The organism is Cellulomonas hominis, assembly GCF_901521055.1.
In the GTDB taxonomy this organism is placed as follows: domain Bacteria; phylum Actinomycetota; class Actinomycetes; order Actinomycetales; family Cellulomonadaceae; genus Cellulomonas; species Cellulomonas endometrii.
Map to the genome: position 1 here is coordinate 1 of NZ_CABEGA010000016.1, position 56,545 is coordinate 56,545.

The window sequence follows — 56,545 nt, forward strand, 5'->3', positions numbered from 1 at the left end:
CTCGGCGGGGGCCTCGGTGGCGGGTGCTGCCGCGTCGGGCGCCTCGGGGGCGTCCTGCACGTCGGGCGCCTCGGCCACCGCGTCGTGGGCAGAGCGGTCGGTGACCGATCGCTCCTCGGTCCTGTCCTCCGCCTCGCCCGTCACCCGGCACAGCCTACTGATGGGCGGCGGGCGTCGCGCCCTCCGGCGGCGGGACACGCGGAGGCTGCACACGACGGTCACACGGGCGGCGCGGCGCCCCCACCAGCGGGTCCGCGGAGCCCCCGTACGGCGGGTGGTGCGCAGGGCCCTGCCGCGCGACCGTGCCACCGGGACGCAGCAGGGGGTCCCGGAGCGCACCCCGGGACCCCCTGCGGCGACCTGGGTCAGCGGAGCGTGACCTGCCGGGCGACGATGCCGGCACGGGCCCGGCGGGCGTTCGCGTCGAGCGGCTCGGTGTCCGCGAGCGCGGCCTCGAACGTCGGGGCGAACGCGGCGACGGCGTCCTCGATGTCCTCCGCCTCGCTGCCGCGCGCCAGCTCCCACACGGGCACGACCAGGCCGTTCGAGCGGAAGTAGCCGATGAACTTCGCGCCGTCGAAGCCGGACTCGCGGCGGCCGTGCAGGCGCGCGAGGCCGTCGATGACCTGCTGCTCGTCGTGCGGCTGCGCCCAGCGCAGGTACTCGCGCGCGCCCATCCGGACCCAGTACGCGGCCTCGGCGGCGGCGAGCTTCTTGGTGTCGACGACCCCGGCGTCGGCCTCCTCGACGGCGGCCTTGAGCTCCGGGGTCATCTCGGTGTCGGCCGCGATCCAGTAGGCGAAGCTGTCCTGGACCGTGACCTCGAAGGGCACCGACAGGTCGAGCACGTCCTGCAGGCGCGGGCCGGGGCCGGGCAGGCCGGACTGCTGCACGGCGGTGCCGGGCTCGGAGTCGAGGGCCTCGAGGAGCGCGGCGGCGAGGTCGCGGCTCGCGTCGCCGGAGCTGCCGACCACCTGCAGGGCGAGCAGCAGCACGCCGTCGGCGCGGTTCAGGGCCGCCCAGCCCTCGGGCAGCACGGTCGTGACGGTGACGTCGCGGGCGCCGTGCTCCTTCGTGGTGCGGGCGGTCGCGGTCGCGGCGGGCACCAGCTCGCGCAGGGCGACCCAGTCGGGCTCGCCGGGGAGGCCCTCGAAGGGGCGCAGCACGAAGTCGACGGAAGAAGGCATGTCGGCCAGCCTACCGATCCCCGCCGCGGGCGGCCGCGCCGCGCCCGGCGTCGTCCACAGACCCCGCCGTGGAGGCCGCTTCGGTGGCAGGATCGTCGGCATGGACCCGCGCGCCGGAACCCCCGCCCAGCCCTCCGACCTGGTCGACGTCGAGGCGATGCTCGCCGCGTACGTCGACCGTCGCCCCGATCTCGACGACCCCGCCCAGCGCGTGGTGTTCGGCACCAGCGGCCACCGCGGGTCGAGCCTCGACGGCGCCTTCAACGAGGCGCACATCGTCGCGATCACCGCCGCCATCGTCGAGTACCGCCGGGCGCAGGGCACCGACGGCCCCCTGTTCATCGGGCGGGACACCCACGGGCTGTCGCTGCCGGCGTGGCAGACCGCGCTGGAGGTGCTGGCCGCCGCCGGCGTCGAGGTGCGGGTGGACGCCCGCGACTCCTGGACCCCGACGCCCGCCGTCTCGCACGCGATCCTGCTGCACAACGGCGCCGCGACGTCCGAGGGCGTGCGCGCGTCCGGGCCCGGCCTCGCCGACGGCATCGTCGTGACGCCGTCCCACAACCCGCCGCGCGACGGCGGCTTCAAGTACAACCCGCCGCACGGCGGTCCCGCCGGGTCCGAGGCGACCTCGTGGATCGCGAACCGGGCGAACGACCTGCTGAAGGACGGCGTCGACCGGGTCCCGCGCGTGGGCGTGGACGCCGCGCTGGCCGCGGACACCACCCGGAAGCACGACTTCCTCGGCGCCTACGTGGACGACCTGGCGCACGTGCTCGACCTGGACGCGATCCGCTCGGCGGGCGTCCGGATCGGGGCCGACCCGCTGGGCGGGGCCTCCGTCGAGTACTGGGGTGCGATCGCCGAGCGGTACGCGCTGGACCTGACGGTCGTGAACCCGCGCGTCGACCCGCAGTGGTCGTTCATGACGCTCGACTGGGACGGCAAGATCCGGATGGACTGCTCGTCGCCGTCGGCCATGGCCTCGCTGGTCAACGCGATGGGCGGCGACGCGCCGTTCGACATCGCCACCGGCAACGACGCCGACTCCGACCGGCACGGGATCGTCACCCCGGACGCCGGCCTGATGAACCCGAACCACTACCTCGCCGTGGCGATCCAGTACCTGTACTCCGGCGCGCGGCCCGGCTGGCCGGCGGACGCCGCGATCGGCAAGACCCTCGTGTCGTCCTCGCTCATCGACCGGGTCGCGGGCCGTCTCGGCCGGCGCCTGCTCGAGGTGCCGGTCGGCTTCAAGTGGTTCGTGCCCGGCCTGCTCGACGGCTCCGTCGGCTTCGGCGGGGAGGAGTCGGCGGGCGCGTCGTTCCTGCGCACCGACGGCAGCGTCTGGACCACGGACAAGGACGGGATCATCCTGGCGCTGCTCGCCTCCGAGATCCTCGCCACCACCGGCAAGTCGCCCTCGCAGCACCACGCGGACCTGGTCTCGGAGTTCGGCGAGTCCTGGTACGCCCGGGTCGACGCCCCCGCGACGCTGGAGCAGAAGGCGACCCTCGGCAAGCTGTCCCCCGAGCAGGTCACCGCGACGACGCTCGCGGGCGAGGACATCACCGCCAAGCTGACCTCCGCGCCCGGGAACGACGCGGCGATCGGCGGGCTGAAGGTCACCACCGAGAACGCCTGGTTCGCCGCGCGGCCGTCCGGCACGGAGAACGTCTACAAGATCTACGCGGAGTCGTTCGTCAGCGCCGAGCACCTGACGCAGGTGCAGGACGCGGCGAAGGACGTCGTCTCCGACGCCCTCGGCTGAGTGCGAGGACCAGGGCCAGCGGCGCGAGCGACTCGGCGCCGGCGACCAGCCGCTCGGTGAGACCGACGCGGTCGCCGGCGCCCGTCAGCTCGACGACGAACCACGCCAGGAGACCCAGCAGGACGGCGCACGCGGTCCCGGCGACCGCGGGGCGCAGAGCCGCCGGTCCGTCGCGCCGGACGGCGGCCGCGGGCCAGAGGGCCAGCGCGCCGAACGCGACACCCGCGGCCACGGCGTGCGCCATCGGGAGGCGGTCGACCGGCAGCAGCCCGACGGCCGCCGTCCCCGCACCGCCGACGGCGAGCAGGACCCGGCCGGGCACCGGCACGCCCGGGAGCCCGGCTGCCGTCGCCACGTGCGCCGCACCCGTCACGAGCAGCCCGGAGGTCATCACGGCCGGGTGGTCCACGGCCCGGGTCGCGAGCTCGCTGATCGTCGCGCGCACCGGGTCGAACCCGTCCTGCACGGCCGCCGCCGCGGTCCAGCCGCCGATCATCGCCACGGGCGCGACCGACGCCGAGAGCAGCGCCCAGCCGCGCGGGCGCACGACGGGCCGGGTCGTCGGCACGTCGGCGGGCGGGGGCACCGCCGCACCGTAGCCCCGCGGCGGTCCAGCCGCCCGGGCGGGGGGAGCGCCCGGACGGGTGAGGCCGCGGGGCGGGCGGATGGCTCGGCGGGCGCGGTGGCTCGGCGGGCGCGCGACGTGCACCGCGCCTAGCGTGGCGGGACCAGCCACGTCAGCGAAGGAGCACACGATGAGCGAGAGCACCGGACCCGGCCCCGACGACGCCCCGGACGCCGTGGTGGACCCGGACGTGGACGAGGTCCGCGACGAGGAGATCTCCGACGACGAGGTCGCGCGCTCCATGCCCGACGCGGGCGGCAACGACACCGACCCGGCGTCGTTCCTCAACCCCTGACGCACCGACCGCGCGCGGCGGGGACGCCACCTCGCCGGTGTCCCGCCGCGCGCGCCGGCGCCCGTCCCGGTAGACCGGGGGCATGACGCGATCCCCCGATGCAGGTGCCGTGCTGTTCGACATCGACGGCACGCTCGTCGACTCCAACTTCCTGCACGTGCACGCGTGGGTGCAGGCCTTCGCGCGCGCCGGCCACCCGGTCGACGCCTGGCGGGTCCACCGCCGGATCGGCATGGGCTCCGGCCGCCTGATCGCGGAGCTGCTGGGCGACGACGCCGACCGGCTGACCGAGCAGGTGAAGGACGGGCACGCCGAGCGGTACGCCGCGCTCGCGGACCTGCTGCGGCCGTTCGACGGCGCGCGGGAGCTCGTGCGGACGCTCGCCGGCGAGGGCGTCGCCGTGGTGCTGTCGACGTCCGCCGCCCCCGAGGAGGTCGAGAGGCTGCGCGCGGTGCTCGACGTGGACGACGTCGTCGAGATCACCGGCGCGGAGGACGTCGAGGAGGCCAAGCCCGAGCCGGACCTCGTGCAGGCGGCGCTCGAGCGCGCCGGGGTCGGCCCCGACCGGGCGGTGTTCGTCGGCGACGCGGTGTGGGACGTGGCGGCCGCCGCGCGCGCCGGGGTGCCGTGCGTCGGTGTGCTGAGCGGGGGCACGTCCGAGGCGGAGCTCCGGGAGGCCGGCGCGGTGGCGGTCTACCCGGACGTCTCCGCGCTGCTCGCGGGGTGGCGCACCAGCCCCCTGGCCGCGGTCCTGCCGCCCGCCTGAACGCTCGTCAGCGGGTGGGCTCCGTGCTGTCGTCGGCCACCAGGTCGGCGTACTCGGGGTGCTCGTCGATCAGCCTGCGCACGAACGGGCACTGCGGCACGACGCGGTCCCCCGCGGCGCGCACGGCGTCCAGCGCCTCGCGCACGAGCGTCGAGCCGATGCCGTGACCCTCGCGGGGCGCGTCCACCTCGGTGTGCGTGAACACCACCACGCCGGGGCTGCGCCGGTACTCGGCGAACCCCAGCAGGGCGCCCTCGGCGTCGCTGACCTCGAAGCGGTCCTGCTCGGGCACGTCCGTCACGGTGAGCGTCGTCATGCCCGAAGTATCGGCCGCCGACCGCGCCCGCCGCCACGTCGCTGATATCAGCGCGCCCGGTGTCGGAGGCGGGTGCGAGACTGACCAGGTGCTGGGGCCCTACCGTGACGTGCTGACCCGTCCAGGGGCGCTGGCGTTCTCCTCCGCCGGGGTCATCGCCCGGCTGCCGATGTCGATGGTGGGCATCGGCATCGTGCTGATGATCGAGGCGCTGCACGACTCGTACGGCCTCGCCGGGAGCGTGTCGGCGGTCTACGTGCTCGCGCAGGCGGTGTGCTCGCCGTGGCTCGCCCGCCTGGTGGACCAGCACGGGCAGGCGCGCGTCATGCGTCCTGCCGTCACCGTGTCCGCGCTCGCGATCATCGCCCTGGTGGTGTGCGCGCTCAGCGGGGCGCCGGTGTGGACGCTCTACCTCACGGCCGTCGTCACCGGCTCCACGATCGGCTCGTTCGGCGCCCTCGTCCGCGCCCGGTGGTCGCACGTGCTCGACGACCCGCGGGCCCTGCACACCGCGTACTCGCTGGAGTCCGCGCTGGACGAGCTGGTGTTCGTCGTCGGGCCGATCCTCGCGACCACGCTCGCGACCGCCGTGACGCCCTCGGCAGGGCTGATCGTCCCGGTCGTGGGGATGCTGCTCGGTGGGTTCTGGTTCCTGGGCCAGCGTGCGACGCAGCCGCCCCCGCACCCGCAGGCCGACGCGGCCACCCGCCCGGACGGCCGGCGCGTGCGGCGCGGCTCCGTGATGCGGTCCGGCGGGATGCTGGTGCTCGCGATCGTGTTCGTCGCGATGGGCGCCATCTTCGGGGCGACCGACGTCAGCACCGTCGCGTTCGCCGAGGAGGCCGGCCGGCCCGGGCTCGCGGGCGTCGTGCTGGCGGTGTTCGCGTGCGGCTCGATGATCTCCGGCCTGCTGTACGGCGCCCGCCACTGGGTGACGCCGCTGTGGCGGCGGTTCGCGATCGGCATGGTGGCGCTGGCGGTGGGCGCCGCGCTGTTCGTGCTGGTCACGTCGATGACGATGCTGGCGGTCGTCATGTTCGTCGCCGGGTTCGCCATCGCGCCGACCCTCATCAACGGCAACGGGCTCGTGCAGCACTTCGTGGCGCCGGAGCGGTTGACCGAGGGCCTCACGTGGGTCGGCACCTCGCTCGGCGTGGGCGTCTCCGTGGGGTCGTGGATCGCCGGCAGCCTCATCGACCGGCAGGGGTCGCACGGCGGCTACCTGGTCGTGGTCGGCTCCGCCGCGCTCGCCGTGGTCGCGACGCTCGCGTCGCTGCGGACCCTGCGCGCGGGCACCGCGGACCTGGGTGCGGAGCTCGCGGTGGACGACCACGCCGCGGGGACGCCGGGCACCGACCCCGCCACCCGGACGGCCGAGGCGGTCGCCCCCGCTCCCCGCCGGCCCGGGGACGCCACCCGGGGCTGACGCCCGCCCGGAGCGCCGGCCCGCGTCCCCGGCCCGGCGTCGTCGCCCGTCAGCGCAGCACGTCAGCGCAGCACGCGGGGAGCGCCCACCTCCGCCCCGTCCTCGGCGGCCGCGCGGCGGCGTTCCGCGAAGATCCCGAGCACCAGCAGCAGCCCGCCCGCCGCGAGGAGGGTGAGCAGCCACGGACCCGCGGAGATCGTCCGGCCGATCTGCGCGGCGAACACGCTGATCACGGCCACGGGCAGCGCTCCGGCCCCCACGACCAGCGGCGCGCGGAGCATCTGCCGCGCACCGAGCAGCATGAACCCGAGCGCGAGCACCACGACGAGGATCGCGCGCCAGGTCATCGGGTCGGTCCAGATGGCCAGCATCGACGGGCCCAGGGTCGCGAGGATGCCGGGGGTCAGCGTCGCGACCGACGTCGTCCGGCCCACGGGCCACGCTCCGCGAGCCGGGGCCGCGGTGACGCGTCCGGTCGGCTCCCCGAGCGCCGTTCGGAGCCCCGCGAACCCCATGGCCGTCAGCGCGAGCCCGAGAGGGAGCGCGAACACCTCGACCCGCAGCTCGCGCGGGCTCCACGCCCCGATCGCCCACGCGAGCGCCGCCAGCCACAGGAACCAGCCGGGCGGGAGGGCCACGGCGAGCGAGGAGCGCCCCGGTGCCGTGTCGCCCGACGCCGTGCCACCCGACGGCACGCCACCAGCCGAGGCCGCGCCCGACGACACCGCGGCCGACGGCACTGCGCCCGACGACACTGCGGCCGACGGCACCGCGCCACCCGGCGCCGCGCCCGCCGGCACCGACGCCGCCGCCAGCACGCCCGCCTCCGCGCGCACCGCCAGGACCGCGGCACCGAGCAGCGCGAGCTCGACCAGCCACCCGACCCACACGACGGCCCAGGAGTCCCGGGCCCCGGCGAGGGCACCGACCGTCCCGGCGAGCAGCGCCGGGGCGAGCGCCCAGCGGCGCAGGGCCGCGGCCTCCCCCTCGGCGGTGGCGCGGCGGTGCGGCCCGACGGTCGCCGCGAGCGCCATCTGCCGGGCCGCGACCAGCCGGCACGCGACCCCGAGCAGCAGCGCGCCGACCAGCGACCACGCGAGCGCGGCGCCGAACAGCCGCGCGTTGTCCGCCCCGGATCCGGCGGGGGTGCCGGCGGCGAGGTGCACCGCCCGGATCGGCCCGCCGAGCGCCGCAGCGGCGGCGCCGAGCAGCAGCGGGTCGGTGAGGGCGCGCAGGGCCCCGCGACCGGCGGGGGCGGTCGCCGTGCCGGCCGGGGACCGGTCGACCAGGAGCGTCGCACCGACGGCCACGGCCGCGAACGCGAGCAGCACCGCGGACCGGACCCCGGTCGCCGCGCCGAACAGGGCCAGCACGAGGGTCGGCGCGACCAGCAGGGCCGTCCCCGCGGCGACGAGCGGGCGCCACCGGTCGCCGCGCCGGGCGAGCAGCGTCCCGACGACGACGGCCGCGACGGCGGGCGGGGCGGTGTACGCCTCGACGAGGCCGACGCCCCACCAGGCGAGCGCGGACCAGACGACGCCGGACCACAGCACGGCGGCGACCCACCAGACGGGCCGCCGGTCCGGGCGCAGGGCGAGGGCGGTGGCGCCGGCGCCGAGGATCGCGCAGAGCGCCAGGACGGTCTCCGCCCCGGTGCTGGCGCGCGCGATCCCGAGCAGGAGCGCGACAGCGCCGGTGCCGGCGGACGCCAGCTCCAGGGCGACACGCGCCCGGTCGGCGGGGACCTCGGGGGCCCGGCGTCGCAGGCGGTCCGCGACGGCCGGTGCGGCGACCGCGGCCGCGGCGGCCAGGACGGCGACGACCGGCAGCAGCACCGGCGACCCGGACCCGGGCAGCAGCACCGCTCCGGCGCAGATGACGAGGACCGCGACGGTCGGCACGACCAGCCCGGCGGCCAGCACCCGCAACCACCCGGCGACGGGGCGCGCCCGGGTGTCCAGGAGCACGACCTCGAGCACGAGGAGCGCCGCCGCGACGCCCGCCGACCACCAGGTGCGCTCGACCGCGACCGCCGCGATCCCGAGCGCCGCCGGTACGGCCGCGACCACGAGCACGGCGAGCCAGGTGTCCGACCCGACGCGGCGGAGGACGGTGAGCACGACCGCGACGAGGGTCAGCGCCACCGCGACGCCACCGATCACCCCGTAGGCGTCCCACCCGGCCCAGGCGAGGCACACGGCGAGCACCACCCCCGCGTAGGCGGCACCGAGCCCGACCAGCGCGCCCCGCAGGTCCGCGAGCGCCAGGCGCCGGCTGCGCAGGAGCAGCAGCACGACGGCGACCGCACCGAGGGCGACGGTCGGCCGGGAGGTCCAGGTCAGCGCCGTGAGCAGGGCGATCTGCCCGAACGCCGCGACGGTCAGCGTGGCGCGCCAGGGCGTCGCCGACGCGGGCACGCGGCGGGCGGCCTCGACCAGCGCGGCGGCGAGCAGCAGCTGCCCCACGAGCAGCGCCGCCGACCAGGGTCGCAGCAACCCGGTGGCGACGACCGCGGCCAGCACGGTCGCGGCCGGCAGCCACAGCCGGGCGAAGACCTGGACGCCGGGCTCGTGCGGGACGGGAGGCGCGGGCAGCGCGGGGACCGCGGGGACCGCGGGCACGGGCGACGGCGGCAGCGGCGCCCCGGCCAGGACGGGCGGCGGCGGCGGGAGCACCGGCACCCGCCAGACGGGCGCGAGCCGGAGCCGGCCGACCGCCCAGAGCGCCCCGGCCAGCACCACGAGGGCGAGCAGCTGGGCGCCGCCCGACCCCGTGCCCGTCCCGGCGAACGCGGCCCCGTCGAGCTCGCGGGTGAAGGTGGCGTCGATGCCGTCGAGCAGCGCGACGGTCGACGCGATCGCGACGACCACCGGCGGGACGGTCGACGCCACGAGGGCCACGAACCCGCCGGAGACGAGCGCCCGGTACCGCGGGTCCTCCTGGCGCCGCCGGTCGGCGACCGTCGGCACGAGCACGAGCAGCGCCCAGACGGCCGCCCCGGCGAGCGGACCGGCCCCGACCTCCTGCGGCAGCACGGCGACCCCGGACAGCACGGCGAGCGCGCCGGCTGCCCAGGTCCAGACGGTCGCGAGGCCGGCCGGCGCCTGGGCACGCGCGACGGCTGCCGCGAGGAGCAGGGCGACGGCGACGGCGCCGGTCTCCCAGCGCGGGGCGATCGGCGGGAGGGCGGGCGCGACGAGGAGCGCCACCGCGAGCAGGCCGGCCGCGCCCAGCGTGAGGACCGCGTCCACGACGGAGGGCGCCGCGCCGAACCGGTCGCGGACGGTCCGCCGGTGCGGGACCCGGACCAGCGTGACGACGGCCGCGACGAGCAGGGCGAGGTGCCACGCCCACAGGCCGCCGACCGCCCCGGCCACGCTCAGGGGCACGAGCGGGAGCACGAGGACGGCCGCGGTCCAGGCGCGCACCCGGACGGCGAGCCCGGCGGCGGGCAGCCCCACGCCCACGGCCAGCAGCAGGAACGCGAGCACGACCCAGCGGGCGGCGCCGCCGACGAGCGCCGCCACCACCCAGGCGTCCACGACCGCGAGCGCGGCGACCAGGCCGCCGACCGCCTCGGCGGACGAGCCGATCCCCTTGCGGCGCAGCACGAGCGTGCCGGCCGCCGCGCCCGCGGTCGCGAGCAGGAGCACCGCGACGCGCGCGGCGGGCGCCTCGGCGAGCACGAAGAACGCGAACACGAGCGCCGCCGCGGCCACGAGCCCCGCGCCGGCGAGGACGAACAGGCGCACGACGTCGAAGCCGCGCTCCGCCGGCGGCGGGCCCACGGGCGCGAACCGGAGCGGCGCGCCGGGCGGGGGCACGGCACCGGCCGGCGGGACGGGACGCGCGGCGACGGGCCCGGCGGTCCACGCCGGGGCGGCGGGCACCGGCCCGGTCGCCGGCCCGCCCAGCGACTGCACCGCACCCACCGGCTGACCCGCGGGCACCGGCTGACCCGCACCCACCGGCTGCGGCGCCCACACCGTCGGCCCGGTCGACGCCGCGGTGCGCGGGTGGTCCCCGGTCTGCTCCGCGCGCACGGTCCAGATCACGCGGTGCCGCTCGTCCAGGGCGCGGGCCGCGGCGCGGGAGGCGTCGGCGATGCGCTCGCCGGCCGACCCCGCGAGGTCGAGCCCGCAGGACCCGCAGCGCGCGGAGTCGAGGGCGCTCCCGCAGGAGGGGCAGCGCGTGAAGTCGGTGAGCTCGCGCCGGAGCGCATCTGCCGAGGTCAGTTCCACGTGCTGAGAGTGCCAGCCCGCGGAGCCCGGGGTGCGTCGTCCACAGTTCCTGCGCAGACTTTCACCAGGTTGCCCGCCGGACGGCCCGGTTCGCCGGGGTGGCGCAGGGCCCGGAGGGTGATCGACGAGACACCGGCCCCCGGTGGCACCGCGCGAAGTCATGGGATGAATATGGCTCCACACGACAACGATCGGAGCGAGGCGTGGCACGCAGCAGCACGGTGGCCGACCAGCTCGTCGCCCAGGTGGTGGCGGCAGGGGCCAAGCACATCTACGGCATCGTCGGGGACAGCCTGAACCCGGTGGTCGACGCGGTCCGCCGCGCGCGCAAGGACGGCGTCGACATCCAGTGGGTGCACGTCCGGCACGAGGAGGCTGCCGCGTTCGCCGCTGCGGCGGAGGCGGAGATCACGGGGGCGCTCGCGGTGTGCGCCGGTTCCTGCGGCCCGGGCAACCTGCACCTCATCAACGGCCTGTACGACGCGAACCGCAGCCGCGTCCCGGTGCTCGCGATCGCCTCGCACATCCCGAGCGCGCAGATCGGCACGCAGTACTTCCAGGAGACGCACCCCGACCGGCTGTTCGTCGAGTGCTCCGTCTACTCGGAGATGATCTCGTCCGCCGCGCAGGCGCCGCGCGTGATCCGCAGCGCCATCCACCACGCGTACGGCGCCCCGGGCGTCGCGGTGCTGACGCTGCCGGGCGACGTCGCGGACCTCGAGGTCCCGCCCGCCGGCACGGACACGCTCACCCGCCCGAGCAGCCCGCGCGTGGTCCCGGCCGACGCGGACGTCGCCGCGCTCGCCGCCGCGATCGACGACGCCAAGAAGGTGACGATCCTCGCCGGTGCGGGCGTCCGTGGTGCGCATGACGACGTCCTGGCCCTCGCCGACACGATCGCCGCGCCCGTCGGGCACAGCCTGCGCGGCAAGGAGCACATCCAGTACGACAACCCGTTCGACGTCGGGATGACGGGTCTGCTCGGGTACGGGGCGCTGCAGGCCGCGATGGACGAGGCGGACCTGCTGATCCTGCTCGGGACCGACTTCCCGTACGACCAGTTCCTGCCCGGCGACGTCCGGACCGCGCAGGTCGACATCGACCCCACCCGCCTCGGCCGCCGGACCCGCAACGACCTGGCGGTGGTCGGCGACGTCGGCGAGACGGTGCGGGCCCTGCTGCCGCTGGTGTCGCGCAAGCGGTCGCGCCGGTTCCTGGAGTCGATGGTCAAGAAGCACGAGAGGGCCATGTCCGGCGTGGTCGGCGCGTACACGAAGGACGTCGAGCACCACACGCCCATCCACCCCGAGTACGCCGCCGTGCTGCTCGACGAGGAGGCCGCGGACGACGCGGTGTTCACGGTGGACACGGGCATGGGCAACGTCTGGGCCGCGCGGTACCTCACGCCGAACGGACGGCGCCGGGTGATCGGCTCGTTCCTGCACGGGTCGATGGCCAACGCCGTGCCGCACGCCATCGGGGCGGCCTTCGCGGCCCGGGACTACGGCGCCGAGCAGAAGCACGTGGTGGCGATCGCCGGCGACGGCGGGCTGTCGATGCTGCTCGGGGAGCTCATCACGCTGGTGCACTACCAGCTGCCGGTGAAGATCGTCCTGTTCGACAACGCGACGCTCGGCATGGTGCGCCTGGAGATGCTGGTCGACGGGCTGCCGAGCTACGGGACCGACTCCCCGACGGTCGACTACGCGGCGGTCGCGAACGCGGTGGGCATCCCGGCGGTGCGGGTCGAGGACCCGACGCAGATCCGCGCTGCGCTCCGCCAGGCGTTCGCGCACGACGGGCCGGCGCTCGTCGACCTCGTCACCGACCCCCGCGCGCTGTCGCTGCCGCCGAAGATCACGCGCCAGCAGGTCGGCGGGTTCACGGCGGCGATGAGCAAGGAGATCCTCGGCGGCGGGATGGGCGAGGTCATGGCCATGGCCCGCTCGAACCTGCGCAACGTCCCGCGCCCCTGACGGCCCGGCGGGGGCGCCAACCGCGAGGGCGCGCCCCGCCACGAGGGCGCGCCCCCGCCCCGCCGGCGGTCAGTACGCGATGCGCCCGTGCCGGCCGTGCAGCTCGCCGGTCGGGCCGTCGGGACCCAGCAGCGCGAGCGCCACGGTCGCGTCGGTGCCCTCGGTGACGGTCTGGTGCCCCGAGTGCCCGTTGAAGTCGGTGCCGGTGTAGCCGGGGTCGCTGGCGTTGACGCGGAAGCCGGGCAGGTTCTTGGCGTACTGCACCGTCAGCGCGATGACTGCCGCCTTCGACGCCGCGTACGGGACGGCCAGGACCGGGTACTCGTCGTGCCCCTCGTCGAGGAGCCACCGCGGCACCCCGACCCCCGACGCGACGTTGACGACGACCGGGTGGGCGGACCGTCGCAGCAGCGGCAGCGCGGCCTGCGTGACCCGCACGACGCCGACGACGTTGGTCTCCAGCACCTCCCGCACCGCCTCGGCGTCGAGGTCGTCCACGCCGAAGGACGTGCCGAGGACGCCCGCGTTGTTGACGAGCACGTCCAGCTCGGGCAGCGACGCGACCGCGGCGTCGACGCTCGCCCGGTCGGTGACGTCGAGCTGCACGGCGTGCGCACCCAGGGCGCGCACGGCGTCCCCCGAGGCGAGGTCCCGCATCCCGGCGTACACGGTGTGGCCGGCCTCGACGAGCCGGCGGGCGGTCTCCAGCCCGAGGCTCTTGTTCGCCCCGGTGATCAGTGTGGTGGTCATGGCGTCCACGCTCCGCCGGGCCGGCGGATCGCACCAGGCACCGCACGACCGTGGGACTCGCGGTACCACCCAGGCCCGGGCGCCAGGGGGCACGATGGGCGCATGGACGATCTCGCGCGGGTGCTGCGGGCCTGGCGGGACCGGGTGCGACCGGAGGAGGCGGGGCTGCCGGCCGGAGCCGGGCGCCGGACCCCGGGGCTGCGGCGCGAGGAGCTCGCGATGCTGGCCCACGTGAGCGTCGACTACGTGGTGCGCCTGGAGCAGGGCCGCGCGACGCACCCGTCGCCGCAGACGCTGGCCGCCCTGGCGCGGGCCCTCCGGCTGGACGACCACGAGCGCGACCACCTGTACCGCGTGGCGGGTGCGGCGGTCCCGTCCCGCGGGACGGTCCCCCGGCACGTCACGCCCGGCGTGCAGCGGATCGTCGACCGGCTGACGGACGTGCCGGTCGCGGTGTTCACCGCCGCGCACGACCTGGTGCTGTGGAACCCGCTCTGGGCGGCGGTGAACGGCGACCCGTCCGGGTTCGTCGGCCACGAGGGGAACGTGGTCTGGCAGTGGTTCGTCGGCGGGGTGCCGCGCGTGGAGCACGCGCCCGGGGATGCCGAGGCGTTCGCCGCCGACCTGGTGGGCGACCTGCGCCAGGCCCGGGGCCGCTACCCGCAGGACGCCGCGCTCGAGCGCCTGGTGCAGCGGCTGCTCGAGGAGTCGCCCGAGTTCGCCCGGCGCTGGCAGGAGGCGCGGGTCGCCGACCACCGCGCGAGCCGCAAGACCGTGCACCACCCGTGCGTCGGGGACATCACGGTCGACTGCGACGTGCTGGTCGCCCCCGGCACCGACCTGCGGATCGTCGTCTACACCGCGGCGCCGGGCAGCGAGGACGCCCACCGGCTCGAGCTCGCGCGCACCGCGGGGCTGCAGACGTTCGCCGCGGACCCCGTGGGCTGACGCCGAGGGGTGACGCCGGGGCCGCCCGTCAGTGCAGCTCGCCCAGGGCGGCCCGGATCTCCGCCGTGATGACCGTCATCGCCCGCTCGGCACCCTCGGGGTCGCGGGCGCGCACGGCGGCGGCGACCGCGTCGTGCGCGTCCAGCGCCTCGGGGCGCGGGTGCGCGGGCATGAGGCCGTGCCGGGTGCGCCCGGCGAGCACCTCGGCGACCACGTCGGTGAGCGCCGAGAACATCTCGTTCCGGCCCGCCCGCAGCAGCAGCGCGTGGAACTCGATGTCGCAGGCCAGGAACTCCTCGAGCCGGCCGGCCTCCCCGAGCTCGCGCATCCGGCCGACGATCTCCAGCAGCCGGTCGACGTCGGCGGGGTCGGCGTGCCGGGCGGCGGCGGCGGCCGCGACGGGCTCGACGGCCGCGCGGAGCTCGGTGAGCGACCGGAGCTGAGCGAGCCGGCCGGGGCCCGCGAGCCGCCAGCGGATCACGCGCGGGTCGAACACCATCCAGTCGGACGCGGGCCGCACGACGAGCCCGACGCGGCGCCGGGACGTCACCAGCCCGAGGTGCTCGAGCATCCGCATGGTCTCGCGCGCGACGGTGCGGGACACGGCGAAGCGCTGCTGGATCTGCTCGAGGGTGAGGACCGCGCCGGCGGGCACCGTGCCGGCGGTGATCTCCGCGCCGACCACCTCGAGCACGCTGCTGTGCAGCACCTCGGCCACCACGTCCGCTCCTCCTCGCCGCGCTGGTCACGCGCCCCTTCGGCGCGCTGATCACGCGCCTGCTCGACGCGCGCCGCCCCGGCGGCCGTGCCAGGGTCGCACACGGGGCGGGCGGGACGCGCGGTCGACCATCGCCCCGACTGGTGTGACCTTTGGCTTCCAAAGATCGCACCTTTGTGCCACAGTGTCCGGTGCCGCGGGGCGATCCGCGGCCGCTGCCGGACGAATCCGCGCCCGGACGACGACGTCGAGAGGGACAACCAATGCCGGAGGTCCAGCACCTGGTGGTGATGGGGGTCGCGGGGTCGGGGAAGACCACGACCGCCCAGATCCTGGCCGAGCGCCTGAACTGGCCGTTCGCCGAGGCCGACGAGTTCCACCCGCCGGCCAACATCGAGAAGATGTCGGCGGGCACCCCGCTGACCGACGACGACCGCTGGCCGTGGCTGCGCGCCATGCGCGACTGGCTGTCGGAGCAGGCGGGCGCGGGCCGGTCGACCATCGTCACCTGCTCCGCGCTGCGCGTCGCCTATCGCGACGTCCTGCGCGAGGCCGAGGGGCGCGTCCGGTTCGTGCACCTGGACGGGACGATCGACTCCATCGGCCAGCGGATGGCCGGGCGCGCCGGGCACTTCATGCCCCCGTCCCTGCTGCCCTCGCAGTTCGAGACGCTCGAGCGGCTCACCGGGGCCGAGGACGGCGTCGTGGTGCCGGTCGAGGTCTCCCCGCACTCCGTCGCCGACGCCGCCCTGCGCGAGCTCGGCATCGACCCCGCCACGGCCCGCGTGCCCGGCCCGACCACCCCCCAGGAGTCCTGATGTCCCCGCTCGCCGCCACGGCGCTGCTGGCCGCCGCGGCCGAGGACACCGCACCCGCGGTGTCCGACACCCGCCTGATCGTGGCCGCCGTCGTCGGCATCGCCGTGATCGTGCTGCTCATCGTGTGGCTGAAGCTGCACCCGTTCCTGTCCCTGATGCTCGGCGCCGGCGTGCTCGCCGTCGCCGCGGGCCTGCCCTACACCGACGCGTTCACCAGCTTCACCGCGGGCCTCGGCACCACCGTCGCGGGCGTCGGCATCCTCATCGCCCTCGGCGCGATCATCGGCAAGATGCTGATCGACTCCGGCGGCGCCGACCAGATCGTCGACTCGATCCTGGCCAGGACGCCGGTGCAGCGGCTGCCGTGGGCCATGGCGTTCGCGGCGTTCATCATCGGCATCCCGCTGTTCTTCGAGGTCGGCGTCGTCCTGCTGATCCCGGTCGTGATGCTCGTCGCCCGCCGGTCGAAGGTCTCGATGATCGTCGTCGGCATCCCCGCGCTCGCCGGCCTGTCCGCGCTGCACGGCCTCGTGCCGCCGCACCCCGGGCCGCTCATCGCGATCGACGCCCTCGGCGCCGACCTGGGCCTGACGCTCGGTCTCGGCCTGCTGGTCGCGATCCCGACCGTCGCCGTCGCCGGGCCGCTGCTCGCCAAGCCCATGGCGCGCTGGGTGCCGCTGGACCCGCCGACCGAGATCCTCGGCGGCTCGGACCGCGAGGAGGGCGCCCGCCGCCCGTCGTTCGCGACCGCGCTCACCGTGGTGCTGCTGCCCGTCGTCCTGATGCTCGCCCGCACCCTCGCGGAGACCATCGGGTTCCAGGACAGCGGCGTCGGCCAGGTGCTCGACTTCATCGGCACCCCGCTGGTCGCGCTGCTCATCACGGCCCTCGTGTCGCTGGTGCTGCTCGGCTCGCAGCAGGGCCGCACCCGCAGCCAGATCGGCTCGCTCGTCGACTCCTCGTTCGCGCCGATCGCCTCGATCCTGCTGATCGTGGGCGCCGGCGGCGGATTCAAGCAGACGCTGGTCGACTCCGGCGTCGGCGACGTCATCGCCAAGGGGCTCGCGGACGCGCCCATCTCGCCGCTGCTGGCCGCCTGGCTCGTCGCGGTGCTGATCCGCGTGGCGACGGGCTCGGCCACGGTCGCGACCGTCACCGCCGCGGGCATCGTCGCGCCGCTCGCCGAGGGCCTGTCCCCGACGCACGTCGCGCTCATGGTGCTCGCGATCGGCGCGGGCTCGGTGTTCCTCAGCCACGTGAACGACGCCGGGTTCTGGCTGGTGAAGGAGTACTTCAAGATGACCGTCGGCCAGACCTTCAAGACGTGGTCGCTGATGGAGTGCGTGCTGTCGGTCACCGCGCTGGTCGTGGTGCTGCTGCTCAGCCTGGTCATCTAGCGCCGTGATCTGACTCCGCGGTCCAGCGCCGCTCACCGGCGCCCGCGGCACGCACGAGGCCGGCGGCCCCCACCCGGGGACCGCCGGCCTCGTTCGTCGTCCCGTGCGCCTGCCGTCAGAGGCTCGGCGGCGGGGTGGTCGCGGTCGGCGGCGTGGTGCCGGTCCCGTCCGCGGCGTCGGGCTCGTCGCCCTTGGCCTTCGACACCGCGGTCTTCACCGCGTCGACGGCCTTGTCCTTGATGGCCGAACCCTGGTCCTTGGCGATCCGCGCGGCCTGCGACTCCAGGTCCTCCACGGTGGACTGCACGCGCGGGTCGTTCCAGGCGTCGGACGCCCAGCCCTTGATCTTCTCGAACTGCACGCGGCCCGCGCGCGTCCCGAGCACGTAGCCCACGCCCGCGCCGAGGACGAATGCCAGCTTGCCCTTCATGCCTGACCTCCGGTGTCCGGTGTGTGGTGGTGCGACCGAGCGTAGGGGCGCAGGTCGCGTCCCGCCTGGTGGGGGCCGCTCTCGGCGCGCGCCCGGCGCCCGGCGGGAGCACAGTGTCCCCTCGAAGGGGAGGTGGTGCTCCGATGGCCCAGTCGGTGCAGGTGGACAAGGACCAGCCGGCGCTCAAGCGGACGATCGGCCGGACCGTGCTGCTGCTGTTCGTGGTCGGGGACATCCTCGGCGCGGGCATCTACGCGCTCACCGGGACGGTGGCCGCGGAGGTCGGCGGGGCCATCTGGCTGCCGTTCCTCCTGGCGTTCGTGCTGGCGGCACTCACGGCGACGGCCTACGCCGAGCTCGTGGCGCGGTACCCGCAGGCGGCGGGCGCGGCACTGTACGCGAACCGGGCGTTCCAGCGGCCGTTCCTCACCTTCCTCGTCGCGTTCGCCGTGATGATGTCCGGCATCACCAGCGCGTCGGCGGCGGCGCGGGCGTTCGGCGGCGACTACCTCGCGGAGCTGCTGCCCTTCGGTGTGCCGACGCTCGCCGCGGCGTGGGTGTTCCTCGGCCTCATCACCGTCGTCAACGTCCTCGGCGTCTCCGAGTCGGTGCGCGTCAACGTGGTCCTCACGCTGATCGAGGCGAGCGGCCTGCTGGTCATCATCGGCATCGGCGTCTGGGCGCTGCTGCAGGGGGACGGCGACCCGGGCCGGGCGATGGAGCTGCGCACCGAGGGACCGGTCTGGATGGGCGTGCTCGGTGCCACCGCGCTGGCGTTCTACGCGCTGCTCGGCTTCGAGGACTCGGTCAACCTCGCGGAGGAGGCCCGGCACCCCCGGCGCGACTTCCCGCGGGCACTGTTCGGCGGCCTGCTCGTCGCCGGGGTGATCTACCTGGCCGTGGCGTTCACCGCGTCGATGCTGGTCGAGACGGACGTGCTGGTCGGCTCGACCGGGCCGCTGCTCGAGGTCGTCAAGGTCGCGGGCCTGGCGTTCCCGCCGTGGCTGTTCGCGCTGATCGCCCTGCTCGCGGTCATGAACACGGCGCTGATCAACATGATGATGGCGTCGCGCCTGGTCTACGGGATGTCGCGCGAGGGGATCGTGCCCGCGTTCCTGGGCCGGGTGCACGCCGGTCGGCGGACGCCCGTCGTGGCGATCGCGTTCACCGTCGTGCTGGCGCTGACCCTCACCGCGACCGGCGACCTGGGCGACCTCGCGGACACCACCGTGCTGCTCCTGCTGCTGGTGTTCGCGGTGGTGAACGTCGCGGTGCTGGTGCTGCGGCGCCGGGACACCGACGGCGACCCCGAGACCGTCGACGGCGACACCGAGAAGTCGTTCCGCGCACCGACCTGGGCACCGGCGGTCGGCGCGGTCGTGTCGCTCGTGCTCGCCTCCCCGCTCACCGGGCGTGAGGGCAGCGTCTACCTGCGGGCGCTCGTGCTGCTCGGGATCGGCGTGGTGCTGTACGTGGTGAACCGGGTGGTCACGGGGAGGGCGGAGCGGACGCGGGACGCATGACCCCCGAGCCGTGACGCCCGGCCCTGGTCACGCCCGCACCGCCCGGCGTACGGTCCGGGGATGACGGCGAAGGTGCCCAAGGCGGTGTACGAGGCGGAGCTCTTCCGGCTGCAGTCCGAGCTGGTGACGCTCCAGGAGTGGGTGCGGAGCACCGGCGCCCGCGTGGTCGTGGTGTTCGAGGGCCGCGACGCCGCCGGCAAGGGCGGCACGATCAAGCGGATCGCCGAGTACCTCAGTCCCCGCGTCGCCCGCATCGCGGCCCTGCCCGCACCGACCGAGCGCGAGCGCGGCCAGTGGTACTTCCAGCGGTACATCGCGCACCTGCCCGCCGCCGGGGAGCTCGTGCTGTTCGACCGCTCCTGGTACAACCGCGCGGGCGTCGAGAAGGTCATGGGCTTCTGCACGCCCGAGGAGCACGCGCTGTTCCTGGAGCAGGCCCCGGTGTTCGAGCGGATGCTCTCGGACGACGGGATCCTGCTGCGCAAGTACTGGTTCTCCGTGTCGGACGCGGAGCAGCTGCGCCGGTTCCGGTCCCGGCTGCACGACCCGGTGCGGCGGTGGAAGCTCAGCCCCATGGACCTCGAGTCCATCGCACGGTGGGAGGACTACTCCCGGGCCAAGGACGAGATGTTCGCGCACACCGACACCCCCGAGAACCCGTGGTTCGTCGTCGAGTCGGACAAGAAGCGCAACGCCCGGCTCAACATGATGGCCCACCTGCTGTCGACGATCCCGTACCGCGAGGTCGCCCACGAGCCGGTGCACCTGCCCGACCGGCCGCCGGCGCGGGACGACTACGAGCGGCCGCCGCGCGAGCTGTTCACGTCGGTGCCGGACCACGCCGCGACGCTGGCGGGCGACCCGGAGCTCAGCGCCTGAGGCGGTACCGTCACCGGCGATGACCACGCCGACGATCGCCCCCGACGACCCCCGCACCCCTGACGTCCTGGCGCTGCTCACGCGGCACCTGGAGCTCATGTACGAGCTGAGCCCGCCGGAGGAGGTGCACGCCCTGGACGTCGACGGGCTGACCGCGCCGCACGTCACGTTCTGCAGCGCCCGCGACGCCGCCGACGGGACGCTGCTCGGCGTCGGCGCGCTGGCCGAGGTCGCCCCGGGGCACGGCGAGCTGAAGTCGATGCACACCGCCGCGGCGGCACGGCGACGAGGCGTGGCGGCCGCGCTGGTCGAGCACCTCGTCGGGCTCGCGGCCGAGCGGGGCTACGAGCGGGTCAGCCTGGAGACCGGGACGCAGGACGGCTTCGCGGCGGCGCGGGCGGTGTACGCGCGGGCGGGGTTCGAGGAGTGCGGGCCGTTCGGCACCTACCTGCCCAGCCCGTACTCGACGTTCATGACGCTGGACCTCGCGGCCCGCTGACCGGCGCGTCGCCCGCGAGCGGGGGGTCAGCCCGCGGCGGGCGGGGTCAGCCCGCGGCGGGGACGGGGAGGTCCCGCGGCGGGCGGTAGCGGAACTCGCGGTCGGCGTCGGTGATCTCGCGGATCACCCGCGCGGGCACCCCGCCGACCACGACGCCCGGCGGCACGTTCCCGGTGACCACCGCGCCGGCGCCGACGACCGACCCGGCGCCGATCGTCACGCCGGGCAGGATCGTCGCACCGGACCCGATCCACACGTCGTCCTCGATGACGACGGGCGCGGAGAACTGGGACCCGTCACGTCGCAGGTCGGGGTGCACGGGGTGCCCGGTCGTGGAGACCGTCACGTGCGGCGCGAACATGACACGGCTGCCGACGCGGACCTCCACGTCGTCCACCAGCGTGAGCCCGACGTTGACGTAGACGTCGTCGCCGAGGTGCACGTGCCGGCCGTACATCACCCGCAGCGGCGGCTCGACCCACACGCGCTCGCCCACGCTGCCGAGCAGCTCGCGGAGCAGACGCTCGCGCCCGGCGGTGTCGCGGGGGTGGGAGGTGTTGAGCTCGTGCACGAGCTCCTTGCCGCGGGTGCGCGCCTCGTCGAGCGCCTCCAGCCCCGGGCCGCTGTCGGTGTAGAGCTCGTGCGCGGCCATGCGGCGGCGCACCTCGCGCTCGCGGTCGTCCATCCCAGCACCTCTCGTCCCCGGTCGTCCGGAGCATCTTCCCCCGTCCTGCGCCCGGCCCGGAGTGGCGCTCGCCGTCCCGTCGAAATACCGTCGTCGGGCGATCCACCAGTGCAGACGACGGAGGCGATGTGCCGCACAGCGAGGGCGGGTTCGGCGACCGGCCCCAGACCGACGCCGGACTGCCCGCGTCCCGTCCCCCCGCCCGGTTCGTGCCCGTCCGGACCTGGCAGCTCGACACCGTCCGGGACCTCGCGATGGTCCGGCGGGAGCTCCTCGTCGCCATCACCGCGGAGGACGCACCGGTGCAGCTCCGCCTGGACCGCGTCCCCGAGAACATGGTGCTGGTCGCCTCCGAGCTGGCCACCAACGCCCTGGAGCACGGACGCCCGCCGACCAGCCTGACGCTGTCCGCCGACACCCGGGACTACCTGCTCGACGTGTGCGACAGCGACGTGAGCTCCGCCCCGGTCGTCGCCGGGGACCGGCCCACCGGCGCGGGCGGCTTCGGCCTCGTGATCGCGCGCCGGCTGTCGCAGGACGTCGGCTGGTACACCACCGGCGACACGAAGCACGTCTGGGCGGTCTTCCCCGCGCAGCACTGAGGCGCCCTGGTCGCCCCGCGCCCATGGTGCCGTCTCACTGCGCCGGACTGTGTACGGTCACAGTGCGAGAAGGGGGTGCGACTGCGTCACCGCGCTGGGACTCCGCACAGGCATTCCCGCCGATCCTGTGACCGTGTACAGTCCCGTCACCACGCGCCCGGACGCCGCTGCCGTCGTCCCGCTCGGCCCCGGGCCCGTTCGACCGACGACGTTCGACGGGAAGGACCGTCCGCATGCACGCACTCCCCCGCGGGGCCGGCCGGCTCGGCGCACTGGCCGCTGCCGGCGCGCTTCTGCTCACCACGCTCGCCGCCCCCGCCGCCCAGGCAGGCGACGACGGCCCGGTGCAGGCCGGCATCGTCGTGCCGAAGGTCGACGGCCTGAGCGACGACTTCATCACCGGCGTCGACGTCTCCTCCGTCCTGTCCGAGGAGGCCAGCGGCGTCGTCTACCGCGACGCGTCGGGTGCGCCCGCGGACCTGTTCGCCGTGCTCGCCGACTCCGGTGTGAACTACGTGCGCGTCCGCGTCTGGAACGACCCGTACGACGCCCAGGGCCGCGGGTACGGCGGCGGCACCGTCGACGTGGACCGCGCCGTGGAGATCGGCCGGCGCGCCACCGCGCACGGCATGCGGGTGCTGGTCGACTTCCACTACTCGGACTTCTGGGCCGACCCCGCCAAGTTCCAGGCCCCGAAGGCGTGGGAGGCGCTGACGGTCGAGCAGAAGGCCACCGCGGTGCACGACTTCACCGCCGACGCCCTGACGGACTTCGCGGACGCCGGCGTGGACGTCGGGATGGTCCAGGTCGGCAACGAGACCAACAACGGCGTCGCCGGCGTCACCGGCTGGGACGGCATGGCGCAGCTGTTCAACGCCGGCAGCCTCGCGGTCCGCGAGGTGCTGCCCGACGCCCTGGTCGCCGTGCACCTCACCAACCCCGAGACCGCGGGCCGGTACGCGACGGCCGCGGCTGAGCTCGACAGCCGGGGCGTGGACTACGACGTGTTCGCGTCGTCCTACTACCCGTACTGGCACGGCACCCTGGGCAACCTCACCGCGGTCCTGCAGCACGTCGCGACGACCTACGGCAAGAAGGTCATGGTCGCGGAGACGTCGTGGAGCCAGACGCTCGAGGACGGCGACGGTCACCCGAACGTCATCACCGCGCAGAACACCACGCACCAGTACCCCGTCTCGGTGCAGGGCCAGGCGAGCGCGGTGCGCGACGTGGTGGACGCCGTCGCGGACGTCGGCCCAGCGGGCATCGGCGTCTTCTACTGGGAGCCCGCGTGGATCCCGGTCGGTCCGCCGAGCGCGCTCGCGAGCAACCAGGAGCTCTGGGAGCGGGACGGCTCCGGGTGGGCGTCCTCCTTCGCCGGCGAATACGACCCCGACGACGCCGGCCAGTACTTCGGCGGCTCGGCGTGGGACAACCAGGCGATGTTCGACGCGACCGGCCGGCCGCTGGAGTCGCTCAAGGTGTTCGCGTACGTGCGCACCGGGGCGACCGCACCGCGCGCGGTCACGTCCGTGGAGCAGGTGCGCGTCACCGTCGTCGAGGGGCAGCCCGTCACGCTGCCCGCCACCGTCCAGGTCAGCTACAACGACGGCTCGGTCGAGGCCCAGGCCGTGACGTGGAGCGGCGCGGCGGGCTGGATCGACGGACCCGGGGAGTACCCGGTGCCCGGCACGACCTCCTCCGGCACCGCGGTCACCGCGACGGTCGTGGTCGAGGCGCAGAACCACCTGCGCGACCCGGGGTTCGAGGACGCCGGCGCGTCGGCGTGGACGCTCACCGGCACCGGCGCGTCGATCGGCCCGAGCAGCGACGCGGCCGCCGGGGCGCGGGCGCTGTCGTTCTGGGCCGCCGGCCCGTACGGCTTCGGCCTCACGCAGCAGGTCACCGGGCTCCCGGCCGGTGACTACACACTGACCGCGTCGGGCCAGGGCGGTGCGATCGGCACCGGTGACCAGCTGCTGCTCGGCGCGACCGCCGGCGGGACGTCCGCGTCGGCGCCGTTCGCCCTCACCGGGTGGCGGGTCTGGTCCAGGCCGGCCGTCCCGGTGCACGTGGGCTCCGACGGCGTCGCGACCGTCTCCGTCACCGGCACCCTGTCCGGCGGGGCGTGGGGCACGGTCGACGAGGTCCGCCTCGTCCGCACCGCGACGGGTGGCGCGGACACCGCGGCGCTCGCGGCCCTGGTGCAGCAGGCGGCCGGGGTCGAGCGCGACCGGTACACCCCGGCGTCCCTCGCGGCGCTGGACGAGGCGGTCGCCGCCGCGCGTGTCGTGCTCGCGGCGCAGGCCCCGACGGCGGAGCGGGTGGCCGCGGTGACGGAGCTGCTGACCGGCGCACTGGCGGCGCTGACGGAGCCGGGGCAGCCCGGGCAGCCGGGCCAGCCCGGCCAGCAGCCGACCCCCGCCCCGACGACCCCGGCCCCGGCCGCTCCGTCGGTCACGCCGGCGGCCGCCGCGACCCCGCAGATCGCGCTCAGCCGCGAGCGGGTCCGCGCCGGAGGCACCGTCACGGTCACGGTGCACGGCCTGACCGTCCCGGAGGTGGAGATCGGCGTGGCCAGCACGTACCGGGCGCTCACCCGGGCGGCAGCCGTCGACGGCACCGTGACCGCGACCGTCACGATCCCCGCGGACCTCGCGCCGGGGGTGCACCACGTGCAGGTCCGGGCGCTCGACGGGACCCTGCTGGCGCAGGTCGAGATCGTGGTGCTGGGCCGCGGGGCGCTCGCCCGCACGGGCGCCGAGCCGGCGCCCGCCGTGGCCGCGGCGGCCCTCCTGCTGCTGGCGGGCGCGGGGCTGGTCGCGGTGCGCCGCCGCACGCGCCGGGGGTGACGGGCCGGGTGCGGCTGGTGCGGTGCCGGCCCGTCAGTCCGCGGTGACCTCCGTGACGCGGCCGTCCTCGACGTGCCACCGGCGGGTGAGCCGCACGCTGTCGAGCATCCGGCGGTCGTGCGTCACCAGCAGCACCGTGCCGTCGAACGCCTCCAGCGCCTGCTCGAGCTGCTCGATCGCCGGCAGGTCCAGGTGGTTCGTCGGCTCGTCGAGCACCAGCAGGTTCACGCCCCGGGCCTGCAGCAGGGCGAGCGCCGCGCGGGTGCGCTCCCCCGGGGACAGGGACGACGCGGGCCGTCCGACGTGGTGCCCGCCCAGCCCGAACTTCGCGAGCAGCGTCCGGACGTCCGCGGTGCTCCACTCCGGGACCAGCCGCGAGAACGCGTCGGCGAGCGGGGCGTCGTCCTCGAACGCCGCGCGCGCCTGGTCGACCTCGCCGACCAGCACGCCGGACCCGAGGTCGACGCGGCCCTCGTCGGGAGCCAGCCGGCCCAGCAGCAGCCCCAGCAGCGTGGTCTTGCCCGCGCCGTTGGGCCCGGTGATCGCGACCCGGTCCTGCCAGTCGAGCTGCACGTCGACGGGCCCCAGCGTGAACTCCCCGAGGCGGACGGTCGCGGCGCGCGCCGCGGCGACGACCGTCCCGGACCGTGGCGCGGCCGCGATGGTCATCTGCAGCTGCCACTCCTTGCGGGGCTCCGCCACGACGTCCAGCCGCTCGATCAGCCGCTCCGTCTGCCGGGCCTTCGCCGCCTGCTTCTCCGAGGAGTCCGCCCGGAACTTCCGGCCGATCTTGTCGTTGTCGGACGACTTGCGGCGGGCGTTCTTCACGCCCTTGTCCATCCACGCGCGCTGCATCCGCGCGCGCGCCGACAGGGCGTCCCGGCGGCTGGCGTAGTCCTCGTACGCCTCGCGGGCCTGGCGGCGGGCCGTCGACCGCTCCTCCAGGTAGGCGTCGTAGGACCCGCCGTAGACCGCGACCCGCTGCAGGCTGCGGTCGATCTCCACGACCGACGTCACCGTCCGGCTGAGGAACTCGCGGTCGTGGCTCACCACCACCACCGGCGCGTCCACCCGGTCGACGAAGTCCTCCAGCAGGGCGAGGCCCTCCAGGTCCAGGTCGTTCGTCGGCTCGTCCAGCAGGTAGAGGTCGTACCGGGACAGCAGCAGCGCCGCCAGCCCCACGCGCGCCGCCTGCCCGCCGGACAGCGCCGTCATCGGCAGCTCCGGGTCGACGTCGAGCCCGAGGTCCGCCAGCACCGAACCCCGCCGCGAGTCGAGGTCGCCGCCGCCCAGACCCATCCACCGTTCCAGCGCCTCGGCGAACTCGTCGTCGGCGCCCGGCTCCCCCGTCGCGAGCCGCTCCGCCGCGGTGTCCATGGCGACCTGCGCGGGCCCGACGCCGGTGCGCCGCTCCAGGTGCGCGCGCACCGACTCGTCCTCGCGGCGCTCGATCTCCTGCGCGAGGTACCCCAGCTGCGCGTGCGGCGGGGACACCGCGACGGTGCCGGAGTCGGGAGCCCGGTGCCCCGCGAGGATGCGCAGCAGCGTCGACTTCCCCGCACCGTTCGGCCCGACCAGCCCGACCACGTCCCCGGGGGCGACGACGAGGTCGACGCCGGAGAACAGCTCGCGGTCGCCGAACCCCGCACCGACTCCCTTGGCCTGCACGGTGGCACTCATGGGTCCATTGTCGGGTGCCGGCGCGTGGCGGCCGTCCACGCCCCGGCCGGGGCAGACGCCCGCGGGCCTGTCAGGCTGTCGGGTCCGCCGCCGGCTCCGGCACAGGGCCGTCGAGCCGGCCGCTCCGGCGCAGCCAGCGCTCGGCCAGCAGGGTGCACATCGGCGGCACGGACGCAGCGAGCGCCACCAGCGTCACCCACCATCCCCACCGCAGTCTGACCCCGGCCACCACGGTGAGGCCGGCGTAGGCCAGGAACACGAGCCCGTGCGCCTGGCCGAAGACCTGCACGCCGACCTCGGTGGTGTGCGTGACGTGCTTGAGGAACATCCCGACCAGCAGCCCTGCCCACGTCGCCGCCTCCAAGACCGCGACGATCCGGAACGCCTGGGCGTCCGGGTGGGTGACCTGCTTCATGCGGGGGCTCCTCGTACTGGCGGGCGAGACCGGACGACGGTAGCCCAGGAGCTCGATCCCACTCGCCCGTCGTGTCACGGGTCGAGCGCTGAACGGCAGCATCACCGCCAGACGGCCCGCCGCGCCCCCACCCGGGTGACGAGCGCAGCGAGAACGAGCACCCCTGCCATCAGCGCGTAGCCGGCCCAGCTCCCGGCGCCCGCCAGCACCGGCTCCGGGCAGCGCGGCACGTCGCAGACGAAAGCGCTGTCACGGCCGACGTCCTCCGACCGGATGAAGGCGTGCACCACGGCGGCGGGCGTCCTCAGTCCCAGGACGAGGACGGGCATCAACGTCTCCACGACCAGGACGTAGACGAGCAGCAGCACCACGACACCGACGTCCGAGCGTGACAGCGCCCCCAGCGCCGCCCCGGAGCTCGCGCCCACCAGGACCACGAGTCCACCGCGCGCGATCATGAGCGCTGCGCCGACCAGGTCCGCTCCCGATGTGGAGCCTCTCAGGGACGCCACCGCCAGCAGCAGGGCCGTCACGAGCACAGCAGCGCACGCGGCGACGAGCATCGACGAGACCGCCCACACCACAAGTCGTGCGAGCGCCGGCCGCGAGCGGGAGGAGTGACGGCGGAACGTGGCCCCGACGGCCCCGGTACGCCAGTCGCCGCCCACCAGCAACGCGCCTCCGACGAACGCGAGCAGAGCGCACCCGACCAGGAACCACGCCAGGTCGTGGGGGAACTGACCGGCGAACATGTAGCGAGGCTCGACATACGTGTGCGCCGGCAGCGTCTGCTCCCCGAACAGCGCCGACAGAGAGGCGGCCTCACGTTCTGAGCTCCGCACCGCCGCTGTCGTGTCGGCGGAGCTGGTCAGAGCGCGAAGGAGGACCAGCGCCACGGTCAGGGCCCCGGTGGCCACGGCCGTTCCGCGCGCCGCACGCCGTCGCGGCTGGATGTACAGCTCCGCCAGCAGCGCCGCTCTCACCGCAGCGTCCCACGCCGGGTGCCGGGACCCGGCGCTGCTGCGTGGAGCCGGTAGATCCGCTCGAAGACCGAGGCGTCGGTCGTCGACTCCTCGAGCTCGACGTGGCCTCGCAGGGCAGCGGTGATCTCCCCCAGGGAGGGACCGGCGTCGACATGGAGCCCGCGTGCACCCACCACCGCGCCCCAACCCTCGCGCCGCACGACGTCCCACGCCGCGCGGTCGTCGCTGGTGCGCAGCACGTGCCCAGGCGGTGTGAGCCCAGCGGTGACCTGGGGTACCGGTCCGTCGACGGTGACCCGGCCTCGTCGCAGGCACGTCACCCCGTCGCAGACGAGCTCGAGCCGCGCGAGGTCGTGCGAGCAGATCACCACGGTGCGACCGTCGTCGCGCAGGTCGGCCAGCAGTGCGAGAAGCGCGTCGACGCCTTGCGGGTCCAGGCCGGTGGTCGGCTCGTCCAGCACGATGATCGGCGACTCCGCGACGAGCGCCACAGCGATCGCCACCCGCTGCGCCATGCCGGTGGACAGCTGGCCGAACCGGCGACCCAGGAACGGCCCGACCCCGCATCGTGCGACAGCGGCGTCGACGGCCCGGGCGGAGGCCCGCTCGAGTCGACGCCGATGGTCGAGGATCTGCCGGACCCGCAGCTCCCGTGGCATCCCCGCCGCGACGAACAGCACCGTCGGCACCCCGGCAGACCGGATCACACCACCGCTCACAGGGATCAGGCCCGCGAGTGCGCGCATCAACGTCGTCTTCCCGGCACCGTTGTGCCCGAGGACCGCGTGGACCGATCCGGCCGGAACGTCGAAGCTCACGTCACGCACCAGGTCGCGTCGCGCCCGGCGCACGGTGACCCCGGCGAACTCGACCGCGGCGGTCGCCATCAGCTCTCGGACACCGCGCACACCACCGGTGTGGCCGGCCCGTCCCACCGGTCCTCGGGGACGACCGCGATCTGCAACAGCCCCGCCACCTGGACACCGCGCCGATCGGCGTACTCCTGCACGGCCGGTTCGCACGCCGCGGTGGCATACCCGATCACCACCGCCTCCGACGGCTGCGCCACGGGAGCGTCCGCGCCGACCGTCACCACGGCCTCGATGGCGACGGAACGTCTCTTCATGGCTACGTCCTCTCGTTGGTGCGCTTGTTCACCGCGACGGTGCAGGTGAGCTCACCTCCCACAGGAGACCAGCAGCGGTCACCTACCCGGACCGTCTACGGGGCGGCAGGGCAGGCTGAGTGGTCACTCGCTGGAGAAGATGAGTGCTGGCGACGACGTCCGCCCAGCACCTACGGAATCCCGGCCCCGGGCGGAACTCGATCACGGCCCGTGTCGATCCGGGGGCTTCCCGTGCGACCTCGGAGGTGAGAGGGTCCGGCTCGCGGACCACCGAACGAAGGAGACGGCGCGATGTCGAAGTACATGCTGATCATGCGGGGCACCGACGAGGGCGTCGCCGCGTACCAGGACACGGACTTCCGCGAGGTCATCGCGGCGATGGGCCGCTACAACGAGTCGATGATGCAGGCGGGCGTCCTCGTCGCCGGCGAGGGCCTCAGCGACGCGGCCGAGGGCGCGGTCGTCGACTTCTCCGGGGACACCCCGGTCGTCACCGACGGCCCCTACGGCGAGACCAAGGAGCTGTTCAACGGCTTCTGGACGGTCGACGTCGCCACCCAGGAGGAGGCCGTCGAGTGGGCGAAGCGCGCGCCGCTGCAGGGCCCGGGCAACAAGATCGAGGTGCGCCGGATCAACAGCCCCGAGGACTTCCCGCAGGACGACGAGTGGATCCAGAAGGAGGCCGTGTGGCGCGAGCAGCTCGGGACCAACTGACCGGTCCCGACGCCGGGCGGCGCGCCGTCGAGGCGGTGTGGCGCATCGAGTCCGCCCGCATCGTCGGCGCGCTCGCCCGGTACACCGGTGACTTCCCGCTCGCCGAGGACGTCGCGTCCGAGGCGCTGGCGGAGGCGCTGGTCGCGTGGCCCCGCGACGGGGTGCCGCGGGACCCGGTCGGCTGGCTGCTGACGGTCGGCCGGCGGCGGGCGATCGACGCGTTCCGGCGCCGGTCGGGCCGTGACGAGAGGTACGCCGCCCTCGGCCGGGAGCTCGCGGAGGGCGGCGCGCACACCGGGGCGACGCCGGACCGGCCCGGCGACCCGGACGTCCTGTGGGACCCGGACCGCATCGAGGACGACCGGCTCGCGCTGCTGTTCATCGCGTGCCACCCCGTGCTGTCCAAGGAGGCGCGGCTCGCGCTGACCCTGCGGGTGGTGGGCGGGCTGACCAGCGAGCAGGTCGCCGCGTCCCTGCTGGTGCCGGTGCCGACGGTGCAGGCGCGGATCACGCGGGCGAAGAAGACCCTGGCGGCGGCCCGCGTGCCGTTCGAGGTGCCGCCCGCGGCCGAGCGCGCCGAGCGGCTGGGGTCCGTGCTGAACGTGGTGTACGTGCTGTTCACGGAGGGCTCGTCGGCCTCGACCGGCGACTCCTGGCTGCGGCTCGACCTGGCGGACGAGGCGGTCCGGCTCGCGCGCGTGCTGGTGCAGCTGGTGCCCGACGAGCCCGAGGCCCAGGGGCTGCTGGCGCTGCTCGAGCTCACCGCCGCCCGGTTCCCCGCGCGCACGGGTCCCGACGGCGAGCCGGTGCTGCTCGCGGACCAGGACCGGCGGCGCTGGGACCGTTCGGCGATCCGGCGGGGCCGCGCGGCGCTCGCCCGGGCGACGACCTCCGGACGCCCGCTCGGGCCGTACGGGCTGCAGGCCTCGATCGCCGAGCAGCACGCGCTCGCACCGTCCGTGCCGGGCACCGACTGGGAACGGATCGTCGTGCTCTACGAGGCGCTGGGCCGCGTGGCGCCGTCACCCGTCGTGGAGCTGAACCGGGCCGTCGCCGTGTCGATGGCCACGGGCCCGGCGGCGGCGCTGCCCCTGGTCGACGCGCTCGCGACCGACGCGACCCTGGGAGGCACCTACCTCGTGCCCAGCGTGCGGGGCGAGCTGCTCGCGCAGCTCGGGCGGACGGCGGAGGCGCGGGCCGAGCTGGAGTCCGCCGCGCGGCTGTGCGGCAACGCCCGCGAGCGCGCGGTCCTGGAACGCAAGGCCGCGGCGCTCTGACCCGGGGGGCGGCCCCGCCCGTCGCGTCGCGCCGTGCCGCGCCGTGCGTCGAGGTCGTCAGTCGCGCACGAGGTCGTCCCGCAGGACGGACGACCTCGTGCCGGTGTGACGACCTCGCGGGCCGCCGCCGCGCGCGACCGTCCCGGGCGTCAGGCGACGAGGTCGACCAGCGCGCCCAGAAGCGCCGTCGCCCCGAGGCCGATCGCCATCCACACGACCATGCTGCCGCCGACCCACACCGCGAGCCGGGCCCGGGAGCCCTCCTCCCAGCGCGGCGCGGGGTCGTGGCGCAGGTGGCGCACGACCTCACGGAGCTGGGGCAGGGTGCCGGTGGGTGCGGTGATCGCGGGGGTGGTCATGACGGCTCTCCTCGTGGGCGAGATGGGTGGGCGGCCGGGGTCGCCGGCACTCCGCCATCATCGGCCGCGGGAGGCGCGCCGTCATGGGCATTTCGGCCCGGCCGGGCGGGTCAGCCCCCGGGCGGGAGGGGCAGGCGTCGCACGCTGCGGAACAGCCGCGGCGACCCGTCGACGGGGTCGGTGAACGCGAGCTCCCCGGCGAGCAGCTGCAGCGGCCGGCTGACGTCGTCGACCTCGACGTCCAGCACGTCCGGGTACAGGGGGTCGTCGACGATCGGGATGCCGAGCCCGAGCAGGTGCAGCCGCAGCTGGTGCGTCCGGCCGGTGCGCGGGGACAGGCGGTACACCCCCCGGCCGTCGACCTCCCGCTCCAGCTCCACGAGCGTCTCGGCGTTCACCGGCGCGTCCGGCACGACCTGCGCCTGCCACGAGCCCCGCTCCTTGCGGATGTGGTTCCGGACGACGACCGGCAGCGCGAGGTCCGGGCGCAGCGGGGCCAGCGCCCAGTAGGTCTTGCGGACCTCCCGCCGCTCGAACGCCGTCTGGTACGGCCCGCGCCACCGGGCCTCGGTCGCGAGCATCAGCAGGCCGGACGTGACGCGGTCCAGCCGGTGCAGCGGCGACAGCTCCGGCAGCCCGAGCTCCGCGCGCAGCCGGACGACGACGCTCTGCATGACGTGCCGGCCGCGCGGGATCGAGGACAGGAACGGCGGCTTGTCGACGACGACGAGCCGCTCGTCGCGGTGCACCACGTGGATCGCGCCGGGGACCTCGGGCTCCTCGCGCAGGTCCCGGTGGAACCACACGAACCGGTGCGGCGCGTAGGGGTCGTCGTCCCGGACCGGGCGGCCGTCCGCGTCGACGAACCGCTGGTCGGCCAGCATCCCGGGGACGTCCACGTGCTCGGGGAGCCGGTCCCGCAGCCAGGCGCCCATGGTCGCCCACGCGACGGGCCGCGAGCGGTCCGTGTCGGGGGTGCGCAGCCAGGCGGCGCTCAGCCCGTGGCGCGCCGGGAGCGGGGAACGCGGAGGCACCCGGCGATGCTACGGCCCGCGCTCAGCCCCCCCGCGCCCGCCGAGATGGCAGTCCCGGCCTGCGGCGCCCCCGCGGCGCAGAGGCGGGCGCTGTCATCTCGGCAGCAGGCCGGACGCGGCCACGAGCGCGCGGGGTGGCGTGTGCGCGGGGGTGGCGTGTGCGCGACGGTGACATGGCACCGGCGGATCCGGCCGGTGCTACGAGAGCAGCCCCCGCGCCGCCCGGGACGGGTCGGGCCCCCAGACGTCGCGTCGCCCGCCGGCGTGCGCCACCGCCGCCACCACGAGCGCGAGCTGCCGCGGTCCGAGGGTCATCAGCTCGCCCAGCCGGACCGCAGGGGCGTCGTCGACGCCGGACAACGAGGCGGCGAGCAGCAGCAGCCGCCGCTCCCCGGGGGACACCCCCTCCACGAACGCGGACACGGCCGCGAAGTCGATCCACGGCCCCGGCACGTTCCCGGTCGGCGTCCCCCGCCGGACCCACGGGTCCTCCGGGCGCGCGAACCCGGCGCGGATGAGCAGCTCGGTCGCGGCCTCCAGCGGGTCGATCCCCCGCGCCCAGGCGCGCAGGCCGGCGTGCAGCCCGGTCACGTCATCCACGACGCACCCCGGGCCCGCCGCGACCGCTCACCGGCCACCCGCGCGCCGGCGGAGCTGCCCGATGCGCAGGGACGCGAAGACCAGCACGACCACGCCGACCGCGACGCCGGCGATCAGGAGGGCGAGGGCGAGCGGGGCGGTCCCGCTCATCCCGAGGAACGACACCGCCACCGGGCCCGTGTTCTGGAGCATGAACACGATCAGCGCGATGAGCAGGAGCACCCCGACGCTGATGCCGAACCACGCCGCGCTGGTGCGCGTGCCCGCACCGCGCTGGCGGATGGCGCGCGGTTCGCGGGTCCGCGGGACGGCCGGCTCACGGGTGTGCGGGGAGAGGGGGCTGGAAGCGGGCTGGACGGGCATGACGCCCTCCGATGCTGCTGGATCCGGGTCGTCGCCCCACTGGGAGGTCCTCGACACCGGGCTGGTCCCGAGTTTACGCCGGTCACGCCGGGCAGCGCCGGACAGCCGGGGTGGCCCGGGCCCTGTTCGTGCCACCGTCCGCGGGTCTACGGTCGGCCCATGATCATCTTCCTGATCCGGGTGCTGATCTACCTCGGCTCCGCGGCCCTCGGCCTGTGGATCACGTCCCTCGTGCTCGACGGGTTTCACCTCAGCGCCAGCGGTTTCGTCACGGCGGTGCTCGTGTTCACCGTCGCGCAGGCGATCCTCACGCCGTTCATCGCGAAGATCACGCGCCAGTACGCCAGCGCGTTCCTCGGCGGGATCGGGCTGGTGTCCACGTTCGTGGCCCTGCTGATCGCCCAGGCGATCTCCGGCGGGCTGGAGGTCACGGGCGGTGCGGCGACGTGGATCGCGGCGGTCGTGCTCGTGTGGCTCGTGACCGCCCTGGCGACGTGGCTGCTGCCGTTCGTGTTCCTGCGCAAGCGGCTGGAGCAGCGGCGCGCGGCGGCCGGCGGGCCCGCCGGGCGCTAGTCCCTGCGCCAGCGGGTCAGCTGCATCGTCAGCGCCCAGGCAGAGACAGCGGACAGCCCGACCACGCAGACGACGACGGCACTGGGCGGGTCGTCGTCGCGCAGCAGCAGCACGAGGCCGAGGAGCGCGACCAGGGGGAACACCCCGAGCAGCAGGGCCTTCGTACGCCTGTCCGGTGCCGGCGCAGCCATGATCTCTCCCTCTCGACCCGCGAGCGCTAGCGCGCGTCGACGTCGCGGTCGCCCGGCCGTGGACCCCGGAACTCCGCGAGCCGGGGGTCGCGGCGCACCCGACGGCGCTCGCTGACCACCACGAACACCGCCCCGGCCACCGCGGCGAGGATGCACCACCACGTCCACGGGGGCATCGGGTCGAGCGACCGCCCGACGACCATGCCGACCAGCGCCAGGCCCGCCAGCACCCCGACGACCTTCGCGGCGGGCGTCATGTCGCGGACCCGGCGGCCCTCGGCGTGGTGGTCCGGCTGCCTGTCGCGCGTGCCACGCCGCACCGCCGCGCGCGTCAGCAGCACGACGCCGCCGATCAGGACCACGCTGATCAGACCCCACACGTCGACGCGCACTCGATGACTCCCGTCTGCTGGACGTCAGTGGCGCCAGTGTGGCAAGAGCCCGGACGGGACGCACGAGGGGGACGGCCCCGTGGACCGTCCCCCTCCCCCGCGCTCCCGCGGCCGGCGTCAGTCGCGCCGGCGCCACCGCGTCCGCGGCGCGAGCAGCGCCGCACCCAGCAGCAGCAAGCCGGCGACCACCGTGAGCAGGGCGACCGTGCCGGCCGACCCGGTCACGGCCAGCGCGCCCCGGCCTGCGGTGAGGACGTCCGGCGCGGCGCCCGCGCCCGCCCCGCCGCCGGACCCGCCGTCCGGGTCGCCGCCGGTCCCGCCGCCCGACCCGCCGCCCGTGGGCAGCAGCACCAGGCCGGCGTCGACCGTCGGGTCCAGGTAGTCCGCCTGCACGCCGTCGCCGGACGTCACGGGCCGGACCCGCCCCTGCCCGGCGCCGAGCGTGACCGTGCGGCTCCACCCGGCCGCGTCGGCGTCCGAGTCGCTCGCGGCGTCGCCCCGCAGCGCGGTGGTGAACCCGTAGCGGGCGGCCGTGGGGCCGTCGAGCACGAACTCGACGCGGTAGTCGCCCGCGGGCAGCAGGTCGAACGCGTACCGCCCGTCGGCGTCCGTGGTGGTGGTCGCCACCGGGACGTCCGAGCCGGCCGGGTAGAGGCGCACGGTGACGCCCGGCACGCCGGGCTCGCCGTCGTCCTGCTGCCCGTCACGGTCCTCGTCGACCCACACACGGTCGCCCAGCGCGTACGTCCGGGACACCGCGACGCCCGCGCGGTTGGGCTCCAGCGTCTCGTGGTCCAGCCCGGACGGGGTGACGCTGGCCGTGGTGACGACCATCGTGTTCCACGCCGGTGCGTCCACGTCCGCGGCCGCCGTGTCGTACGACGTCGCCGAGCGGGTGCGGAAGGTCGCGGTGATCGTCTCCCCCGGCTCGAGGTGGTCCGCCGAGAGGTCCAGGTCGACGCGCACGCCGCGCACCTGCGACAGGTCGTCGACGTCGGCCGCCGGCGTCCAGACGTCCTCGGCGCAGCCGGTGCCGAACGGGTCGGCGGACCGCGGGTCCCCGGTGTAGGCGCAGGTCTCGCCCGCCAGGAGGTACCGCACCGTGCTGGTCGCACCGGCCGGCAGGCCGGTGAGCTGCAGGTCACCGAGGTACGCGGTGGCCCACACGCTGCCGCGGGCGCTCGAGCTCTGCGAGCGCGAGGTCCCGGTGTCGCCGGCGTACGGCAGGACGTCCACCAGGGTGGCGCTCGCGGTCGGCAGGTTGCCGGTGTTGGTCACCCGCAGCCGCCACGTCTCGGTGCCGCCCGGCTGGGTCCGCACGAGGCACGGCGTTCGGTAGAACCCGTCCTCCGGGACGCACGCCTGGCCCGACCCGGAGGTGTTCACCACGCCGGTCGGCATGGCGCCGGGCGCGACGTCCTCGGCCACGTCCTTCACCCGCAGGTAGTTCGGCAGCGCGACCACGTCCACCTCGGCCGACGCCCGCCGGTCGAGCCCGCCGGCGGCGGTGAGGACGAACCCGTTGACCAACGTCGTGCCGGCCGGGGTGCCGGCGCGGACCGCCAGCGGCACGGTGGCCACGACCTGCTCGCCGGGCATGAGGCGCGTGCCCGGCGGGAACGTCACTCGCAGGTCCGTCCCGTCGAGCGTCACGACCGGCTCCGCACCGGCGATCGCCGCGTCGGACGGGGTGACCGCCACGGTCGCGGCGCCGTACGCCTCCGGCGCGTAGACGAGCAGCGCGCCGGACGCGTCGGCCGGCAGCACGTCCGTCAGCACGGGGTCGACGACCGGTGCCGTGCCCGTGTTGGTGACGGTCAGCCGGAACGGCAGCCGCGTGCCGGGGCCGGTGGTCGTGGTCGCCGGGGTCTTCGACACGGCCGCGTCGAGCACGCCGTCGGTGACCGTGTACGTCGCCTCGGCCGGGTCCAGCACGACGGGCGTCGGCTGGTGCTCGGCCTGCACGGTGCCGGTCACGACGTTGGTGAGCGTGCCGGCCGGGACCTCGGCGCCGGTGCTGCGCAGCTCGGCGCGCGGCCGGAGCGTGAACAGGGCGGTCGCGCCCTCGAACCCGCCGACCTCGCGGTTCTCGAACCACGACCCGGACGGTGCCGTGAACGTCACCCGCACGCCGGTCACGTCCGCGGCGGACGTGCCGTCAGGGAGCGTGGCGGCGCCGTCGGGCAGCGGCGGCATCGTGGTGCTGACGCCCGGGGGCAGCGCGCTGGTCACCGGGGCTGTCCATGAACCCGCCACGCGGTACTGCACGGCGGCGGTGTACCCGGCGCCGTCCGCGGCGGTCACGCCGGCCAGCGCCTCCAGGCCCACCAGGTCGAACGCGTCCCAGAACTGCTCGGACGTGTCCTCCAGCACGTACTGCGCCGGCCGGCTGACCGACGCGTCGCTGACGCGGCGGGCCGTCAGCGACAGGCGGACGATGCGGCCCGGGTCGGCGGAGTAGCGGGTGCCGGTGCCCGGGGACACCGACTTCGCCAGCGCGCCGTCGAGCGGCTGCAGGGCCTCCGGGTACAGGACGGTGGACGCCTGCGCCGCGTCGGACGGCGTGCCGTCCCCGAGGTCACCGAGCAGGGTGTTGGTCAGCAGGGTGCTGGGCGCGCCGTCCACGGTGCCGGAGATCGGCGCACCGCTGCGGGTGGTGCCGCGCAGCACCGTGTCGGCGACGACCCGCAGCACCGCGCCGTCCGGCAGGGTGCCGTCCGCGCGGGCCTCGACCGACACGACGTCGGCCAGGTCCTCAGCCGAGAGCTCCGCGACCGCGGACGCCGAGCCGAGGTCGTGCAGGACGCCGCCGTCCGCCGCGCGCAGCACCACCCGGAGGGTCCCGGTGCCCGAGGGCGCGGTGACAGTCAGGTGCGTGAGGTCCACGTGGTCGAAGGCGTTGCCCGCGGTCTGCGGGTCGGGGTCGGTCAGCCGCAGGGTGCCGACCGGGATGCCGGTGACGTTCTGCACCTGCATGGTCAACCGGTTCTGCGGCCGCTCGGCGCCCGCGTCGGTGTTGTCCACGCCGATCAGCGCGGACGCGTCACGCCACGACTTGCTCGCGTCCACCCGGCGGATGTCCACGGGGTCGTCGCCGGGCCCGAAGGTGACGTCGTCGTCGGCCGGCGCGACACCGGTCAGCCCGGCGCCCACCCCCGTGCCGGTGCCGGTGGCGGTCACGGTGTTCCGCAGCGTCGTCCCGGCCGGCTGCGCGCCGTCCAGGGCGAGCACGAGCGTCACGCGCGGACCGAACGACCCGTCGACCGGCAGAGACGCGCCGGTCGCGGTCCACACGACGCGCACGCCGTCGACCCGGTCACCGTCCGCCGGCACCGCGACGTCGAGCAGCGCGGCGGCGTCCGTGGTGGGACCGGCCACGGTGGACCAGGCACCCCCGCGGCGCACCAGCACCTCGGCGCGCGAGCCGGCCGGCACCTGCACCGAGCCGATCCGGTCCAGCACCGCGGCGTCCCACAGCGGGGAGTCCGGGCCGGCGACGTCCTCGACCACCAGCGAGCCCACCGGGACCGTGGTGTCGGCCGAGACCCGGCCCGTCACGGTCGCGACCAGCTCCTGGCCGTCCGCGCCGGGCAGCGGTGCGCCCGCGGCCTGCTGGGTGAGCGTCTTGGCGGCCGTGGTCACGACCTGCCGGGGGACGACCGTGAGCGCGGCGCTCGCGGTGCGCGGGGTCGCGGCGGTGCCGTCGGCGGCGGTGCCGTCCACGGCGACCTCGTTGGTGAACGACCGCAGACCCGTCCACGCCGGGTCCGTGGTGACGCGGAACGGCACGGCGGCCGCGGCGCCGGCGGTCAGCACGCCGGTGTACTCCACGGTGAAGCCCGTGACGACGGCGCCGGCCGGGGCCGTCGGCCACGCGGTCGTCGAGCCGGTCGGCGGCGTGACCGTCGCGGTGAGCGGGAGGCCCGGCCCGGTGCCCAGCAGCGTCACGGACGCCCCGGTCGCGCCCGCCGGCCAGTCCGCGGCGGGCACCGCGCCCGACCCGTCGGCACCGAAGCCGGCGAAGGCCAGCAGCCCGTCCGCGGTCGCCCCGAGGGGGCCGGCACCGGCGGATGAGGGCTCGGCGATGCGCAGCGCGGACAGCGCGGTGTTGGAGGAGTTCCGGGCAGTCAGGCGGACCACGGAGGGCTGCCCGGCGACCACCTCGGCGCGGGCGGCACCGTCGAACGTCTTGCCCGCGGCGACCTCGACGGTCACCGGGTTGATCTGGAAGTCCGCGGACGCGGTGGCGGACGCGTCGCCGCGGGGCGTGCTCAGCGTGGCGGCCGCGGTGTTGGTGACGCGGGTCGTCGCGTCGCGCGGCGCCGAGCCCGACTGGCCCAGCACCAGCGGGACGCTGCCGGCCGCGCCGCCCGCGACGATCGTGCCGTCGGGGGTCGTGCCGCCGTCGAACCGCAGGACGACCGCCGTCACCGACGCGAGGTCCACGCCGTCGGCGTCGATCTCCTGGCCCGGCAGGAACGGGCCGAGCGTGGTGGTGCCGTCCGCCGTCGTCAGGTCGACGCTCAGGGAGGAGGCTCCCTCGGGGGCGGTCCACGCGCCGAGGGAGCGGAGCTCCAGCGGGGTCCCCGGCCCGAAGGCCGCCGGCGCCCCGGCGGCGGGGTCGGTCACCGTGAGCGCCGTCGCGGCGACGGGCGAGGTGTTGCGCGCCCCGAGCGTCGCGGTGACATCACCGGCCTCGCCGGCGACCTGGTCGGAGGGGGCGATCTGCTTGGTCAGCGCGACCTGGGGCGTGACCGGCACCGCGATGGTGACGGTGGCCGCGGCCTGCGCGGGGTCGGCGTTCGTCGCGGTGGCGTCGGCGGTGTTCGTCACCGCGCGCCCGTCCCAGGACAGCGGCGTCGCGGCGGGCAGCGTGCTCCGCAGCAGCACCGACACGCTCTGGCCCGCGGCGAGGCCGACGACGCCCGGGTGGTTCGCGTCCGTCTCCTGGAACGCGACGCGCACGTCGTTCCCCGTGACCGTCACGGCCGCCTGGCCGGTCTGCTCGGACTGGACGGCGACCCCGTCGGCGTCGAGCACGAACGGCTCCGGCACCACGTCGGCGACCGTGACGTCCTCGCAGAACGCGACGATCGACTCGCAGGTCACCTCCACGGTCCACGTGATCCGGTCCCCCGGCCGCGCGGTCGCCGCCGACGCGGTCTTCCGCACCGTCAGCGTCCCGCGGTCGCCCTCGGCCGCGCTCGCGGCCCCCGGCGCGGCCACGGTCAGCACCGCCGTCACGAGCATCAACGCCAGCACGGTCACCAGTGCGGTCAACCGCGCCACCGGCTGCCCGATCGACGCGAGCCCACGCCCACGTCCCGTTCCCCAGGTCATCCCCACGTCCATCCGTCTCGACATCGCCGGTGGTGGTCGAGCGCTCGTGCGCGCACGTCCGGCTGATCGGACATCGGGGTGGGGCGGGGGTGACCGGAGGTGAGTGCCGGGGTGAACGGCGGGGCACAGGCGGCAGCGGGGCAGCGGCGAGCGGGAGGGCACGCCATAAGGCCTCCGCACCGAGCAACCGCGCAGGTGCAGGGGACGGCGTGCCTTGACACCCCGCGTCGTCCGCCTCGATTCGCGCGGCTGCGGCGACTCCGGCACCCGCCGCTCGGCCTACACCCGCACGACATCGCCGGTCGACGCGTCACCCAGCAACGACCCAGCGGACAGGCCGCAATGCACAGCGTCGCCGCCGAGCAGCTCAGCGAGGCGCCATCCGTGGCCAACCGGAGGTGCAAGTTTGCGGTTCACCTCACCGTCTGGCCGCACCGACGCCCTGTCGCACGCCCGGAGCTGACGACGCGTTGGGCCGACTATGGCGCGGCACGCCGGCGTGCGACGTCCGTGAATCCGGCCTGGGTAGTCTCGACCAGCTGGAATGCGAAGGAGGACACATGGCGAACCCCACGGTGCCGGTGTGGCTGCCGATCGCGATCTCGGCGCTCGCGCTCGGGGTATCGCTGATCGCGCTCGGCTGGCAGATCGCCAAGCACATCCTCGACGGCGGCCGGGTCCTGGTCCAGCTCAACCCCGCGCTGTGGGATCCCGGGCACGCTCTGCGAACGATGGACTCGCGCACCGGTGCGTGGCGTTCTCCCGGTCAGCTCAAGGAAGGGCGCACGGCAGGTGCCGAATGCGCGGTTCTCGTGGTCGAGAACGCCGGAAGGACCGCGGTGACGATCACCGACCCTGGGGTCGCGTACCGCGGTAAGCGCCCGCGCTGGTTCCGGCGCCGCGTCAAGCGTTCACTGACACCCCGGATGCTCGGCCCCGCAGGGGACATCGACAAGCAGATCCAGCCCACCGCCGCGCCGTACCGCCTGGAGCCGTACAGCCGAGTAATCTACCTTCTGGACATCCACTCGGCGATCGACCACGCCCGTGCGAACCTCCGTCCCGGCAAGCGCGTCGTGATGCGCGGCAAGGTTGTCGTCGCCGGTCGGCGGCGGGCCGTGCGCAGCGCGGGCAAGCGACGATGGCGCGTGCCCGCTACCGCCCGCAGTTTGGACCGGTACGCGCCCAGCGTCCCCGTCGAGCGGGCGGTCGTGCTGATCCTGTTGCGACACCGGGTCGGCGGTGTCGGGGCGGAGCCGTTGCGGGTCAGTAGCCTGGAGTACGCGTCGCGGCTCATCGCCGCCCGGCTGTGGGAACTGCGTGACGTGCACAGTCAACGTCAACGCGTCGAGCGCGCACTCGACGACGAGGTGGTGCGCATCGAATGTGGCGAACCCATCGCGATGAACATGGTCACCTACCACCTCACCGAGCTGCTGAGCGTGGAGCCAGAGGCGCTCGACTGGACCGGAGCGAGGCGCCAGCACCAACTTGAGTTTGCCCCGAGCACCGGGCGCGACGCCCCGCCTGAGTTGCCACCTGCCACAGACACACCGTCAGCGAGTCAGGGCGCGTAGTGGCCGCCGCGCCGAGTTGCCGGCCCAGCACAGAAGGCGCTGCCGCGAGTACCCGCTGCGCTATCCGCGGCGCTTGGCCGATGCCTGAGACGTCCACGGCGAACGCTGTGGCCCAGCGCTTCCGAAGTGAGCGTCAGCTTTCAAGGATCGGTGCCGCCTATCGGCGGAGGACCCTCACGCCCCCTCGGCACGCCCCTCGCGCCAGTACCCCATGAACGCCACGGCCTTCCGGTCCACCCCGCAGGTCCCGACGAGGTGCCGGCGCAGGGTCTTGATCGCCCCGGCCTCCCCCGCGAGCCACGCGTACAGGGCGGCGCTCTGCCGGAGCGGCTCGCCGGTGGCGTGGTCCACGGGGACCTCCCACAGCATGCCGGTGTCGATGTCCACGTCCTCGAGCTCCATGCCGTCGGGCAGGGGCGCCTCGCCGGGCATGAGCCGGGCGCAGGCGGCCTGGACCGCGGGGACCAGGCGGGCGCCGTGGTGGGCGCCGTCGCGCGGGAGCCAGCGGACGGTGACGCCGGCGGGGGCGTCGATGGTGAGCTCGTCGCCGGTGACGGGGACCTCGAGCAGGGCCTCACCGCGGGCGTCGCGGGGCAGGCGCTCCAGGATGCCGGCGATGGCGGGGACCGCGGTCTCGTCGCCGGCGATCAGCAGCCGGTCGGCGTGCGCGGGCGGGACGAAGTCGATGCCGCCGGACGGGCCGGGGTGCTCGCGGTTGGGGCCGAGGATCACGAGGGAGTCGCCGACGGCGGCGCAGCCGGCCCAACGGGAGGCGGGCCCGGCGTCGCCGTGCAGGACGACGTCGACGTCGATCTCGCGCTCGGACTGGCGGACGGCGCGGGCGGTGTAGGTGCGGATCGGGTGCCGCAGCTCCTCGGGCAGGTCGCGCCACTGCAGGTACCAGGACTCGCCCTGCGGGACGACGTCGTACCCGCACGGCAGCGGGAGCAGCAGCTTGATGCGCTGGTCGAAGCCGTTGTCGGCGAACTGGTCGAGGTCGTCGCCGGTGAAGGTGAACCGGCGGAACGAGGGGGTGAGGTCCACGATCCGCGCGACGCGGACGTCGAAGAACCGGAACGGCGTGGTGACGGCCGGTGCGGTGGTGGACGCTGTCATGCGAGCCACCGTATATCGAAGGTGAGCCTTACCTCACCCCCCTTGTGACACATCCCACATGGTGGATACCGAGCCGGACTCAGGCGGCCGTGGTCCCGAACGCGAGACCCAGCAGGTAGGTGGCCGCAGCGGCCCCGAACCCGATGGCGAGCTGCCGCAGAGCCCGCTTGGTGGGCGAGGACCCGGACAGCACCCCGACCGTCGCGCCGGTCACGAGCAGCGCCAGCCCGACCAGGGTGCTCGCGACCGCGACCGCCGCCCAGCCCTCCAGCCCGAGCAGGTACGGCAGCACCGGGATGAGCGCGCCGGTCGCGAAGAAGCAGAAGCTCGCCGCGGCCGCGCCGATCGCGCTGCCGACCGTCTCGTGCTCGTCGACCGCCGGCGCCTCGGGACCGTCCACCGGCGCCGCACCGACGGCGGCCTCGTCCGCGGACCCGGCCGTGCCGAGCGCCGACGCGGGCACCGCGACGTCCAGGACGCGGAGGTCCGCGAGCACCCGGTCGGCCCGGTCGCGGGCGTCGTCCACCGTCATGCCGCGCGCCCGGTAGACCAGCGCGAGCTCGTTGGCGTCCAGGTCCAGGTGCGGCAGCGCCTCGCGGGCCTGACGGCTCGGGCGCGACGCCTCCAGCAGCTCCCGTTGGGACCGCACCGAGACGTACTCGCCGGCGCCCATCGACAGCGCGCCCGCGAGCAGCCCGGCCAGGCCGGTGAGCAGGACCGTGGAGGTCGCGACGCCGCTCGCCCCGATGCCGAGCACGAGCGCGAGGTTGCTCACGAGCCCGTCGTTCGCGCCGAACACGGCGGCGCGGAACGTCCCGGACATCCGGTTCCGGCCGCGCATCGCGAGGGACCGCACGACCTCCTCGTGGATCCGCTCGTCGGCGGCCATCGTCGGCGTGGCGTCCACGTCCTGGTCGTAGGCCGACCGGGCCTCGGCGCGCTGCGCGAGCGCGAGCACGAACACCCCGCCGAACCGGCGCGCGAGCCAGCCCAGCACCCGCGAGCGGTAGTCGCCGCGCAGGGGCCGGCCGACCTGGTCGCCGAGGAGGTCGAGCCAGTGCTGCTCGTGCCGGCGCTCGGCGTCCGCGAGCTCCAGCAGGATCGCGTGCTCCTCGCCGGTGCGGCGCGACGCGAGGTCGCGGTAGGCGGCGGCCTCGGCGCGCTCGTCGGCCAGGTAGCGGCGCCAGCGGCGGACCTGCCGCCGGGTGGGCGTGGCGCTGGTGGAGGGGCTGTCGGTGGGTGGCACGGTCGTCCATGGTGGGGGCCCGCGGGCGCCGAGTCACGCGTTCCACGCCTGTTCGGGCGCCCGAATCGGGGCGTCCGCCCACCCGCGCGGTCTCAGTCCTCCCAGGGCGGGGTGTCGTCGAGCTTCGCGTAGTACTTCGCGAGGTGGCTCTTCACGCGGTCGACGTCCTTGGCCGGCAGGTCCACGCCGCCGCGCGAGCCCTGCATGACGGCCGCCGCGGCGAACACCCCGCGGGGCACCGCGACGAGCTTCCCGCCCACCACGTCCGCGATGAGCAGCTTGTACGCGGTGAAGTTCTGCTTCGCGTCGGCGTCGTACCAGACGTGGGCGTCGCGGTACTTCTCGTTCGGCTCGTCCTGGGCGTCGGCCCAGGCGCGGACCCGCTTCTCGGCGGCGGCGCCGTCCCACTCGCGGTCGCGGTCGGCGAGCGGGAGGTCCTGGAACGCGGTGACAGCCATGCTGCTCCTCTCAACCGTGGGGTTGCGCAACGTCCGTGGTGATGAGTCGACGGGTTCAGGACGAGGGCGCGGCGGCGCGCAGCTTCTCCAGCAGCGGCCCGGCGGCCTCGTCGAGGAACCGCTGCTGCGCGGCGTCGCCGACCTGGACGAGCGCGATGTCGGTGAAGCCGGCCTCCCAGTACGCGGACACGGCCTCGACGATCGCGTCCAGGTCCGGGCCGCACGGGATGGTCTCGGCGACGTCGTCGGGCCGGACGAACTGGCTGGCCGCGTCGAACGCCTCGGTGGTGGGCAGGTCGGCGTTCACGTGCCAGCCGCCCGCGAACCAGCGGAACTGCTCGTGCGCGCGCTGCTTCGCGGTGTCGACGTCCGGGTCCCAGGAGATCGGGATCTGCCCGATCTTGCGGGACGGGGCAGGCTCCCCGCCCCCGCCCTCGGCCGCCGCCTGCGCGCGCGCCTCGTCCCACCCGCGCAGCAGGTCGGCCTCCGGCTCCGTGGTGATGAGGTGGTCGGCCAGCGGCGCGAACCGGGAGATCGACTGCGCGCCGGACACGGCCACGCCGATCTCGACCGGCCGCTCCGGCAGGTCCCACAGCTTCGCGGAGTCGGTGCGGAAGTGGACGCCGTCGAACGTCAGCCGCTCGCCGTCCAGCAGCGCGGTGATGATCTCGATGGCCTCCTCGAGCATGTCGTGCCGCTCGCCGACCGCCGGCCAGCGCTCGCCGACCACGTGCTCGTTGAGGTTCTCCCCCGCCCCGAGGCCGAGCGTGAACCGGCCGTCCGACAGCACACCGAGGGTCGCGGCCTTCTGCGCGACGACGGCGGGGTGGTACCGGACGGTCGGGCACGTCACGTACGTCATCAGGTCCACGCGGGAGGTCGCCTGCGCCACGGCGCCCAGCACCGTCCACGCGTACGGGGCGTGGCCCTGCTCGTCGACCCACGGGAAGTAGTGGTCGCTCGACACCTCGAAGTCGAAGCCGATCCGCTCGGCGTCGACCGCGTACCCCACGAGCTGCTTCGGGCCGGACTGCTCGGTCATCAGGGTGTAGCCGAATCGCGTCATGCCTCCGAGACAAGCACCACCGGCCCGCCCCGGCATCCGGAGCGGGCCGGCGGCGGTGTCACGCCTGCGCGAGAGCGGCGCGCAGCGCGTCGACGAGGGGCGTCGTCGGGCGCCCGGTCAGGCGGGACAGGTCGCCGGACGTCTCCGACAGCAGCCCGTCGCGCGTGTTCTCCTCCAGCGCGACGACGAAGCCCGCCGTGCCCTCGTCCAGCCCGGCGGCCAGCAGGTCGGCGCGGCGCTGCTCGGAGCTCACCGCGCGGTACACGACCGGGCGGCCGAGCAGCTCGGACGCCGCCGCGGCGAGGTCGTCGAACGTCCACGCGACGTCGCCCGACAGCTCGTAGGTCGCGTCGTCGTGCCCCTCGGTGCGCAGCACCACCGCGGCCGCCGCGGCGAAGTCGTCGCGCGGCGCGCTGGCCACCCGGCCCTCGCCGTAGGCCCCGACGATCTCCCCGGTCTCGCCGGACCGCTGCACGTCACCGACGTAGTTCTCGGTGTACCAGCCGTTGCGCAGCACGGTGAAGGTCAGGCCGGAGGCGCGCAGCAGCTCCTCGGTGGCCTTGTGCTCCGGGGCGAGCACCAGCGGCGACGTGTCGGCGTGCGGGGCGGACGTGTAGACGAGCCGGCCGACGCCGACGGCCTTCGCGGCCTCGATGACGGCGCGGTGCTGGTCGACCCGCTGGCCGACCTCGCTGCCGGACACCAGCAGGACGACGTCGGCGCCGTCCAGGGCGGCGGTCAGCGTCTCCGGGCGGGCGTAGTCGGTCTCGGCGACGCGGACCCCGCGCTCGGCGAGGTCGGCGAGGCGCTCGGTGCGGCGGCCGGTCGCGACGACCTGGTCCGCGGGGACGCCGTCGGCGAGCAGGTGCTCGACGACGAGGCGGCCGAGGTGGCCGGTGGCACCGGTGACGACGATCGACATGGGACTTCCTCTCGGTTGTGCGCGCCGGGGCGTGACGCGTCCGGCACCCCGCCCAACCCGGCACCGGCGCCGGACCTTCCTGATCGCGGGTACCCACTTTCACGTAAGGTACGCACATGACGGTAAGCAGCCAGGTCACGGCCCCCGCGGCGCTCGACATCTCGCCCCTCGCGTCGCTGATGACGGACGGCGTGCTCCCCGCGGCCTGCCCGAGCCGCGTCGTCCTGGACCACGTCACCAGCAAGTGGGGCGTCCTCGTCCTCGTGGCGCTGTCGGAGCGGACGCTGCGCTGGGGCGAGCTGCGCCGGCTCGTGGAGGGCATCAGCGAGAAGATGCTGGCGTCGACCCTGCGCACCCTCGAGGCCGACGGCCTGGTCCTGCGCGAGGCGACCCCGTCGATCCCGCCCCGGGTGGACTACTCCCTGACCCCGCTCGGCCGGGAGCTCGCCGAGCACCTGCTGCCCCTGATGGCCTGGATCGGCGCGCACGCGGAGGGCATCGTCAGCGGCCGCTGAGCGGCTCCGCGCCGGCACGGGGGCGGGCGGGCACAGGCGACGTCCAGCCGGGGCGCCTACGATGGCCGCCCCGCCGCCCCCGATCGAAGGACGAGAACGTGCGCCGCACGGTCACCACCCTGCTCGCCGCCTCCCTGCTGCTGCTCAGCGCGTGCAGCGACGGGGGCTCCGAGGACGACGCGTCGCCGTCGGCTTCCGCCAGCGCCTCCGCCGCCGCGACGGCGAGCGCCGAGGACGTCGCCGCCCTGGAGGGCGTCACCCTCACCGGGGAGCCCGGCGCGGAGCCGACGTTCGCGTTCGAGCAGCCGTTCACCGTGTCCGCGCCCGTCGCGCGCGTCGCGGCCGCCGGCACCGGCGCGACCGTCGAGGAGGGCCAGCTCGTCACGGTCAACCTCACCGCCGTGGACGGCGCCGACGGCGCGAGCCAGGGCACCACGTACGGCGCGGAGCCGCAGCAGTACCTCGCGCAGAGCCCGAACCTGCCGGACGTGCTGCTCGAGCAGATCGTCGGCCAGCAGGTCGGCGCCCGCGTCCTTTACTCGGAGCCGAGCACCGAGCAGACCCTCATCTGGGCGTTCGAGATCATGAGCGCCGAGTCCGTCCCGAGCCGCGCCGAGGGCACGCCCGTCACCCCGCTGCCCGAGGGCCTGCCGACCGTGACGCTGGCCGAGGACGGCGAGCCGTCCATCGAGACCGTCGACGCCGACCCGCCGGCCGACCTGGTCGTGCAGCCGCTGATCCAGGGCGCCGGCGCCGCGGTCGAGGCCGGGCAGAACATCACCATCCAGTACAGCGGCTGGCTGTGGGACGGCACCCCGTTCGACTCCTCGTGGGAGAACGGCGCCCCGCTGTCCACCTCGCTGGGCAACCTCATCCAGGGCTGGCAGCAGGGCCTCGTCGGGCAGACCGTCGGCAGCCAGGTGCTGCTGATCATCCCGCCGGACCTCGGCTACGGCGACGAGGACACCGACACGATCCCCGGCAGCTCGACGCTGATCTTCGTGGTGGACATCCTCGCCGCGTCCTGACGCTCCGGACGACGCACAGGGCCCTCGGTCGCACCAGTGACCGAGGGCCCTGTTCCGTTCGCGACCGACGTGGTTAGCCTGGCGTCCCAGCACCAGTCAGGAGACGGCGATGGACGCGGCAACGACGCCGACGGTCCGGAACGTGGCGCTCGTGGGTCACGGCGGATCCGGCAAGACGACACTCGCCGAGGCGCTGCTGCTGCGCGCCGGGGCCGTCCCGCGCGCCGGCCGCGTCGAGGACGGCTCGACGGTCTGCGACCACGAGCCCGAGGAGGTCGCGCGCGGCTCCTCCGTGGCGCTCGGCGTCGCCGACCTCGACTGGACCTGCAGCCAGGGCTGCCCCCACCGGCTCACCCTGCTGGACACCCCCGGGGCGCCGGACTTCGCGGGCGCGGTCGACGCCGCGCTGTCCGTGGCGGACCTGGCGGTGGTGGTGGTGAGCGCCGTCGACGGGGTCCAGTCCGGGACGGAGGCGGCGTGGCGGCGGTGCGACGAGGCGGGGATCCCCCGCCTCGTCGTCGTCTCGCAGGAGGACCGCGCCCGCGCGGACTTCCATCGGGTGCTCGACCAGGTCCGTGACCTCGCGCGCCGCACCGGGCGCGACCCGGCGAGCGTCGTCCCGCTGGAGCTGCCGCTCGGCGAGGAGCAGGCGCTGCACGGGGTCGCCGACGTCCTGTCCGACCGCGGGCTCGACTACGCCGCGGACGGCCGGCACCAGACCTGCGCGCTGCCCGAGGACGTCGCGGAGGAGGAGCACCGCCTGCACGACGAGGTCACGGAGGAGATCGTCGCGCACGACGACGACCAGCTGGAGCGCTACCTGTCCGGGGAGGTGCCCGACGCGGCCGACCTCGAGCGCACCCTCGCGCGGGAGGTCGTGACGGGCGAGGCGGTGCCGGTGCTCGTCGCGTCGGCCGCCACCGGCGTCGGGGTCGACCGGCTGGCGGACCTGCTGTGCGAGATCGGGCCCGCGCCGTCGGACCGCCCGGCCCGGCTGCGCGTCGGCGGCGACGACGGTCCGACGACCGACCTGCCGGCGGACCCCCTCGGCGAACCGGTCCTGCACGTGTTCCGCACGGTCGCCGACCCGTTCGTCGGGCAGGTGTCGGTGTTCAAGGTGCTGTCCGGCACCGTGCGCTCCGGCGACCGGCTGGTCAGCACCGCCACGGGCACCGAGGAACGGCTGCACGGCCTGTTCCGGCTGCGCGGCCGGGAGCACCTGCCGGTCGACGCGGTGCCCGCCGGGTCGATCGCGGCCGTCGCGAAGCTCACCGGCACCCCGACCGGCGGCCTGCTCGCCGCCCGCGCCCAGCCGGTCCGTCCCGCCGCCCTGCCCGCGCGGCCCCCGGTGCTCGCGGTCGGGCTGGTCCCGGTGAGCCAGGCCGACGACGACAAGCTGTCGGCCGCGCTGACCCGGCTCGCGGCGGAGGACCCGACGCTGCGGGTGGACCGCACGCCGCACCAGACGGTGCTGCGCGGCCTGGGTGATGCGCACCTGGCCGTGGCGGTCGAGCGGCTGGCCCGCGTGTTCGGCGTGCACGTGACCACCGAGCCGGTGCGGATCGCGTACCGGGAGACGCTCGCGCGCCCGGCGGAGGCCGAGGGCCGGCTGAAGAAGCAGTCGGGCGGGCACGGGCAGTTCGCGGTCGTCCAGCTCCGGCTCACGCCGCTGCCGGCCGGGTCCGGCTTCGCGTTCAAGGACTCGGTGGTGGGCGGTGCGGTCCCCCGGTCCTACCTGCCCGCCGTGGAGCGCGGCGCCGCCGAGGCGCTCGCCGCCGGCGGTCCGCTCGGGCACCCCGTGGTCGACGTGCAGGTCGAGGTGCACGACGGGAAGTCGCACGCCGTCGACTCGTCCGACATGGCGTTCCGGACGGCGGCCGCCGCCGGGGTGCGCGCCGCGCTCGCGTCCGCCGGCACCGTCCTGCTCGAACCCACGGTCCGCGTCACGGTCGTCGTCCCGCCGGAGGCCCAGGGCGACGTGCTCGGGGACCTGTCCGGCCGGCGCGGGCACATCACCGCGAGCAGCACCACCGACGACGGCCGCGTGCGGATCGAGGCGACAGTCCCCGAGGCGGAGGTCGTCCGGTACGCCCTGGACCTGCGGGCCCTGGCCGGCGGCCGTGGCGAGGTGACGCTGGCGCCCGGGGAGTACGAGGTCCGGCCGGGGCACCTGGCGGCGGTGTGAGAGCCGACGATCGGTAGCGTACCGAGCCGACGATCGGTAGCGTTGGCCGCCGACGATCGGTAGCGTAGTTGACCGACGAACGGTAGCGTAGAGCCTGTGACCAGCGCACTGACCGAGCCCTACCGGCGTCGCGTGGTGGATGACGAGATCGATGCGCTGCTGCCGGGCGTGCCAGCGATCGCCATCGAGGGGGCGAAGGCGGTGGGCAAGACCGCCACGGCCGCGGCACGGGCCGGCACGACCCACCTGCTCGACGACCCCGCCACGCGCGCGGTGATCGAGGCCGACCCGGACCGCGTGCTCACGGGCCGGCCCCCGGTCCTCCTCGACGAGTGGCAGCTGCTCCCTCGGACGTGGGACCTCGTACGGCGGGACGTCGACCGCGACCCGACCGCCGGACGCTTCCTGCTGACGGGCTCCGCCTCGCCCCGTACACCGGCCACGCACTCGGGCGCGGGCCGCATCGTCCAGGTGCGGATGCGCCCGATGACACTGGCCGAACGCGGGACGACCCCGTCCGTCAGCCTCGGCGCGATGCTCTCCGGCGCCCCCGTCCAGGTCGTCGGCGCGACCACGGTGTCGCTCGAGGACTACGTGGCGGAGATCCTGGCGAGCGGCTTCCCCGCGCTGCGCGGCCTGCCCGGGCGGGCACTGCGCGCGCAGCTCGACGGCTACCTCGCCAGGGTCGTCGACCGCGACTTCCCGGAGGTCGGCCAGGAGGTCCGACGTCCCGACGCCCTGCGCCGGTGGATGGCGGCGTACGCGGCGGCGACGTCGACCACGGCCTCCTACGAGACCATCCGGGACGCCGCCACGTCCGGGCACGGCGACAAGCCGGCGAAGACCACGACCGGTCCCTACCGAGACACGCTGGAGCGCCTGTGGCTGCTCGACCCCGTGCCCGCCTGGTCGCCCTCGTCCAACCACCTCAAGCGCCTCGGTGCAGCGCCGAAGCACCACCTCGCCGATCCGGCGCTCGCGTGCCGGCTGCTCGGCGCGACGGCCGAGAGCCTGCTCACCGGACAGGACGCCGCACCGGCCGTGCCACGCGACGGCACCCTGCTGGGTGCCCTCTTCGAGTCGCTCGTCGCCCTGGACCTGCGGGTCTACGCGCAGCACTCCGAGGCCTCGGTCGGACACCTGCGCACCAAGGGTGGCGAACGCGAGGTCGACTTCGTCGTCAGCCGCGCCGACGGCAAGGTGGTCGCGGTCGAGGTCAAGCTCGCGACCGACGTCGATGACCGGGACGTCCGGCACCTGCTGTGGCTGCGCGACCAGCTCGGCCCGCGTCTGCTCGACGCCGTCGTGGTGACGACCGGGTCCGACGCCTACCGGCGGCGGGACGGTGTGGCTGTCGTGCCTGCCGCACTCCTCGGACCCTGACCCGCCCCTCGGGGCCTCGACCCGGAGGGGCGGGCGTCCCCAGACGTCAGGCGCCCGCCGGCACCCGGGCCTCCGGGACCGGCATCCCGGTCCCCAGCCGGCCGGCGTAGAGGTCGATCTTCATCTCGATCGCCGCCAGGTGCTCCGCCGCCTCCGCGAGCTGGGCGCGCACCGCGTCCCGGTGCGCCTGCAGCAGGGCGAGCCGCTGCGGCTCCGTGCCCTCCCCCCGGCGCACCAGGTCCGCGTACTCGCGGATCTCGCGGATCGGCATGCCCGTGGCCCGGAGCCGCGTGAGCAGGTGCAGCCACCCGAGGTCGCGCTCGGTGTACCGCCGGTGGCCGGACGCGGCGCGCTCGACCGCGTCGAGCAGCAGCCCGTCGCGCTCGTAGTACCGCAGCGTGTGCGGGGACAGCCCGGTCGCGGCGGCGGCCTCGGCGATCGTGAGCGTGCGCGTCTGGTCGGTCACGTCCACCAGCATGCGCCCCGTCACCGGTCGATGGTGCTCATGTCGGGGTACCGGTCCCCGACGACGGCCTGCGCGGGCACCGCGTCCGCGAGCGCGGCCAGGTCCTCGGGGGTCAGCCGGACGTCGACGGCGCCGGCGTTCTGCTCGAGGTAGCGGACCCGCCGGGTGCCGGGGATCGGCACGACGTCCTCGCCCTGCGCGAGCACCCACGCCAGGGCGAGCTGCGCCGCCGTGACGCCGTGGTCGGCCGCGAGCGCCTGCACCCGCTCGACCAGGGCGCGGTTGGCGTCGAAGGCCGCGCCCGCGAACCGCGGGTTGGCGCGGCGGAAGTCGCCGTCGGCCAGGTCGGACACCGCCGTGATCGCCCCGGTCAGCATGCCGCGGCCGAGCGGGGAGTAGGGCACCAGGCCGATGCCGAGCTCGCGCAGCACGGGCAGCACGGCGGTCTCGACGTCGCGCGTCCACAGCGAGTACTCCGTCTGCACGGCGGTCAGCGGGTGCACGGCGTGCGCGCGGCGGATCGTCTCGGGCGCCGCCTCGGCCAGGCCGAGGTGCCGGACCTTGCCCGCCTGGACGGCCTCCGCGAGCGCGCCCATGGTGTCCTCGACCGGCACCGTGGGGTCCATGCGGTGCATGTAGTACAGGTCGACGTGGTCGACGCCCAGGCGCTGGAGGCTCCCGTCGAGCGCCGCGCGGACGTACTCCGGCCGGCCGTTCACCGACCGCGTGGCGACCGCCGGGTCGGGGTCCCGGACGATCCCGAACTTCGTCGCCAGCACCACCTCGTCACGGCGCCCGGCGATCGCGCGGCCGACGAGCCGCTCGTTGGTGTGCGGGCCGTACATGTCGGCCGTGTCGAGCAGGGTCACGCCCAGGTCGAGCGCGCGGTGGATCGTCGCCACCGACTCGCGCTCCTGGTCGCTGCCGGGCGCGGACGTCGCGCCGTAGAACTCGGACATGCCCATGCAGCCGAGGCCGAGGGCGGAGACGGTGAGGGCGGTGCCGTTCGCGGCGCTGCCGAGGGTGCGGGTGGGGAGAGTCATGGCTCGACCGTCGCCCTTGGAGCGCGCTCGAAGTCAACCCGGCCCTGCGGAGCAGGCCGTCCGGTCGTAGCGTCGGGACGTACACCCATCCCCCGAGGAGGACCGCGTGAAGCTTCGTCATCTGCCGCTCCGGCTGGGCGCCGGCGCCTACATCCTGAGCTCCGGCCTGGACAAGTTCTCCGCCGACGAGGAGGCCGCCGCCGGGATCCACGGCACCGCCGCGGGCGCGTACCCGTTCCTCGCCGACGTCGACCCGAAGACGTTCACCAAGGCGCTCGCCGCCACCGAGGTCGGCCTCGGCGCCGCGCTGCTGGTGCCGGTGCTGCCCCGCGTCGTCGTCGCCACCGGGTTCACGGCGTTCTCCGCCGCGCTCGTCGGCATGTACCTGCGCACGCCCGCGCTGCACCGCGGCCCGAACGACCCGCGCCCGAACCCGCAGGGCATCGGCGTCGCCAAGGACGTCGTCATGGCGGGCGCCGCCGCGTCGTACCTCATCGACACGCTGACCTCGTCGGCCAAGAAGGCCGGCGTCAAGGCCGCGAAGAAGGCGAAGAAGGCCGTCCGGCACTGACGCTGCTCCGGGGCCGGGCGCGGGCTGGCTAGGCTCGGTCCGTCCGCGTCCGACCCCGCCCGAGGAGCGCCCGCATGCGCCAGCAGACCCGCTGGGAGCAGATCGGCCAGCAGAACCCCGACCGCTCGCAGTGGTACGTCGAGCGGTTCCGCAGCATGGCCGCCGAGGGCGCCGACCTGGCCGGCGAGGCCCGGATGGTCGACGCGATGGTCCCGCGCGGCGCCCGGGTGCTCGACGCCGGGTGCGGCCCGGGCCGGGTCGGCGGGGAGCTCGCCCGGCGGGGGCACGCCGTCGTGGGCGTCGACGTCGACCCGGTGCTGGTCGAGGCCGCGCGCGCCGACCACCCCGCGGGCGACTGGCACGTCGGGGACCTCGCCGAGCTGGACCTGCCGGCGGCGGGGGTGCCGGAGCCGTTCGACGTCGCGGTCATGGCGGGCAACGTGCTGACGTTCGTCGCGCCCGGCACCGAGGCGGAGGTGCTGCGCCGCATCCGCGCGCACCTGGTCCCCGGCGGCCGGCTGGTCGTCGGCTTCGGTGCGGGGCGCGGCTACGCGTTCGACGCCCTGGACGAGGACGCCCGCACCGCGGGGTTCACGATCCAGCACCGGTTCGCCACCTGGGACCTGCGGCCGTTCGGGCCGGAGTCGGACTTCCTGGTCGCCGTGCTCGGCTGACACCCGCGCTGGTCGCAGCGCCGGAGCCGTGCCAGGCTCGACCGCATGGCCCGGTTCTTCGACGTCCACCCGCACGACCCCCAGGCCCGGGCGGTGAGCCAGCTCGTCGCGATGCTCCGGGACGACGCGCTGATCGCGTACCCCACCGACTCCGGCTACGCGCTCGGCTGCCGCCTGGAGAGTCACGCGGGAGCGGACCGGATCCGCGCGATCCGGCGCCTCGACGACCGGCACCACTTCACCCTGATGTGCAGCGACTTCGCGCAGCTCGGGCAGCTGGTGCGGCTGGACAACGCGCCGTTCCGGGCGATCAAGGCGGCGACCCCCGGGCCGTACACGTTCATCCTCCCGGCCACCAAGGAGGTCCCGCGCCGGCTCGCGCACCCGAAGAAGAAGACGGTCGGCGTGCGCATCCCCGACAGCCGCGTGGTGCAGGCCCTGCTCCGGGAGCTCGGCGAGCCGCTGCTGTCGTCCACGCTCATCCTGCCGGGCGAGACGGAGCCCCAGACCGACGGGTGGACCGTCAAGGAGGAGCTCGACCACGTGGTCGACGCCGTCGTGGACGCCGGGGAGTGCGGGCAGGAGCCGACCACCGTCGTCGACTGGTCCGAGGGGTACCCCGAGGTGGTCCGCGTCGGCGCGGGCGACCCGGACCGGTTCTCCTGACGGGCGCGGGCCCGTGACCGCCGCGCTGCCCGACGACGTCCGCTACCCCGCGGAGGTCGCGCCCGGCGCCCGGGACCTCACGGAGCTCGACGGGGCCGTCGTGGAGTGCCGGGCCTGCCCGCGGCTCGTGGCCTGGCGGGAGCACGTCGCCGACGTGAAGCGCGCGGCCTACCGGGACCAGACGTACTGGGGGCGGCCGGCCCCCGGCTTCGGGGACCCGGACGCCGCGGTGCTGGTCGTCGGCCTGGCGCCCGCGGCGCACGGGGCGAACCGCACCGGCCGGATGTTCACCGGCGACCGGTCCGGGGACTTCTTGTTCGCGGCGATGCACCGCGTCGGGATGGCCTCCCAGCCGACGTCCACGCACCTCGGCGACGGGCTGACGCTGACCGGCGTGCGGATCACCGCGCCGGTGCACTGCGCCCCGCCGGACAACAAGCCGCTGCCCGAGGAGCGGCACCGGTGCGGCCCCTGGCTCGCGCGGGAGCTGGAGCTCGTCCGGCCGCGGGTCGCGGTGGTGCTCGGGGCGTTCGGGTGGGACGCGCTGCTGCGCACGCTCGCCGAGCAGGGCTGGGCGGTCCCGCGTCCCCGCCCGCGGTTCGTGCACGGCGCGGAGCAGGTCCTGGAGCGCCCGGTCCCGGACGGGGCCGAGCCCCAGCGCCTGACGCTGCTCGGCTGCTTCCACGTCAGCCAGCAGAACACCTTCACGGGCCGCCTCACCCCGGCGATGCTCGACGCCGTCCTGCTCCGCGCCCGGGACCTCGCGGCGGGCCCGGCCACCCCGGCCCCGGCCACCCCGGCCGCGGACGTCAGCTGAGCGGGTTGCCGCCCGTCACGCCGATGCGGTCGCCCGTGATGTAGCTGCTCTCCTGGCTGGCGAAGAACACGTACGCCGGCGCGAGCTCGGCCGGCTGGCCCGCGCGGCCCAGCGGGGTGTCCGCGCCGAACTGCTGCACCTTCTCCTCCGGCATGGTCGCCGGGATCAGCGGCGTCCAGATCGGGCCCGGTGCGACGGCGTTGACCCGGATGCCCTGCTCGGCGACCTGCTGCGCGAGCGCCTTGGTGAAGTTGAGGATCGCGGCCTTGGTCGCGGCGTAGTCGATGAGCTGCGGGCTCGGCTGGAACGCCTGGATCGACGTGGTGTTGATGATGCTCGCGCCGGCCTGCAGGTGCGGGAGGACCGCCTTGGTCAGCCAGAACATCGCGTAGACGTTCGTCTTCATCGTGCGGTCGAGCTGCTCGGTGGTGAGGTCCAGCAGGCCGTTCTCCTGGGACATCTGGTACGCGGCGTTGTTGACCAGGATGTCGACGCCCCCGAGCTCGGACAGGGCCGTGTCGACGATCGTCTGCGAGAACGCCTCGTCGCGGAGGTCGCCCGGGCAGGTGACGGCCTTGCGCCCCGCGTCCCGCACCAGGCGCACGGTCTCCTGCGCGTCCTGCTCCTCGTCGGGCAGGTAGACGATCAGCACGTCGGCGCCCTCCCGCGCGAACGCCAGCGCGACCGCCCGGCCGATGCCGGAGTCGCCGCCGGTGATGATCGCCCGCTTGCCGTCCAGGCGGCCGGAGCCGACGTACGACTCCTCGCCGTGGTCGGGCTTCTGCTCCATCTCGCCCGTGAGGCCCGGGTGCGGGATGTTCTCCGCGGGCTGCTCCGGCTCGGGGTGCTGGGTGGTCGGGTCCTGGGGAGTCGTCTGGTCGCTCATGCTCATCCATGGTGCGCGCCCCGCGCGGGAGCGCCACCGGAGCGGGTGAACCTGCTCGCCGGCGCACGCACCGGGGCGGTCCCGAGTTGCCGCGCCACCCCCGGTCGCACCACAGTGGCCCCCGGCCTGTCGGCGCCCGACCAGCACATCCACGTCGCGTGCACACCGGCCGCAC

At 75.4% G+C, this 56,545-nt stretch carries 53 protein-coding genes; 25 read left to right on the forward strand and 28 right to left on the reverse strand.

Going from position 1 to position 56,545, the window contains the following annotated elements; all coding sequences use genetic code 11:
- Positions 1-365: 365 nt before the first annotated feature.
- Positions 366-1,187: a DUF5926 family protein gene (locus tag KJP73_RS03745; RefSeq protein ID WP_213281415.1), complete on the reverse strand. Its 822-nt coding sequence runs from the start codon at positions 1,185-1,187 to the stop codon at positions 366-368.
- Between the two features lie 100 nt (positions 1,188-1,287).
- On the opposite strand from KJP73_RS03745, the gene pgm reads away from it, so the two are divergent.
- Positions 1,288-2,958 carry a phosphoglucomutase (alpha-D-glucose-1,6-bisphosphate-dependent) gene (pgm, locus tag KJP73_RS03750; protein WP_213281416.1) on the forward strand — a complete coding sequence of 557 codons (1,671 nt, stop codon included), beginning with the start codon at positions 1,288-1,290 and terminating at the stop codon, positions 2,956-2,958.
- On the opposite strand, the gene KJP73_RS03755 is transcribed toward pgm, so the two are convergent.
- Positions 2,891-3,544 (reverse strand): DUF998 domain-containing protein, encoded by a 654-nt coding sequence (locus KJP73_RS03755; RefSeq protein ID WP_213281417.1) that lies wholly within the window; start codon positions 3,542-3,544, stop codon positions 2,891-2,893. The two genes, pgm and KJP73_RS03755, sit on opposite strands and share 68 nt — an antisense overlap.
- Before the next feature lie 169 nt (positions 3,545-3,713).
- Here KJP73_RS03755 and KJP73_RS03760 point away from each other — a divergent pair, with 169 nt between their 5' ends.
- Positions 3,714-3,878 carry a hypothetical protein gene (locus KJP73_RS03760; protein ID WP_213281418.1) on the forward strand — a complete coding sequence of 55 codons (165 nt, stop codon included), beginning with the start codon at positions 3,714-3,716 and terminating at the stop codon, positions 3,876-3,878.
- 82 nt (positions 3,879-3,960) lie between these two features.
- Positions 3,961-4,644 (forward strand): HAD family hydrolase, encoded by a 684-nt coding sequence (locus tag KJP73_RS03765; protein WP_213281419.1) that lies wholly within the window; start codon positions 3,961-3,963, stop codon positions 4,642-4,644.
- Positions 4,645-4,651: 7 nt separating this feature from the next.
- On the opposite strand, the gene KJP73_RS03770 is transcribed toward KJP73_RS03765, so the two are convergent.
- A complete protein-coding gene (locus tag KJP73_RS03770) occupies positions 4,652-4,960 on the reverse strand; it encodes a GNAT family N-acetyltransferase (protein ID WP_213281420.1) in 309 nt (102 codons plus the stop codon).
- Positions 4,961-5,048: 88 nt separating this feature from the next.
- On the opposite strand from KJP73_RS03770, the gene KJP73_RS03775 reads away from it, so the two are divergent.
- Positions 5,049-6,386 (forward strand): MFS transporter, encoded by a 1,338-nt coding sequence (locus tag KJP73_RS03775; protein ID WP_213281421.1) that lies wholly within the window; start codon positions 5,049-5,051, stop codon positions 6,384-6,386.
- Positions 6,387-6,448: 62 nt separating this feature from the next.
- On the opposite strand, the gene KJP73_RS03780 is transcribed toward KJP73_RS03775, so the two are convergent.
- The gene (locus KJP73_RS03780; protein ID WP_213281422.1) at positions 6,449-10,627 is read right to left on the reverse strand and encodes an SCO7613 C-terminal domain-containing membrane protein; all 4,179 of its coding nucleotides are present in this window, start codon (positions 10,625-10,627) and stop codon (positions 6,449-6,451) included.
- A 203-nt stretch (positions 10,628-10,830) separates the two neighbouring features.
- On the opposite strand from KJP73_RS03780, the gene KJP73_RS03785 reads away from it, so the two are divergent.
- Positions 10,831-12,603 (forward strand): pyruvate dehydrogenase, encoded by a 1,773-nt coding sequence (locus tag KJP73_RS03785; protein WP_213281423.1) that lies wholly within the window; start codon positions 10,831-10,833, stop codon positions 12,601-12,603.
- A gap of 69 nt (positions 12,604-12,672) precedes the next feature.
- Here KJP73_RS03785 and KJP73_RS03790 read toward each other — a convergent pair whose 3' ends face one another.
- A complete protein-coding gene (locus KJP73_RS03790; RefSeq protein ID WP_213281424.1) occupies positions 12,673-13,353 on the reverse strand; it encodes an SDR family NAD(P)-dependent oxidoreductase in 681 nt (226 codons plus the stop codon).
- A 102-nt stretch (positions 13,354-13,455) separates the two neighbouring features.
- Here KJP73_RS03790 and KJP73_RS03795 point away from each other — a divergent pair, with 102 nt between their 5' ends.
- The gene (locus tag KJP73_RS03795) at positions 13,456-14,301 is read left to right on the forward strand and encodes a helix-turn-helix transcriptional regulator (protein ID WP_213281425.1); all 846 of its coding nucleotides are present in this window, start codon (positions 13,456-13,458) and stop codon (positions 14,299-14,301) included.
- 28 nt (positions 14,302-14,329) lie between these two features.
- Here the strand turns inward: KJP73_RS03795 and KJP73_RS03800 are convergent, their stop codons facing one another.
- A complete protein-coding gene (locus tag KJP73_RS03800; protein ID WP_249669078.1) occupies positions 14,330-15,022 on the reverse strand; it encodes a FadR/GntR family transcriptional regulator in 693 nt (230 codons plus the stop codon).
- Between the two features lie 260 nt (positions 15,023-15,282).
- Here KJP73_RS03800 and KJP73_RS03805 point away from each other — a divergent pair, with 260 nt between their 5' ends.
- Positions 15,283-15,837: a gluconokinase gene (locus tag KJP73_RS03805; protein WP_213281426.1), complete on the forward strand. Its 555-nt coding sequence runs from the start codon at positions 15,283-15,285 to the stop codon at positions 15,835-15,837.
- The gene (locus KJP73_RS03810) at positions 15,837-17,234 is read left to right on the forward strand and encodes a GntP family permease (RefSeq protein ID WP_213281427.1); all 1,398 of its coding nucleotides are present in this window, start codon (positions 15,837-15,839) and stop codon (positions 17,232-17,234) included. Before KJP73_RS03805 ends, KJP73_RS03810 begins: the two co-directional genes overlap by 1 nt.
- A gap of 115 nt (positions 17,235-17,349) precedes the next feature.
- On the opposite strand, the gene KJP73_RS03815 is transcribed toward KJP73_RS03810, so the two are convergent.
- Positions 17,350-17,664 carry a YtxH domain-containing protein gene (locus KJP73_RS03815; RefSeq protein WP_213281428.1) on the reverse strand — a complete coding sequence of 105 codons (315 nt, stop codon included), beginning with the start codon at positions 17,662-17,664 and terminating at the stop codon, positions 17,350-17,352.
- A gap of 143 nt (positions 17,665-17,807) precedes the next feature.
- Between KJP73_RS03815 and KJP73_RS03820 the strand changes: the two genes are divergently transcribed.
- Genes KJP73_RS03820 through KJP73_RS03830 form a run of 3 tightly spaced genes read left to right on the forward strand, consistent with a single transcriptional unit; the run spans position 17,808 to position 20,565 of the window.
- Positions 17,808-19,187 (forward strand): APC family permease, encoded by a 1,380-nt coding sequence (locus KJP73_RS03820; RefSeq protein WP_213281429.1) that lies wholly within the window; start codon positions 17,808-17,810, stop codon positions 19,185-19,187.
- A gap of 60 nt (positions 19,188-19,247) precedes the next feature.
- Entirely contained in the window at positions 19,248-20,066 is an 819-nt protein-coding gene (gene ppk2 / locus KJP73_RS03825) for a polyphosphate kinase 2 (RefSeq protein ID WP_213281430.1), read from the forward strand.
- A 19-nt stretch (positions 20,067-20,085) separates the two neighbouring features.
- Complete coding sequence (locus KJP73_RS03830) at positions 20,086-20,565, forward strand: GNAT family N-acetyltransferase (RefSeq protein WP_213281432.1); 480 nt, start codon at positions 20,086-20,088, stop codon at positions 20,563-20,565.
- 46 nt (positions 20,566-20,611) lie between these two features.
- Here KJP73_RS03830 and KJP73_RS03835 read toward each other — a convergent pair whose 3' ends face one another.
- The gene (locus KJP73_RS03835) at positions 20,612-21,250 is read right to left on the reverse strand and encodes a sugar O-acetyltransferase (protein WP_213281434.1); all 639 of its coding nucleotides are present in this window, start codon (positions 21,248-21,250) and stop codon (positions 20,612-20,614) included.
- A gap of 128 nt (positions 21,251-21,378) precedes the next feature.
- On the opposite strand from KJP73_RS03835, the gene KJP73_RS03840 reads away from it, so the two are divergent.
- On the forward strand, positions 21,379-21,852 hold the full coding sequence (locus KJP73_RS03840) for an ATP-binding protein (RefSeq protein ID WP_213281435.1): 474 nt from the start codon (positions 21,379-21,381) through the stop codon (positions 21,850-21,852).
- Between the two features lie 233 nt (positions 21,853-22,085).
- Complete coding sequence (locus tag KJP73_RS19470; protein ID WP_283770212.1) at positions 22,086-24,704, forward strand: glycosyl hydrolase 53 family protein; 2,619 nt, start codon at positions 22,086-22,088, stop codon at positions 24,702-24,704.
- 33 nt (positions 24,705-24,737) lie between these two features.
- On the opposite strand, the gene KJP73_RS03850 is transcribed toward KJP73_RS19470, so the two are convergent.
- The 5 genes from KJP73_RS03850 to KJP73_RS03870 form a co-directional block, all read right to left on the reverse strand.
- Positions 24,738-26,384, reverse strand: coding sequence for an ABC-F family ATP-binding cassette domain-containing protein (locus tag KJP73_RS03850; protein WP_213281436.1), 1,647 nt, complete (start codon positions 26,382-26,384; stop codon positions 24,738-24,740).
- 70 nt (positions 26,385-26,454) lie between these two features.
- Positions 26,455-26,799 carry a DUF3817 domain-containing protein gene (locus KJP73_RS03855; RefSeq protein ID WP_213281438.1) on the reverse strand — a complete coding sequence of 115 codons (345 nt, stop codon included), beginning with the start codon at positions 26,797-26,799 and terminating at the stop codon, positions 26,455-26,457.
- A gap of 101 nt (positions 26,800-26,900) precedes the next feature.
- A complete protein-coding gene (locus tag KJP73_RS03860) occupies positions 26,901-27,782 on the reverse strand; it encodes a hypothetical protein (protein ID WP_213281439.1) in 882 nt (293 codons plus the stop codon).
- On the reverse strand, positions 27,779-28,669 hold the full coding sequence (locus tag KJP73_RS03865) for an ATP-binding cassette domain-containing protein (protein ID WP_213281440.1): 891 nt from the start codon (positions 28,667-28,669) through the stop codon (positions 27,779-27,781). Before KJP73_RS03865 ends, KJP73_RS03860 begins: the two co-directional genes overlap by 4 nt.
- Positions 28,669-28,908 (reverse strand): hypothetical protein, encoded by a 240-nt coding sequence (locus KJP73_RS03870; RefSeq protein ID WP_213281441.1) that lies wholly within the window; start codon positions 28,906-28,908, stop codon positions 28,669-28,671. The genes KJP73_RS03865 and KJP73_RS03870 overlap by 1 nt, the downstream gene beginning before the upstream one ends.
- Positions 28,909-29,199: 291 nt before the next feature.
- Between KJP73_RS03870 and KJP73_RS03875 the strand changes: the two genes are divergently transcribed.
- Together KJP73_RS03875 and KJP73_RS03880 are read left to right on the forward strand one after the other, a co-directional pair.
- Entirely contained in the window at positions 29,200-29,622 is a 423-nt protein-coding gene (locus tag KJP73_RS03875; RefSeq protein ID WP_213281442.1) for a YciI family protein, read from the forward strand.
- Positions 29,595-30,899 (forward strand): RNA polymerase sigma factor, encoded by a 1,305-nt coding sequence (locus tag KJP73_RS03880; protein WP_249669079.1) that lies wholly within the window; start codon positions 29,595-29,597, stop codon positions 30,897-30,899. Before KJP73_RS03875 ends, KJP73_RS03880 begins: the two co-directional genes overlap by 28 nt.
- Positions 30,900-31,048: 149 nt before the next feature.
- Here the strand turns inward: KJP73_RS03880 and KJP73_RS03885 are convergent, their stop codons facing one another.
- From KJP73_RS03885 to KJP73_RS03900, 4 genes are all read right to left on the reverse strand, one after another.
- Positions 31,049-31,258 (reverse strand): hypothetical protein, encoded by a 210-nt coding sequence (locus KJP73_RS03885; RefSeq protein ID WP_213281443.1) that lies wholly within the window; start codon positions 31,256-31,258, stop codon positions 31,049-31,051.
- Between the two features lie 110 nt (positions 31,259-31,368).
- Complete coding sequence (locus KJP73_RS03890; RefSeq protein WP_213281444.1) at positions 31,369-32,292, reverse strand: pseudouridine synthase; 924 nt, start codon at positions 32,290-32,292, stop codon at positions 31,369-31,371.
- A gap of 198 nt (positions 32,293-32,490) precedes the next feature.
- Complete coding sequence (locus KJP73_RS03895) at positions 32,491-32,892, reverse strand: hypothetical protein (protein WP_213281446.1); 402 nt, start codon at positions 32,890-32,892, stop codon at positions 32,491-32,493.
- Between the two features lie 27 nt (positions 32,893-32,919).
- Positions 32,920-33,255, reverse strand: coding sequence for a lipopolysaccharide assembly protein LapA domain-containing protein (locus KJP73_RS03900; protein WP_213281447.1), 336 nt, complete (start codon positions 33,253-33,255; stop codon positions 32,920-32,922).
- A 159-nt stretch (positions 33,256-33,414) separates the two neighbouring features.
- Here KJP73_RS03900 and KJP73_RS03905 point away from each other — a divergent pair, with 159 nt between their 5' ends.
- Positions 33,415-33,828, forward strand: a complete 414-nt coding sequence (locus KJP73_RS03905; protein ID WP_213281448.1) for a phage holin family protein — start codon at positions 33,415-33,417, stop codon at positions 33,826-33,828.
- Here KJP73_RS03905 and KJP73_RS03910 read toward each other — a convergent pair.
- From KJP73_RS03910 to KJP73_RS03920, 3 genes are all read right to left on the reverse strand, one after another.
- Positions 33,825-34,019, reverse strand: a complete 195-nt coding sequence (locus KJP73_RS03910) for a hypothetical protein (protein WP_213281449.1) — start codon at positions 34,017-34,019, stop codon at positions 33,825-33,827. The two genes, KJP73_RS03905 and KJP73_RS03910, sit on opposite strands and share 4 nt — an antisense overlap.
- Before the next feature lie 26 nt (positions 34,020-34,045).
- On the reverse strand, positions 34,046-34,411 hold the full coding sequence (locus KJP73_RS03915; protein ID WP_213281450.1) for a hypothetical protein: 366 nt from the start codon (positions 34,409-34,411) through the stop codon (positions 34,046-34,048).
- Positions 34,412-34,528: 117 nt separating this feature from the next.
- Positions 34,529-39,691, reverse strand: coding sequence for an SdrD B-like domain-containing protein (locus tag KJP73_RS03920; protein WP_213281451.1), 5,163 nt, complete (start codon positions 39,689-39,691; stop codon positions 34,529-34,531).
- A gap of 620 nt (positions 39,692-40,311) precedes the next feature.
- On the opposite strand from KJP73_RS03920, the gene KJP73_RS03925 reads away from it, so the two are divergent.
- Positions 40,312-41,328: a hypothetical protein gene (locus tag KJP73_RS03925; protein WP_213281452.1), complete on the forward strand. Its 1,017-nt coding sequence runs from the start codon at positions 40,312-40,314 to the stop codon at positions 41,326-41,328.
- 174 nt (positions 41,329-41,502) lie between these two features.
- Here KJP73_RS03925 and KJP73_RS03930 read toward each other — a convergent pair whose 3' ends face one another.
- The 5 genes from KJP73_RS03930 to KJP73_RS03950 form a co-directional block, all read right to left on the reverse strand.
- Positions 41,503-42,444 (reverse strand): siderophore-interacting protein, encoded by a 942-nt coding sequence (locus KJP73_RS03930; protein WP_213281454.1) that lies wholly within the window; start codon positions 42,442-42,444, stop codon positions 41,503-41,505.
- 79 nt (positions 42,445-42,523) lie between these two features.
- Positions 42,524-43,690, reverse strand: a complete 1,167-nt coding sequence (locus tag KJP73_RS03935) for a VIT1/CCC1 transporter family protein (protein WP_213281455.1) — start codon at positions 43,688-43,690, stop codon at positions 42,524-42,526.
- Positions 43,691-43,782: 92 nt separating this feature from the next.
- Positions 43,783-44,148 (reverse strand): hypothetical protein, encoded by a 366-nt coding sequence (locus KJP73_RS03940; RefSeq protein WP_213281458.1) that lies wholly within the window; start codon positions 44,146-44,148, stop codon positions 43,783-43,785.
- A gap of 55 nt (positions 44,149-44,203) precedes the next feature.
- Positions 44,204-45,214, reverse strand: coding sequence for a TIGR03557 family F420-dependent LLM class oxidoreductase (locus KJP73_RS03945; protein ID WP_213281460.1), 1,011 nt, complete (start codon positions 45,212-45,214; stop codon positions 44,204-44,206).
- Positions 45,215-45,272: 58 nt separating this feature from the next.
- Entirely contained in the window at positions 45,273-46,136 is an 864-nt protein-coding gene (locus KJP73_RS03950; RefSeq protein ID WP_213281462.1) for an SDR family oxidoreductase, read from the reverse strand.
- 116 nt (positions 46,137-46,252) lie between these two features.
- Here KJP73_RS03950 and KJP73_RS03955 point away from each other — a divergent pair, with 116 nt between their 5' ends.
- From KJP73_RS03955 to KJP73_RS03970, 4 genes are all read left to right on the forward strand, one after another.
- Positions 46,253-46,651 carry a winged helix-turn-helix transcriptional regulator gene (locus tag KJP73_RS03955; protein ID WP_213281463.1) on the forward strand — a complete coding sequence of 133 codons (399 nt, stop codon included), beginning with the start codon at positions 46,253-46,255 and terminating at the stop codon, positions 46,649-46,651.
- Positions 46,652-46,749: 98 nt separating this feature from the next.
- Positions 46,750-47,679 (forward strand): FKBP-type peptidyl-prolyl cis-trans isomerase, encoded by a 930-nt coding sequence (locus KJP73_RS03960; protein WP_213281464.1) that lies wholly within the window; start codon positions 46,750-46,752, stop codon positions 47,677-47,679.
- 109 nt (positions 47,680-47,788) lie between these two features.
- Positions 47,789-49,864, forward strand: coding sequence for an elongation factor G (locus KJP73_RS03965; protein ID WP_213281465.1), 2,076 nt, complete (start codon positions 47,789-47,791; stop codon positions 49,862-49,864).
- 96 nt (positions 49,865-49,960) lie between these two features.
- Positions 49,961-51,247: an ATP-binding protein gene (locus KJP73_RS03970; protein WP_249669081.1), complete on the forward strand. Its 1,287-nt coding sequence runs from the start codon at positions 49,961-49,963 to the stop codon at positions 51,245-51,247.
- 46 nt (positions 51,248-51,293) lie between these two features.
- Here KJP73_RS03970 and KJP73_RS03975 read toward each other — a convergent pair whose 3' ends face one another.
- Together KJP73_RS03975 and KJP73_RS03980 are read right to left on the reverse strand one after the other, a co-directional pair.
- Positions 51,294-51,737: a MerR family transcriptional regulator gene (locus KJP73_RS03975; RefSeq protein WP_349628279.1), complete on the reverse strand. Its 444-nt coding sequence runs from the start codon at positions 51,735-51,737 to the stop codon at positions 51,294-51,296.
- Entirely contained in the window at positions 51,734-52,756 is a 1,023-nt protein-coding gene (locus KJP73_RS03980) for an aldo/keto reductase (protein WP_213281466.1), read from the reverse strand. The genes KJP73_RS03975 and KJP73_RS03980 overlap by 4 nt, the downstream gene beginning before the upstream one ends.
- A 106-nt stretch (positions 52,757-52,862) precedes the next feature.
- Between KJP73_RS03980 and KJP73_RS03985 the strand changes: the two genes are divergently transcribed.
- From KJP73_RS03985 to KJP73_RS04000, 4 genes are all read left to right on the forward strand, one after another.
- Positions 52,863-53,327, forward strand: coding sequence for a DoxX family membrane protein (locus tag KJP73_RS03985; protein ID WP_213281467.1), 465 nt, complete (start codon positions 52,863-52,865; stop codon positions 53,325-53,327).
- 74 nt (positions 53,328-53,401) lie between these two features.
- Positions 53,402-54,001, forward strand: a complete 600-nt coding sequence (locus tag KJP73_RS03990) for a class I SAM-dependent methyltransferase (protein WP_213281468.1) — start codon at positions 53,402-53,404, stop codon at positions 53,999-54,001.
- 45 nt (positions 54,002-54,046) lie between these two features.
- Complete coding sequence (locus KJP73_RS03995; RefSeq protein ID WP_213281469.1) at positions 54,047-54,667, forward strand: L-threonylcarbamoyladenylate synthase; 621 nt, start codon at positions 54,047-54,049, stop codon at positions 54,665-54,667.
- A gap of 13 nt (positions 54,668-54,680) precedes the next feature.
- Positions 54,681-55,484 (forward strand): uracil-DNA glycosylase, encoded by an 804-nt coding sequence (locus KJP73_RS04000; protein WP_213281470.1) that lies wholly within the window; start codon positions 54,681-54,683, stop codon positions 55,482-55,484.
- Here the strand turns inward: KJP73_RS04000 and KJP73_RS04005 are convergent.
- Complete coding sequence (locus KJP73_RS04005; protein WP_213281471.1) at positions 55,477-56,370, reverse strand: SDR family oxidoreductase; 894 nt, start codon at positions 56,368-56,370, stop codon at positions 55,477-55,479. The two genes, KJP73_RS04000 and KJP73_RS04005, sit on opposite strands and share 8 nt — an antisense overlap.
- Positions 56,371-56,545: the final 175 nt, after the last annotated feature.

Coding starts and splice junctions, on each gene's coding strand:
- KJP73_RS03745 (WP_213281415.1), bottom strand. CDS start 1,187: ATGCCTTCTTCCGTCGACTTCGTGCTGCGCCCCTTCGAGGGCCTCCCC.
- pgm (WP_213281416.1), top strand. CDS start 1,288: ATGGACCCGCGCGCCGGAACCCCCGCCCAGCCCTCCGACCTGGTCGAC.
- KJP73_RS03760 (WP_213281418.1), top strand. CDS start 3,714: ATGAGCGAGAGCACCGGACCCGGCCCCGACGACGCCCCGGACGCCGTG.
- KJP73_RS03765 (WP_213281419.1), top strand. CDS start 3,961: ATGACGCGATCCCCCGATGCAGGTGCCGTGCTGTTCGACATCGACGGC.
- KJP73_RS03770 (WP_213281420.1), bottom strand. CDS start 4,960: ATGACGACGCTCACCGTGACGGACGTGCCCGAGCAGGACCGCTTCGAG.
- KJP73_RS03790 (WP_213281424.1), bottom strand. CDS start 13,353: ATGACCACCACACTGATCACCGGGGCGAACAAGAGCCTCGGGCTGGAG.
- KJP73_RS03795 (WP_213281425.1), top strand. CDS start 13,456: ATGGACGATCTCGCGCGGGTGCTGCGGGCCTGGCGGGACCGGGTGCGA.
- KJP73_RS03805 (WP_213281426.1), top strand. CDS start 15,283: ATGCCGGAGGTCCAGCACCTGGTGGTGATGGGGGTCGCGGGGTCGGGG.
- KJP73_RS03810 (WP_213281427.1), top strand. CDS start 15,837: ATGTCCCCGCTCGCCGCCACGGCGCTGCTGGCCGCCGCGGCCGAGGAC.
- KJP73_RS03815 (WP_213281428.1), bottom strand. CDS start 17,664: ATGAAGGGCAAGCTGGCATTCGTCCTCGGCGCGGGCGTGGGCTACGTG.
- KJP73_RS03820 (WP_213281429.1), top strand. CDS start 17,808: ATGGCCCAGTCGGTGCAGGTGGACAAGGACCAGCCGGCGCTCAAGCGG.
- ppk2 (WP_213281430.1), top strand. CDS start 19,248: ATGACGGCGAAGGTGCCCAAGGCGGTGTACGAGGCGGAGCTCTTCCGG.
- KJP73_RS03830 (WP_213281432.1), top strand. CDS start 20,086: ATGACCACGCCGACGATCGCCCCCGACGACCCCCGCACCCCTGACGTC.
- KJP73_RS03835 (WP_213281434.1), bottom strand. CDS start 21,250: ATGGACGACCGCGAGCGCGAGGTGCGCCGCCGCATGGCCGCGCACGAG.
- KJP73_RS19470 (WP_283770212.1), top strand. CDS start 22,086: ATGCACGCACTCCCCCGCGGGGCCGGCCGGCTCGGCGCACTGGCCGCT.
- KJP73_RS03850 (WP_213281436.1), bottom strand. CDS start 26,384: ATGAGTGCCACCGTGCAGGCCAAGGGAGTCGGTGCGGGGTTCGGCGAC.
- KJP73_RS03855 (WP_213281438.1), bottom strand. CDS start 26,799: ATGAAGCAGGTCACCCACCCGGACGCCCAGGCGTTCCGGATCGTCGCG.
- KJP73_RS03865 (WP_213281440.1), bottom strand. CDS start 28,669: ATGGCGACCGCCGCGGTCGAGTTCGCCGGGGTCACCGTGCGCCGGGCG.
- KJP73_RS03870 (WP_213281441.1), bottom strand. CDS start 28,908: ATGAAGAGACGTTCCGTCGCCATCGAGGCCGTGGTGACGGTCGGCGCG.
- KJP73_RS03875 (WP_213281442.1), top strand. CDS start 29,200: ATGTCGAAGTACATGCTGATCATGCGGGGCACCGACGAGGGCGTCGCC.
- KJP73_RS03885 (WP_213281443.1), bottom strand. CDS start 31,258: ATGACCACCCCCGCGATCACCGCACCCACCGGCACCCTGCCCCAGCTC.
- KJP73_RS03900 (WP_213281447.1), bottom strand. CDS start 33,255: ATGCCCGTCCAGCCCGCTTCCAGCCCCCTCTCCCCGCACACCCGTGAG.
- KJP73_RS03905 (WP_213281448.1), top strand. CDS start 33,415: ATGATCATCTTCCTGATCCGGGTGCTGATCTACCTCGGCTCCGCGGCC.
- KJP73_RS03910 (WP_213281449.1), bottom strand. CDS start 34,019: ATGGCTGCGCCGGCACCGGACAGGCGTACGAAGGCCCTGCTGCTCGGG.
- KJP73_RS03925 (WP_213281452.1), top strand. CDS start 40,312: ATGGCGAACCCCACGGTGCCGGTGTGGCTGCCGATCGCGATCTCGGCG.
- KJP73_RS03930 (WP_213281454.1), bottom strand. CDS start 42,444: ATGACAGCGTCCACCACCGCACCGGCCGTCACCACGCCGTTCCGGTTC.
- KJP73_RS03940 (WP_213281458.1), bottom strand. CDS start 44,148: ATGGCTGTCACCGCGTTCCAGGACCTCCCGCTCGCCGACCGCGACCGC.
- KJP73_RS03945 (WP_213281460.1), bottom strand. CDS start 45,214: ATGACGCGATTCGGCTACACCCTGATGACCGAGCAGTCCGGCCCGAAG.
- KJP73_RS03950 (WP_213281462.1), bottom strand. CDS start 46,136: ATGTCGATCGTCGTCACCGGTGCCACCGGCCACCTCGGCCGCCTCGTC.
- KJP73_RS03955 (WP_213281463.1), top strand. CDS start 46,253: ATGACGGTAAGCAGCCAGGTCACGGCCCCCGCGGCGCTCGACATCTCG.
- KJP73_RS03965 (WP_213281465.1), top strand. CDS start 47,789: ATGGACGCGGCAACGACGCCGACGGTCCGGAACGTGGCGCTCGTGGGT.
- KJP73_RS03980 (WP_213281466.1), bottom strand. CDS start 52,756: ATGACTCTCCCCACCCGCACCCTCGGCAGCGCCGCGAACGGCACCGCC.
- KJP73_RS03990 (WP_213281468.1), top strand. CDS start 53,402: ATGCGCCAGCAGACCCGCTGGGAGCAGATCGGCCAGCAGAACCCCGAC.
- KJP73_RS03995 (WP_213281469.1), top strand. CDS start 54,047: ATGGCCCGGTTCTTCGACGTCCACCCGCACGACCCCCAGGCCCGGGCG.
- KJP73_RS04005 (WP_213281471.1), bottom strand. CDS start 56,370: ATGAGCGACCAGACGACTCCCCAGGACCCGACCACCCAGCACCCCGAG.